At 71.8% G+C, this 57,014-nt stretch carries 48 protein-coding genes, 1 pseudogene and 1 riboswitch (1 of these 50 running past the window's edge); of the genes and pseudogenes, 24 read left to right on the top strand and 25 right to left on the bottom strand.

Annotated features, from left to right (window positions below):
• The first annotated feature begins 274 nt into the window (after positions 1-274).
• From ABT123_RS31370 to ABT123_RS31380, 3 genes are read left to right on the top strand one after another with little or no spacing between them, the layout of a single operon-like run.
• Positions 275-1,246, top strand: a complete 972-nt coding sequence (locus ABT123_RS31370; RefSeq protein WP_351320848.1) for a serine/threonine protein kinase — start codon at positions 275-277, stop codon at positions 1,244-1,246.
• A 45-nt stretch (positions 1,247-1,291) separates the two neighbouring features.
• Positions 1,292-1,870 carry an ABC-three component system middle component 2 gene (locus ABT123_RS31375; protein ID WP_351320850.1) on the top strand — a complete coding sequence of 193 codons (579 nt, stop codon included), beginning with the start codon at positions 1,292-1,294 and terminating at the stop codon, positions 1,868-1,870.
• A gap of 4 nt (positions 1,871-1,874) precedes the next feature.
• Positions 1,875-3,884, top strand: coding sequence for a DNA recombination protein RecN (locus ABT123_RS31380; protein WP_351320852.1), 2,010 nt, complete (start codon positions 1,875-1,877; stop codon positions 3,882-3,884).
• A gap of 850 nt (positions 3,885-4,734) precedes the next feature.
• On the opposite strand, the gene ABT123_RS31385 is transcribed toward ABT123_RS31380, so the two are convergent.
• A complete protein-coding gene (locus tag ABT123_RS31385; protein ID WP_351320854.1) occupies positions 4,735-5,700 on the bottom strand; it encodes a pirin family protein in 966 nt (321 codons plus the stop codon).
• A 72-nt stretch (positions 5,701-5,772) separates the two neighbouring features.
• On the opposite strand from ABT123_RS31385, the gene ABT123_RS31390 reads away from it, so the two are divergent.
• The 6 genes from ABT123_RS31390 to ABT123_RS31415 all read left to right on the top strand — a co-directional run bounded on the left by ABT123_RS31390 (position 5,773) and on the right by ABT123_RS31415 (position 10,080).
• On the top strand, positions 5,773-6,123 hold the full coding sequence (locus ABT123_RS31390; protein ID WP_351320856.1) for a tetratricopeptide repeat protein: 351 nt from the start codon (positions 5,773-5,775) through the stop codon (positions 6,121-6,123).
• A gap of 103 nt (positions 6,124-6,226) precedes the next feature.
• On the top strand, positions 6,227-7,429 hold the full coding sequence (locus tag ABT123_RS31395) for a methyltransferase (protein ID WP_351320858.1): 1,203 nt from the start codon (positions 6,227-6,229) through the stop codon (positions 7,427-7,429).
• Positions 7,430-7,457: 28 nt separating this feature from the next.
• Entirely contained in the window at positions 7,458-8,261 is an 804-nt protein-coding gene (locus ABT123_RS31400) for a MerR family transcriptional regulator (protein WP_351320860.1), read from the top strand.
• Between the two features lie 108 nt (positions 8,262-8,369).
• The gene (locus ABT123_RS31405; RefSeq protein ID WP_351320862.1) at positions 8,370-9,002 is read left to right on the top strand and encodes a DUF6230 family protein; all 633 of its coding nucleotides are present in this window, start codon (positions 8,370-8,372) and stop codon (positions 9,000-9,002) included.
• Complete coding sequence (locus ABT123_RS31410) at positions 8,993-9,421, top strand: DUF6114 domain-containing protein (RefSeq protein WP_351320864.1); 429 nt, start codon at positions 8,993-8,995, stop codon at positions 9,419-9,421. Before ABT123_RS31405 ends, ABT123_RS31410 begins: the two co-directional genes overlap by 10 nt.
• Positions 9,418-10,080 (top strand): hypothetical protein, encoded by a 663-nt coding sequence (locus ABT123_RS31415; RefSeq protein ID WP_351320866.1) that lies wholly within the window; start codon positions 9,418-9,420, stop codon positions 10,078-10,080. The genes ABT123_RS31410 and ABT123_RS31415 overlap by 4 nt, the downstream gene beginning before the upstream one ends.
• A gap of 22 nt (positions 10,081-10,102) precedes the next feature.
• Here the strand turns inward: ABT123_RS31415 and ABT123_RS31420 are convergent, their stop codons facing one another.
• From ABT123_RS31420 to ABT123_RS31430, 3 genes are read right to left on the bottom strand one after another with little or no spacing between them, the layout of a single operon-like run.
• A complete protein-coding gene (locus ABT123_RS31420; RefSeq protein ID WP_351320868.1) occupies positions 10,103-10,879 on the bottom strand; it encodes an ABC transporter ATP-binding protein in 777 nt (258 codons plus the stop codon).
• Positions 10,876-11,895: a FecCD family ABC transporter permease gene (locus ABT123_RS31425; RefSeq protein WP_351320870.1), complete on the bottom strand. Its 1,020-nt coding sequence runs from the start codon at positions 11,893-11,895 to the stop codon at positions 10,876-10,878. The genes ABT123_RS31420 and ABT123_RS31425 overlap by 4 nt, the downstream gene beginning before the upstream one ends.
• On the bottom strand, positions 11,892-12,878 hold the full coding sequence (locus ABT123_RS31430) for an ABC transporter substrate-binding protein (protein ID WP_351320946.1): 987 nt from the start codon (positions 12,876-12,878) through the stop codon (positions 11,892-11,894). Before ABT123_RS31430 ends, ABT123_RS31425 begins: the two co-directional genes overlap by 4 nt.
• A gap of 50 nt (positions 12,879-12,928) precedes the next feature.
• A riboswitch (cobalamin riboswitch) is annotated at positions 12,929-13,065 on the bottom strand.
• A gap of 117 nt (positions 13,066-13,182) precedes the next feature.
• On the opposite strand from ABT123_RS31430, the gene ABT123_RS31435 reads away from it, so the two are divergent.
• The gene (locus tag ABT123_RS31435; RefSeq protein ID WP_351320872.1) at positions 13,183-14,589 is read left to right on the top strand and encodes a serine hydrolase domain-containing protein; all 1,407 of its coding nucleotides are present in this window, start codon (positions 13,183-13,185) and stop codon (positions 14,587-14,589) included.
• 42 nt (positions 14,590-14,631) lie between these two features.
• On the opposite strand, the gene ABT123_RS31440 is transcribed toward ABT123_RS31435, so the two are convergent.
• Entirely contained in the window at positions 14,632-15,858 is a 1,227-nt protein-coding gene (locus ABT123_RS31440; RefSeq protein ID WP_351320874.1) for a cytochrome P450, read from the bottom strand.
• Positions 15,859-16,161: 303 nt separating this feature from the next.
• Here ABT123_RS31440 and ABT123_RS31445 point away from each other — a divergent pair, with 303 nt between their 5' ends.
• Positions 16,162-20,754, top strand: coding sequence for a caspase family protein (locus ABT123_RS31445; protein ID WP_351320876.1), 4,593 nt, complete (start codon positions 16,162-16,164; stop codon positions 20,752-20,754).
• On the opposite strand, the gene ABT123_RS31450 is transcribed toward ABT123_RS31445, so the two are convergent.
• Complete coding sequence (locus ABT123_RS31450; protein ID WP_351320878.1) at positions 20,751-21,668, bottom strand: phosphatase domain-containing protein; 918 nt, start codon at positions 21,666-21,668, stop codon at positions 20,751-20,753. The two genes, ABT123_RS31445 and ABT123_RS31450, sit on opposite strands and share 4 nt — an antisense overlap.
• Before the next feature lie 2 nt (positions 21,669-21,670).
• Positions 21,671-22,897: an RNA ligase gene (locus ABT123_RS31455; RefSeq protein ID WP_351320880.1), complete on the bottom strand. Its 1,227-nt coding sequence runs from the start codon at positions 22,895-22,897 to the stop codon at positions 21,671-21,673.
• A 241-nt stretch (positions 22,898-23,138) separates the two neighbouring features.
• On the opposite strand from ABT123_RS31455, the gene ABT123_RS31460 reads away from it, so the two are divergent.
• Positions 23,139-24,455: an alpha/beta family hydrolase gene (locus ABT123_RS31460; protein ID WP_351320882.1), complete on the top strand. Its 1,317-nt coding sequence runs from the start codon at positions 23,139-23,141 to the stop codon at positions 24,453-24,455.
• 22 nt (positions 24,456-24,477) lie between these two features.
• Here ABT123_RS31460 and ABT123_RS31465 read toward each other — a convergent pair whose 3' ends face one another.
• Both ABT123_RS31465 and trxA read right to left on the bottom strand, forming a co-directional pair.
• Entirely contained in the window at positions 24,478-25,914 is a 1,437-nt protein-coding gene (locus tag ABT123_RS31465; protein ID WP_351320884.1) for a dihydrolipoyl dehydrogenase family protein, read from the bottom strand.
• A 40-nt stretch (positions 25,915-25,954) separates the two neighbouring features.
• Positions 25,955-26,356, bottom strand: a complete 402-nt coding sequence (trxA, locus tag ABT123_RS31470; protein WP_351320886.1) for a thioredoxin — start codon at positions 26,354-26,356, stop codon at positions 25,955-25,957.
• An 83-nt stretch (positions 26,357-26,439) separates the two neighbouring features.
• Here trxA and ABT123_RS31475 point away from each other — a divergent pair, with 83 nt between their 5' ends.
• Complete coding sequence (locus tag ABT123_RS31475) at positions 26,440-26,964, top strand: hypothetical protein (protein WP_351320888.1); 525 nt, start codon at positions 26,440-26,442, stop codon at positions 26,962-26,964.
• Positions 26,965-26,971: 7 nt separating this feature from the next.
• Here ABT123_RS31475 and ABT123_RS31480 read toward each other — a convergent pair whose 3' ends face one another.
• The 3 genes from ABT123_RS31480 to ABT123_RS31490 form a co-directional block, all read right to left on the bottom strand.
• Positions 26,972-28,411 (bottom strand): benzaldehyde dehydrogenase, encoded by a 1,440-nt coding sequence (locus tag ABT123_RS31480; RefSeq protein ID WP_351320890.1) that lies wholly within the window; start codon positions 28,409-28,411, stop codon positions 26,972-26,974.
• A gap of 128 nt (positions 28,412-28,539) precedes the next feature.
• Positions 28,540-29,733, bottom strand: coding sequence for a thiolase family protein (locus ABT123_RS31485; protein WP_351320892.1), 1,194 nt, complete (start codon positions 29,731-29,733; stop codon positions 28,540-28,542).
• A 239-nt stretch (positions 29,734-29,972) separates the two neighbouring features.
• Positions 29,973-31,034, bottom strand: coding sequence for a LacI family DNA-binding transcriptional regulator (locus ABT123_RS31490; protein WP_351320894.1), 1,062 nt, complete (start codon positions 31,032-31,034; stop codon positions 29,973-29,975).
• Between the two features lie 173 nt (positions 31,035-31,207).
• Here ABT123_RS31490 and ABT123_RS31495 point away from each other — a divergent pair, with 173 nt between their 5' ends.
• The 3 genes from ABT123_RS31495 (at position 31,208) to ABT123_RS31505 (ending at position 34,950) form a co-directional block, all read left to right on the top strand.
• Entirely contained in the window at positions 31,208-32,647 is a 1,440-nt protein-coding gene (locus ABT123_RS31495) for an amidase (protein ID WP_351320948.1), read from the top strand.
• Positions 32,648-33,521: 874 nt separating this feature from the next.
• The gene (locus ABT123_RS31500; RefSeq protein WP_351320896.1) at positions 33,522-33,914 is read left to right on the top strand and encodes a hypothetical protein; all 393 of its coding nucleotides are present in this window, start codon (positions 33,522-33,524) and stop codon (positions 33,912-33,914) included.
• Between the two features lie 580 nt (positions 33,915-34,494).
• The gene (locus tag ABT123_RS31505) at positions 34,495-34,950 is read left to right on the top strand and encodes a type II toxin-antitoxin system PemK/MazF family toxin (protein WP_351320898.1); all 456 of its coding nucleotides are present in this window, start codon (positions 34,495-34,497) and stop codon (positions 34,948-34,950) included.
• Between the two features lie 26 nt (positions 34,951-34,976).
• On the opposite strand, the gene ABT123_RS31510 is transcribed toward ABT123_RS31505, so the two are convergent.
• A complete protein-coding gene (locus ABT123_RS31510; protein WP_351320900.1) occupies positions 34,977-35,798 on the bottom strand; it encodes a TIGR02452 family protein in 822 nt (273 codons plus the stop codon).
• A 139-nt stretch (positions 35,799-35,937) separates the two neighbouring features.
• Between ABT123_RS31510 and egtA the strand changes: the two genes are divergently transcribed.
• From egtA to egtD, 4 genes are read left to right on the top strand one after another with little or no spacing between them, the layout of a single operon-like run.
• Positions 35,938-37,239 (top strand): ergothioneine biosynthesis glutamate--cysteine ligase EgtA, encoded by a 1,302-nt coding sequence (egtA, locus tag ABT123_RS31515; RefSeq protein ID WP_351320902.1) that lies wholly within the window; start codon positions 35,938-35,940, stop codon positions 37,237-37,239.
• Between the two features lie 2 nt (positions 37,240-37,241).
• The gene (gene egtB / locus ABT123_RS31520; RefSeq protein ID WP_351320950.1) at positions 37,242-38,582 is read left to right on the top strand and encodes an ergothioneine biosynthesis protein EgtB; all 1,341 of its coding nucleotides are present in this window, start codon (positions 37,242-37,244) and stop codon (positions 38,580-38,582) included.
• Positions 38,582-39,358, top strand: a complete 777-nt coding sequence (gene egtC, locus ABT123_RS31525; protein WP_351320904.1) for an ergothioneine biosynthesis protein EgtC — start codon at positions 38,582-38,584, stop codon at positions 39,356-39,358. Before egtB ends, egtC begins: the two co-directional genes overlap by 1 nt.
• Positions 39,355-40,344: an L-histidine N(alpha)-methyltransferase gene (gene egtD, locus ABT123_RS31530; RefSeq protein WP_351320906.1), complete on the top strand. Its 990-nt coding sequence runs from the start codon at positions 39,355-39,357 to the stop codon at positions 40,342-40,344. The genes egtC and egtD overlap by 4 nt, the downstream gene beginning before the upstream one ends.
• Positions 40,345-40,622: 278 nt before the next feature.
• Here egtD and ABT123_RS31535 read toward each other — a convergent pair.
• The 3 genes and pseudogenes from ABT123_RS31535 to ABT123_RS31545 all read right to left on the bottom strand — a co-directional run.
• Positions 40,623-41,153 (bottom strand): annotated as a pseudogene (locus tag ABT123_RS31535) (lysophospholipid acyltransferase family protein); the annotation flags it as partial.
• Positions 41,150-41,923, bottom strand: coding sequence for a GNAT family N-acetyltransferase (locus ABT123_RS31540; RefSeq protein WP_351320908.1), 774 nt, complete (start codon positions 41,921-41,923; stop codon positions 41,150-41,152). The gene ABT123_RS31540 and the pseudogene ABT123_RS31535, both read right to left, overlap by 4 nt.
• Before the next feature lie 141 nt (positions 41,924-42,064).
• Positions 42,065-43,327, bottom strand: coding sequence for an extracellular solute-binding protein (locus tag ABT123_RS31545; protein WP_502971110.1), 1,263 nt, complete (start codon positions 43,325-43,327; stop codon positions 42,065-42,067).
• A gap of 174 nt (positions 43,328-43,501) precedes the next feature.
• Between ABT123_RS31545 and ABT123_RS31550 the strand changes: the two genes are divergently transcribed.
• Positions 43,502-43,717 (top strand): dodecin, encoded by a 216-nt coding sequence (locus ABT123_RS31550; RefSeq protein ID WP_351320910.1) that lies wholly within the window; start codon positions 43,502-43,504, stop codon positions 43,715-43,717.
• Between the two features lie 92 nt (positions 43,718-43,809).
• Here ABT123_RS31550 and ABT123_RS31555 read toward each other — a convergent pair whose 3' ends face one another.
• Positions 43,810-44,307, bottom strand: coding sequence for a phosphatase domain-containing protein (locus tag ABT123_RS31555; RefSeq protein ID WP_351320912.1), 498 nt, complete (start codon positions 44,305-44,307; stop codon positions 43,810-43,812).
• 803 nt (positions 44,308-45,110) lie between these two features.
• On the opposite strand from ABT123_RS31555, the gene ABT123_RS31560 reads away from it, so the two are divergent.
• Positions 45,111-45,935: an SAM-dependent methyltransferase gene (locus ABT123_RS31560; RefSeq protein WP_351320914.1), complete on the top strand. Its 825-nt coding sequence runs from the start codon at positions 45,111-45,113 to the stop codon at positions 45,933-45,935.
• Here ABT123_RS31560 and ABT123_RS31565 read toward each other — a convergent pair.
• Together ABT123_RS31565 and ABT123_RS31570 are read right to left on the bottom strand one after the other, a co-directional pair.
• Positions 45,896-46,816 carry a helix-turn-helix domain-containing protein gene (locus ABT123_RS31565; RefSeq protein ID WP_351320916.1) on the bottom strand — a complete coding sequence of 307 codons (921 nt, stop codon included), beginning with the start codon at positions 46,814-46,816 and terminating at the stop codon, positions 45,896-45,898. The two genes, ABT123_RS31560 and ABT123_RS31565, sit on opposite strands and share 40 nt — an antisense overlap.
• A gap of 88 nt (positions 46,817-46,904) precedes the next feature.
• The gene (locus ABT123_RS31570) at positions 46,905-47,147 is read right to left on the bottom strand and encodes a DUF397 domain-containing protein (RefSeq protein WP_351320918.1); all 243 of its coding nucleotides are present in this window, start codon (positions 47,145-47,147) and stop codon (positions 46,905-46,907) included.
• Between the two features lie 168 nt (positions 47,148-47,315).
• On the opposite strand from ABT123_RS31570, the gene ABT123_RS31575 reads away from it, so the two are divergent.
• Complete coding sequence (locus ABT123_RS31575) at positions 47,316-49,718, top strand: excinuclease ABC subunit UvrA (protein WP_351320920.1); 2,403 nt, start codon at positions 47,316-47,318, stop codon at positions 49,716-49,718.
• Positions 49,719-49,729: 11 nt separating this feature from the next.
• On the opposite strand, the gene ABT123_RS31580 is transcribed toward ABT123_RS31575, so the two are convergent.
• The 5 genes from ABT123_RS31580 to ABT123_RS31600 all read right to left on the bottom strand — a co-directional run bounded on the left by ABT123_RS31580 (position 49,730) and on the right by ABT123_RS31600 (position 55,817).
• The gene (locus ABT123_RS31580; protein WP_351320922.1) at positions 49,730-50,383 is read right to left on the bottom strand and encodes a hypothetical protein; all 654 of its coding nucleotides are present in this window, start codon (positions 50,381-50,383) and stop codon (positions 49,730-49,732) included.
• A gap of 63 nt (positions 50,384-50,446) precedes the next feature.
• Positions 50,447-52,285, bottom strand: coding sequence for a stealth family protein (locus ABT123_RS31585; RefSeq protein WP_351320924.1), 1,839 nt, complete (start codon positions 52,283-52,285; stop codon positions 50,447-50,449).
• A gap of 111 nt (positions 52,286-52,396) precedes the next feature.
• A complete protein-coding gene (locus ABT123_RS31590) occupies positions 52,397-53,164 on the bottom strand; it encodes a succinate dehydrogenase/fumarate reductase iron-sulfur subunit (RefSeq protein ID WP_351320926.1) in 768 nt (255 codons plus the stop codon).
• Positions 53,161-55,128, bottom strand: coding sequence for a fumarate reductase/succinate dehydrogenase flavoprotein subunit (locus ABT123_RS31595; RefSeq protein ID WP_351320928.1), 1,968 nt, complete (start codon positions 55,126-55,128; stop codon positions 53,161-53,163). The genes ABT123_RS31590 and ABT123_RS31595 overlap by 4 nt, the downstream gene beginning before the upstream one ends.
• Positions 55,129-55,130: 2 nt before the next feature.
• Complete coding sequence (locus ABT123_RS31600; protein WP_351320930.1) at positions 55,131-55,817, bottom strand: succinate dehydrogenase cytochrome b subunit; 687 nt, start codon at positions 55,815-55,817, stop codon at positions 55,131-55,133.
• A 96-nt stretch (positions 55,818-55,913) separates the two neighbouring features.
• Here ABT123_RS31600 and ABT123_RS31605 point away from each other — a divergent pair, with 96 nt between their 5' ends.
• On the top strand, positions 55,914-56,807 hold the full coding sequence (locus ABT123_RS31605; protein ID WP_351320955.1) for a LysR family transcriptional regulator: 894 nt from the start codon (positions 55,914-55,916) through the stop codon (positions 56,805-56,807).
• Here ABT123_RS31605 and ABT123_RS31610 read toward each other — a convergent pair.
• Positions 56,793-57,014: the end of a serine hydrolase domain-containing protein gene (locus ABT123_RS31610; RefSeq protein WP_351320932.1), read on the bottom strand. The gene runs 1,107 nt beyond the window's last position; the window shows 222 of its 1,329 coding nt (coding positions 1,108-1,329); its start codon lies beyond the right edge, outside the window; it ends in the stop codon at positions 56,793-56,795. The two genes, ABT123_RS31605 and ABT123_RS31610, sit on opposite strands and share 15 nt — an antisense overlap.

Here is a 57,014-nt window from a genome sequence, read left to right on the forward strand (position 1 = left end):
CCAGTCGAAGGCCGCTTCCGTGTACGGCGGTTACCGAACCGAGTGATCAAGTACGACGCACCGTTCGACGCCGGACGTTAAAGATCAAGCTAAGGCTTGTTCCGTAAATGACCTTCGTACGGGTGGGGTACGGCTCATCGTCCGTCGCACCACAGCGGATGGCAGCCTCTTGATCAGCTGATTCCGTGGCCACTAGGCTGCCCCCGTTACTGAGTGTCGTGCAGCGAGGACGTTCGGCACATGCCGTGCCTGGGGAAATGCGGGGTGGGCCCGATTGGATCTCTCCATATCTACGGCAGCTGGTGTGCCGCCGATCCACTTCGGGGTGCACGAGGTCCGCACCGGTAGTGCGGACGGGGCCCGTGCCGACTTCGAGGAGATGATCGCGCAGTTGGCTGGGGCAACTACGCCGAACGTCAGGATGATCGCGGCCAACCCTGGTGACTGGGGTGTGGACGCCTTCGCCGGAGACCTCGGTGGTGCGATCACGGTGTGGCAGTCGAAGTACTTCATGCCGGTTACCACGGCAAAGCACGCGCAGCAGATCCGAGACTCCTTCTCGCATGCGCGCCAGGCCGCAGCCGACCACGGATACACGATCGCGAGCTGGGTGCTCTGCATTCCTTCGAGCATGGACGGCCCGGCAGCCAAGTGGTGGGATGGCTGGCAAAAGAAGACCGAGAGGGACCACGGCGTCGTCATCCAGCTGTGGGATAAGACCGAACTGGTGCGTCGCCTCTTGAGTCCTGAGGGGGATCAGGTTCGCCGGGCCTACTACGAACCCTACGGGACTGCGCCACAGCCCCAGGAGCAGCTACGGCTGGTGCTGGACGTGGAGGACGAGAAGGCGGCCGGGCTCGACTCGGCGCTGTTCGTGCGGCAGATGACCGAGGCCGGCCACGTCGAGCTGAACTCTGCCAAGCGACAGTTCTTCAACGCCGACCTGGTGGCCCGCGAGATCGCGCATAAGGCAGTGCCCGCGGAGATGGCTGCCCTCAGCTCTGTCGATGGCACCTTGCACGGTCTGTGGGAGATGCAGTTCAACGAGTGCTCTGCCGAGGGAGCCCTGCCGGCGCTGCACGGACGTGTGTGGCGGGATGTGCGCGAGGAGCACGGCAAGCTGCCCAAGTCGTTGCGGCTGGAGCTGGTCCACAGCTGGGGTCTGGTGCATCGGCTGGTAGACAACCGGAAGGCGGGCTGGGTCAAACACTGGCGGCAGATCGCCGCTGGCCACACCGATGGCTGACCGCTGCCGTCACCTGTCCTACCGACAAATTGCGAGGGGTTCGCCGTGGAAGCACACCGTCCGGTGATGATGCCGGAGGACGAGGTAGCGTTCCGGCTCGCGCAGCTACTGCTCCTCCTGGACGCAGTCGCCGGTCACGACGCCAATGGAGCAAGCCTGGAGCGGATCGGCTACTACGACTTCCTCTCGGCGAACCCCTTCCTCGTAGTCCCTTCCGATGGCCGCGAAGGGATCCTGCTTCGTCTGGCCGGGTTTGACCCGCAGGTTCTGTCGTACGCCTCTTCCTCACAGCGCTTCACCAGCCGCCGCGAACGGATCAAGCACGACCTCGGCCTGCTGGTCGCCTACGGCTGCTGCCATGTCCACAACCGCAAGGGGGCGCTCGCCTACACCATCAGCCCCCGCGGCCGAGAGCTGGGGGCGCGCTTCACCGCCACGTACGCCACGTCGTTCAGCACCGCGGCGGCCATCGTCGTACGTCGCCTACACAAGCTCAGCGACAAAGCACTGCGGGATCAGACAGCACGGTGGTTGCGCCCGGATAGGCACAGTGGACCCGGAGCAGCGCTCCTGAGCGTCCTGGGCCCGGGACCGCAGGCACCCGATATGCCCTGGGAGGGATGAGCCGATGCAGCCTCTGCCCGGCATCCGGATCCGACGCCTGCGCCTGGCAGGCATCGACCGCAGTTACGACGTCGACTTCACGAAGGACCAGCGGGTACACAATCTGTCCGTCGTTGCTGGAGCCTTCAGCTCGGGCAAGACCGCGGTGCTGGAGTTCATCGCGTACGGGCTGGGCGCCAAGAAGCATCCGCGGCACCCGGAGGTACTGCGCAAGGTCCGCTCCTGCCTCTTGGAAGTGGAGCTTTCGGGCGAGCCATATGTGATCGAGCGCTCGGTCGGGGAGCCGTCGAAGGTCGCCTTCGTGCACCGAGGGACTCTCGACCGGCCGGCGCCGTCCCGGCCAGAGAGCAGGCCCATCGATCCGCCGGGCTCCCCAGAAAGCCTGTCAGCTCTGCTCTTGGGCCACTGCAAGCTCGAAGGCGTTCAACTGCGCGAGGCCCCGACGAACCGGGAGTCTCGAACCGACCCCTTGAGCTTCCGCGACCTCATGGTGCTGGCGTTCCTGCCTAACGAACGCGTCGCTGACAGGAACTTCCTGTTCGAGAACGAGTTCATGCGCAAGCACAAGCTGAAGCAGGTCGTCGACGTCGTCTTCGGCGTCCACGACGACCGCGCCGTCGAGCTGGGTCAGCGGATCCGTGAACTCGGGGTCCGGCTCAACCACGCGAAGGCCGAGCTTACCGCCGCCCGCGCGTTCGTCCAGGAGCAGAGCGACCCCCCGTCTCTGGCCGACGCGCTCACACCGGAGTCGTACGAACGCGAAGTCGCCGAGATCAACGAACAGCTCCGGGTGCTCGATGCGGAAGCCCAAGCGGGCACCGGGTTCGCAGGCCGCCTGCGACAGGACCACAAGCGGGCGGCGCAGAATTCCAGTCGCGCAGCTGGTGTCCTTCGGGACTGCGAGACTCAGCTCGCCCGCATGCTGCCGCTTCGGGCCCAATACGCGGACGACCTCCTCAAACTCGGGATGCTGGCCGAGGCTCGGCGGCTATTCGACCCTTTGAGCGTCACGACCTGTCCCGCCTGCCTGAATCGCCTCCCCGCGCCGCCTTCCGCGGAGGACGGGCAGTGCAGCATGTGCCGCCACGACCTGCCCCACCGCGACGAGGACCTCACCCTCGGCTCCGCTGACCTCAGCAGGACAGTGGAGGAGAGCCGCCTCGACGTCGCGGCCGAGATCCGATCCACCAAGGCTCGGTTGAAGGAGATCACCACTTACATCGAGGGACTCGATGTCTCCCTCGGCGTCCTGAAACTCCAAGCAGAGAACGCGGCCCTGGACGAGGAGCAGGCTGCTGCCGCACTGGATGAGGCGACCGCGCCCTCAGTCTCCCCGTTCCTCGCTGCCCGTGATGACCTTCACCGTCGCCGAGAAGAGGCGCTGCGGCGTCTCCAACACGCCGAGAGTTCCACCAAGCTGCACGAAGGCCTCTCGAGGCGAGCCGCCACAGTGGAACGTCACGAAGCGCAGATCACCCGCCTGCGTGAGGAGCTCGAACGGCTGGGGGATGTCGCCCAGGACCGAGACCGCGTCATCGGCCGCATCAGCGGCCGCTACGGCGAACTCCTGAGGCAGTGGCGCTACCCCAAGCTCAGCCAACCAATAATCGACACCAACCTGACCCCATTCGTACGCGGAGACTCCTACCGGGAAGCCTCATCCGGCGCACGAACACTCCTGACGCTGGCATGGCAACTCGCGGTCTTCGAAGTCGCCGTCGAAACGTCCGCTGCGCACCCCGGCTTTCTCATGATCGACAGCCCGCAGAAAAACCTCGGCCACGGCGGCACTCTGGACGCGGCCATCGCCGATGCCATCGCCATCGATGACTTCTATCGCCATCTGAACACCTGGCTGGCCGAGCACGGCGATGGAGCCCAACTGATCATCGTTGACAACAGCCCGCCCGACCTCGTCGAAGGCAACGTCGTAGTCCGCTTCAGCCGCAACGAAGACCGCCCCCCATACGGACTGATCGATGACGAGACCAGCACCGAGGAAGACGCCCTCTAGCTCCCCGCAGGGGGCTTCCATGAGCCATCAGCCGGTCCGACCCCGACCACGCCGGCGGGGCAGGTCAGAGTCGGAGGGAGCCCATAACGTGCTTCCGGGCAGCCGCCTCGCTCCTGCACACGGACTTGCCAGGGAGTCCGCCGAAGACGTCGCGCCACTGCCGCAGACCCGGCCCATGGTGGACTGACGGCAGCTGTTCCGGCCGGGCCCCGGCCACCGCTCCCCGCCCTCGCCCCGTCCTCCCGGGCCGAAGCACGCTGCAGTTGGCCGAGGCCAGCGGGATCGCGGAGGAGCGCGACGGTCCTGGAGGAGCTGGAGCGCTGACACCGCCACTGCGGCGGCCGAGTCGGTCGGCGGCCGAGTCGATGCCCGCCCGGTCCTCGGGCACACAGGCCAGGACCGACAGCGTGGCTGGCAGAGCGGCCAGGCGGGCTCCGGTGCCATCGGCCACCAGAAACAGTGCGAGTTGACCCGCGCCGACGTCGGAGGCGGTGACGACCGGAAGGTGGGAGGCGGCGATCAGCAGCATCCCACCGGCTGACACTCTGACCGCACGAGACCCCGCCGCTCGGTACAACCTGTTACACCGAGCAGCGTCAGGCTTCGAACGCCGCCGGAGAGCAGCGTGGCGGGACGCCACTCGACCTGACGAGTTGTCACCAAAGTCAGCATTGGGTCAGCATTGGTCCTGGCAAAGCTGACCCCAGCTGGTCACACATGGGAAACGTCGACCGCTCGAAGCGAGCCTTCGGGAGCTCCCACCCCTCCCTCCGCGGGAGCGATCTCCGCGGGAGTGGCGGCCTCTCCCCGGTTAGGCTCGGCTGATCCACCCTCTTCAGAAAAGCGCAGGTCAGCGTACCCGTCCGCGTGCTTTCAGCGGCCCCGGCGGGAGTGCCGGCGCAGGGATCGGAGGGCCGTCGTAGCCCTTTACTTCCCCGTAGCGGGTACCTTCCATCCAGTCCTTGCGGGCTTGTACGATCTCCTCATTGCTGCGCCCGATCCAGTTCCAGAACATCACGATCTCCTCCTCGAACGGTTCCCCGCCGAGCAGCATCAGGCCCGCGTCCGAGTCCGCCCGCAGTGGGAGTTCGGTGCGGCCACAGCCCAGGTAGAGCATGGAGCCCGGGAGGACCGGGACGCCGTCGACGTGGGCTTCGCCGGACATCGACAGGACCGCGTACTCGAAGTCCGGGTCCAGCGGGAGGCGGGTCTCGGTGCCGGCGGCGAGGGCCAGGTCGGCGCCGGTGATGGGGGTGTACGCCGTTCCGGGCGAGGTCGCCGTGTCCAGGGTGCCCAGGATGACCGTGGCGGTCAGGCCGGGCGCGGTGACCTGCGGCAGTTCGGCGTGGTGCTGGAAGTGCGGTTCGACATTTCGGTGGGCGTCCGGGAGGGCCACCCACAGCTGGGCGCCGTGCAGGAAACGGGCGTGGCGCTTGGGGCTCTCCTCGGAGTGGCTGATGCCCCGGCCGGAGGTCATCAGCCCGAGCTCGCGCGGGCGGACGGTCTGCAGGCTGCCCACGCTGTCCCGGTGCAGCACCTCGCCCTCGTGCAGCCAGCTGACGGTCTGCAGGCCGGCGTGCGGGTGCGGGGGCACCTGCATGCCGGGCTCGTCGGCGATGTCGTCGGGGCCGTAGTGGTCGACGAAGCACCAGGCGCCGACCATCCGGCGGCCGAGGTTGGGGAGAAGCCGGCGGACCTCGGTGGCTTCGCCGAGCTTGACCTGGCGGGGGCTGAGGAGTTCGCGTACGGGCTCGGCAACGACGAAGCCTCGGCCGCCGCAGGCGGAGAGAGCGGGCTGACGATCGAGATTGCTCATGGGCACAACGTAGCCCCGCGAGGGGGAACGGTTCCCCGGAATGTTCCACGCGCCGCCCGTGTTGCAGGCACCATGAACGCCCCGACGAGCTATTTCGAGCACGGAACAGCCGCCGAGCGCTGGCAGCGCGCCCAGCTCTTCTTCGGTGCCAAGGAGTACGCCACCGCCGCGCGCATCCTCGCCACGCTGGCCGGCGAGGCCCCCGAGCAGCTGGCGCCGCGGCTGCTGCTGGCCCGCGCCTACTACCACTCGGCGCAGCTGTGGCGCGCCGAGACCGAGCTGCGCGGCATCCTGGACCGCTGGCCGGTGGAGGATTACGCGCAGCTGCTGCTGGGGCGCACCCTGGAGCGGCAGGGCCGGGCCGCCGAGGCGGCGCCGTACCTGCGGCTCGCCGCGGCGATGGCCGGCGAGTTCTCCGAGTAGTTGTCCGAGTAGTTCCCCCGACTAGTTCTCCGAGTAGTTCTGCGGCGGGTCCGGCCCCGGGCATGCGGGGGCCGGGCCCCGGCTCGGTTAGCCTGGGGCCACGATGAACCGTCTGACCACGCCTTTCGGCTCCTGTGAGCTCACCCGTTTCCCCGAGGACCCGCGCGACCGGCTGCGCGCCTGGGACGCCGCCGACGAGTACCTGCTGCGCCACCTCGACTCCGGTACCGGAGACCGCGGGCCGGTGGACCTGTCCGGCGCCGGGCAGATCACCGTGCTCGGGGACCGGTGGGGTGCGCTGGTGACGGCGCTGGCCGCGTACCGGCCCGCGCAGATCACCGACTCCGCCCTGACCCACGCCGCCACCGAGGCCAATCTGGCGCGCGCCGGGGCCCCCGCCAGCAGCGTGCGGCTGCTGACCACGCAGGACGCGCCGCCCGAGCGCATCGACGTCCTGCTCGTACGGGTGCCCAAGAGCCTGGCGCTGCTGGAGGACCAGCTGTACCGGCTGGCCCCGCACCTGCACGAGGGCACGGTCGTGGTGGGCACCGGCATGGTCAAGGAGATCCACACCTCGACGCTCAAACTGTTCGAGAAGATCATTGGGCCGACCCGGACCTCGCTGGCCGAGAAGAAGGCCAGGCTGATCTTCTGCACCCCGGACGTCCGGCGCGCCTCCGCCGGCCGCGCGGCCACCGACCCGTGGCCGCTGCGCTACACGGTGGACGAGGACGGCGGGTCCGGGGCCGGGCTGACCGTGGTCAACCATGCCGGGATCTTCTGCGCGGACCGCCTGGACGTCGGCACGCGCTTCTTCCTCCAGAACATCCCCACCAACACCGCCGGGGCCCGGGTCCTGGACCTGGGCTGCGGCAACGGCCTGGTCGGTACGGCGGTCGCGGTCGCGGACCCGGACGCCGAGGTGGTCTTCACCGACGAGTCGTACCAGGCGGTGGCCTCGGCCCGGGCCACCTTCGAGGCCAATGTCCGTACGGACCGCTGGCGCGCGGAGTTCCTGGTCGGCGACGGGGTGGCGGACCTGCCGCCCGGGTCGGTGGACCTGGTGCTGAACAATCCGCCGTTCCACTCCCACCAGGCGACCACGGACGCCACCGCGCTGCGGATGTTTGCGCAGAGCCGGAAGGTGCTGCGGCCGGGCGGCGAGCTGTGGGTGGTCGCCAACCGCCACATGGGCTACCACACGCATCTGCGGCGGCTCTTCGGCAACAGCGAAGTCGTGGCGAGCGAGCCGAAGTTCGTGGTCCTGCGGGCGGTCAAGCGGGAGAACCGTCCGCGGCCCATGTGACCTGCCGGTACGTCCTACACTCGGCCGCGTGAGCAGCGAGGGAGCGGGGGGCGGCGCAGGCGGCCCAGGCACGGCAGGCGGCCCGGGCACGGCGGATGGCGCGCGCTACCGCCGGGAGGAAGTGGCCCGGGCGGCCGGGGTGAAGGTGCGCAACCTGCGCTACTACCAGGAGCGCGGGCTGCTGCCCCCGCCGCGCCGGGAGGGCCGGATCGTCTGGTACTCGGACGACCACCTGGTCCGGCTGCGGCTGATCGACGACCTGCTGGGCCGCGGCTACACGGTGCAGGGCATCGCCGAGCTGCTGGCCGCCTGGGAGCAGGGCGGTGGCATCGCCCAACTGCTGGGTCTGGAGCGGGAGATGACCCGGGACTGGGTGCAGGAGGAGCCGGTCGCGATGACCCTGGCCGAGTTGCGGGAGCTGTTCGGCCCGGCGGCGACGTCCCAGGACACGCGGCGGGCGGCGGCGCTGGAGTACGTACGGGTCGAGGGGGACACCGTCACCTTTCCGAGCCGACGGCTGCTGGAGGCGACGCTGACGCTGGTGCGGCAGGGGGTGCCGCTCTCCGAGATCCTGGATGCGGGGGAATTCGTACAGAGTCAGGCCACAGCGCTCGCGGACCGCTTCGTCGCCCTGTTCCGGCGGCATGTGATCGGTACGGAAGGGTTGGGGCGGCTTTCGGCCGCGCAGGTGGAGCACGTCACGGCGGCGGTGGCGGCGCTGCGTCCGGTCGCCGGTGAGGTGGTGACCGCGGAGTTCGCCCGGGCGATGGCCCGGCGGGTGGACGAGGAGGTCGCCTCACTGCTGCACACGGAACCCCGTACGCAACAGTAGGAGTTGGCCTGAAAGCAGCGGCCGAGCAACCTTGCCAACCACCATTGGCACTCTTACATTCAACGGCACACCCATACCGGTCAGTAACGATCATAAAGGGGATGTGTCATGGAACATGACTTAGGCGATGCCTCAGCCGGTGACCCGGGCGACGGCCGGGTGCGCTGGCGGCGCTTCGCCGTCCTGACGGTCCCGGCGATCGCCGTCACCGCCGGCCTCGGCATCGCCCTCGCGCAGGGGGCCCTCGCCGCCTCCTTCGCCGTCTCGGGCCAGCAGTTCAAGGTGTCCGCCGAGAGCCTGACGGGCGAGGGCTTCGTCCAATACGGCAGCGTGGACGTCAACGCCCGCGACGAGCTCATCCCGGTGGCGGTCACCGCCATCAGGGAAGCCAAGCTCCACAGCCTCTGCCAGTCGGTGGTCACCTCGCTCCCGGTGATCGGCGACATCTCGCTCAACCTGACCGCCGGCCAGAAGACCCCGGTCGAGGCGACGAACCTGTTCGTCGACGCCACCCAGCTGTCCGGCAACGCCACCTTCACCAACATCGAGATCGGCCGCGACGCCTCCACCCTGGACAAGGGCCCCACCGACGCCCAGGGCATGCAGGACCTGTTCGCCCAGCAGGCCGACACCGTCAGCATCACCGATCTGCAGCAGACCGCCTGGGCGACGAACGCCGGCACCTTCAAGCTCTCCGGCCTGAACCTGAAGATCAGCAAGGGCAAGAAGGAATGCTTCTGAGGTTCCGGCGGTGGCGGCGCAGCCGGCCGTTCTGGGGCGGGCTCTTCGCCGCCCTGGCCGGAGCCGAGATCTGCGTCCTGCCGCTCGCCCCGCTGAAGGTCATGCTCACCCAGGGCGTGGCGGGCATCCCGTCCGTGCTGATGGGCCTCGTGATGATCGTGCTCGGTCTCACCGTCTGGTTCGCCCCGCACTACCGCGCCCTCGCCGGGGTCCTCACCACCCTCATCGCCACCGCCGCCCTGGTCTTGTCCAACCTCGGCGGATTCCTGATCGGGACCCTGCTGGGCATCCTCGGCGGCGGCCTGATGTTCGCCTGGCAGCAGACCCCCTCCGCTGCACGCACCCCCTCCCCGGCAAGCACCCCCTCCCCCACCCCCACCGCCGTACCGCACTCCGATCCCCAAGGAGCACAGCCATGAGCCGTACCCGCACCACCTTCGCCCTCGGACTCGCCACCGCCGGCGCACTGACCCTCGGCGCCGCCGCGGCCACCGCCGCACCGTCCCCCGCACCCTTGCCGGCGGCCGGTTCCACCACCGTCACCCCGGCCGGGCACGCCTTCCAGGCCACCCTCAGCGGCAAGGCCACCCTCAAGGCCGGCGCCGTCACCGTGACCTGCACGGTCTCCGTGTCCACCGGCACCGTCCCGGCCGCACCCGGCAACCACAACCCGGCCGGCCCGGTCTCCTCGCCGATCTCCGCACCGACCTACAGCTCCTGCACGGCGAGCCTGCCGGGGGTCACCCCGACCGTCACCACCAGCGGCGCCTGGCAGGTGTCCATGCAGCACGGGTCGCCGATCACGGCCACCATGACCGTCCCGACCGGCGGCCTGGTGCTGAAGACCACCGGCCTGGCCTCCTGTACGGTCGTCACCGCGCCCACCGCCCCGGCGAACGTCCCCGGCACCTGGACCAACGGCTCCCCGTCCACCCTGACCTTCACCAACGCCTCGGTGCCGGTCAAGGTCACCGGCGGGTTCGGCTGCCCCACCAGTGCGACCTCCTCCACCTTCAACGCCGTCTACAAGGTGGCCGACACCACCGACCCGTCCCAGCAGATCACCGTCGCGCCGTAACGTTTCCTCAAACCCGGATACCTCAGGGCAGATAGACGATGCTGGGCGCGCCGGTCGTAGGATGGACGCCGATCCGGGTCCGTACGCCGTACACCTCGCCCAGCATCTCCTCGGTCAGCACCTCGGCCGGGGTCCCGGAGGCCACCACCCGCCCCTCGTGCAGGAGGCACAGCCGGTCGCAGAAGGAGGCGGCCAGGTTGAGGTCGTGCAGCACCAGCAGACCGGTGGCGGGCAGGCCGCGCACCAGCGCGAGGACCTCCAACTGGTAGCGGATGTCCAGGTGGTTGGTCGGCTCGTCGAGGGCCAGCAGACCCGGGTCCTGGACCAGGGCCCGGGCGACCAGGGCGCGCTGCCGCTCCCCGCCCGAGAGCTCGTCGAAGGTCCGCTCGGCGAATGCCGGGATGCCCACCGTGCGCAGGGCCTCCTCGGTCCGGCGTACGTCCGCGGGGCCGTCCTGCTCCCAGAAGCGCTTGTGCGGGCTGCGGCCCATGGCGACCACCTCCCGGACCGTCAGCCCGAAGGTGCCGCTCGCGTCCTGCGGGACCACGGCCACCCTGCGGGCCCGTTCCCTGACGGTGAGGGAGGCGGCGTCCCGGCCGTCGAGCAGGATCCGGCCGGCGGTGGGCCGCAGCGTGCCGTACACGCAGCGCAGCAGGGTGGTCTTGCCGCTGCCGTTGGGGCCGGCCACGCCGACGGTCTCACCGGGGCGGGCGGTCAGGTCGATCCCGTGCAGCAGGGTGTGGCCGCCGGTCTCGTAGCGCAGTCCCTCGATGCGCAGTTCGGCGGGCGCGGGCGTCATCCGAGGACCCCTTCGGCGCGCGAGGACCGCCGCAGCATCCACAGGAAGAACGGTCCGCCGACCAGCGCGGTGACCACCCCGACCGGTATCTCCTCGGGTGCGGCGGCGGTACGGGCGACCAGGTCGGCCAGCACCAGGAACACCGCCCCGCCGAGCGCGGCCACCGGCAGCAGCGCCCGGTGCCCGGCGCCCACCGCCATCCGGGCGGCGTGCGGGATCATCAGCCCGACGAAGCCGATCGCCCCGCTGTAGGCCACGAGCACGCCGACGACCAGCGAGGCCAGGACGAACACCGCGGCGCGGAACCGTCCGGTGTCCAGGCCCAGGGTCTGCGCGCCCTCCTCGCCCGCGAGCAGCAGGTCGAGGGGCCGAGCCAGGGCGAGCAGCAGCCCGGTGCCCAGCAGCAGGGCGGCGGCGGGCAGGGCCAGTTCGTCCCAGCGGGCGCCGCCGAGGCCGCCGAGCGTCCAGAACAGCACCAGGCGGACCTGGTCGGCTTTGGCGGCGAGCACCAGGACCAGGCTGGTGAGGGCGGACAGGACGTACTGGACGGCCACCCCGGCCAGGATCAGCCGTCCGGTGGTCATGCTGCCGCCGCGCCGGGCCATCGCGTACACGGCGACGAGGGCGCCCAGTGATCCGGCGAAGGCGGCGGCGGGCAGGGTCACGGTGGTTGCCAGTCCGGCGCCGACCCCGAGGACCAGGACGCAGACGGCGCCCGCCGAGGCTCCGGAGGAGGCGCCGAGCAGGAACGGGTCGGCGAGCCGGTTGCGGACCAGGGCCTGGAGGACGGTTCCGGTCACGGCCAGCCCGGCGCCGACCACCGCGCCGAGCAGCACCCGTGGCATCCGGACGTCCCAGACGATGGCGGCGAAGGCGCCGGTGCGCTGCCCGCCGAGCACGATGTCGAGGACCTGTCCGGGCGGGATGCGGACCGGGCCGAGGGCGAGCCCGGCGACGGCGGAGCCGAGCAGTGCGGCGGTGAGCACCGCGAGGACGGCCGGGGTGCGACGGGTCACGCCGCGTCGGGGTGCAGCTGGCGGGCCAGGGACTCGACGGCGTCGTCGACGCGCACCCCGAGCACGGCCGAGGACAGCGGGAGGACCACGAACCGCTTGTTCTTGACGGCCGGGACCTGGGCGAGGGCCGGGTCGTTCAGCAGGCGCTGCTTCTTGGCCTCGACGGGGGTGCCGCCGTAGTCGTAGATGAGGATGACCTCGGGCTTGCGCTCGATGACCTGTTCCCAGGACACGTCGCCGAAGGTGTCCTTGAGGTCGGCGAAGACGTTGGTGCCGCCGGCCCGGGTGATGATCTCGTTGCCGATGCCGTTTCCGCCGGAGGTGGAGGCGGCGCTCTCTCCGCCGTCGTAGGCGAAGACGGCGGGCCGGTTCTTGCCGGCCAGTTTCTGCGCCACGGCGTCGATGCGCCGCTGCTGATCCTCGATCAGCCGGGCGCCGCGCTCGGGGACTCCGAAGGTGCGGGCGACTTCGGTGATCTCGGTCTTGAGCTGGTCGAGTCCGACCGGGCCGGTGGCGCAGTACTCCACGCTGAGGCGGGTGTTGATCCCGCTCTTCTGCAGGCCTGCCCGGTCGCGGCCGGCCGCCTTGTCGAAGGCGCTGGCGTAGCCGCCGTAGACGAAGTCGGGGTTGGCGGCGAGCAGTTGCTCCTTGGAGGGGTACTCCTTCGCCAGCACCTTGATCTTGTCGTAGGCGGGCCGGTAGACGGGGAGGATCGCGTCGTCGAGGTAGGCGGTGCCGACCATGCGGTCCTGGAGGCCGAGGGCGAGCAGGATCTCGGTGGTGTGCTGGGTGAGGGTGACCGCGCGCCGGGGCGGTTCCCGATAGGTGGTATCGACCCCGCAGTTGGTGGTGGTGTACGGGAATCCGGGCGCGGCGGCCGGCTCCCCAGCGGTGTCCTCCTTGGCACCGGCGCAGCCGGCCAGCGGTATGAGGAGGGCGAGTGCGGCGAGGGCGCGCAGGGCGGCGGCGCGCGGGTGGGTCAGGACCACGGGATGCCTCTCCGGGGGATCCTCGTCCCCTGGTCGAAGTGAAGAACGAAAAGAGGCGGCGCGTCAGTGTCTGACTTCCGGATCCCGCGGGGGACCAGGTCACAGTGGCGGGACCGCACCGGGTTCGCACCGGTTTCCTGATCTGCGCCGCCTGGGGTGACGCGGGCCAGTCTGCCAGACCGCAGCTGCGGCACCGGACTGCGGGCCCGACTTGCACTGCGTTCAAGTACTGGTCTATCGTTCCACTTGAACACAGTGCAAGTGGAACGACCGACCACGCACCGACAAGGGGACCCGCATGTCCGAGCACACGTTGTCCGCGTTATCCGCGCTGGTAGAGGCCAAGGCAGAGGAGTTCGCCATTCCCGGCATCTCCGTCGGGGTATGGGCGGACGGGCAGGAGGTGTTCGCGTCCCACGGCGTGACGAGCATCGACAACCCGCTGCCGGTCGACCGCAGGACGCTCTTCCAACTGGGGTCGGTGTCGAAGACCTTCACGGCGACCGCGCTGATGCGCCTGGTCGAGAGCGGCCGGGTCGAACTGGAGGCGCCGGTGCGCCGCTACGTTCCCGAGCTGGTGCTCTCGGACCCGCAGGCCGCGGACCGGATCACCGTGCTGAACCTGCTCAACCACACCGGCGGACTGGACTGGGGGGTCATCGCCGACACCGGGGACGGGGACGACGCCCTGGCCGCCTACATCGCGCTGATGGCCGAGGCGAAGATGGCCGCCCAGCCCGGCACCCGCGCCTCCTACAGCCAGTCCGGCTACAACCTGGCCGGGCGGGTCCTGGAGAAGGTCACCGGCCAGACCTACGAACAGGCCGTCGCCGAACTGGTCCTGGAGCCCCTCGGACTCTCCGACACCCTCTTCGCTCCCGCCGACGTCATGACCCGGCGGTTCGCCGTGGGCCACGACCAGGACGAGGACGGCACCCTGTCCATCGCCCGCCCCTGGCGGGTCCCGCGCGCACACAACCCCGGCGGGGGCATCGCCTCCTCGGCGGCGGACCTGCTGCGCTGGGCCCGGTTCCACCTCGGCGACGGCCGTGCGGAGGGCGGCGAGCCCGTCCTGGACGCCGGGCTGCTGCACCGGATGAAGGAGCAGACCGTCGCCCTGCGGAGCAGTAGCCAGGGTGACGCCCTCGGTATCTGCTGGTTCCTGCGCGATGTGGACGGGGTCCGCACGGTCGGCCACGGCGGGTCGGCGATCGGCCAGTTCTCCGAGTTCCTCATGGTGCCCGAACGGAACTTCGCCGTGGTCGCGATGTCCAACGCCGGCCCGAACGGCATCCCGTGCAACCAGGCCGTCGTCCGGTGGGCGCTGCAGACCTGGCTGGGGGTGACGGACCGGGACCCGGAGCCGCTCCCGCACGACGCGGCGCGGGCCGGCGAGCTGGTCGGGACGTACGACATCGACGCGATGACCCTCGTCATCGGCACCGACGGGGCGGGCCTGACCCTCGACGTCCGGATCAAGCCGGAGATCCGCGCGGCCTCCGACACTCCCCTGCCGGCGGACCACGCACCGGCCGATGTCGGCCTGCTGCCCGGCGACAAGGACGAATACGTCGTCACCAGCGGAGGCCTGCAGGGGCAGCGCGGCTACTTCACGCGCGACGAGAGCGGCACGGTCGTGGGCATCGACCTCGCCGGCCGGCTGTTCCGACGGCTTCCGGCACCGGCAGCCACCCCCTCCCGGTGAACGGCCGCCCGGTGCCGGACTGCCGTTCACCGGGAAGGCCGTTCACCAGGTCACCGGCAGGCTGACCACCCCGTGGAAGTCCGAGTCGGTACGCAGCGGAACCTCCTCGGCCGGGATGGCCAGGCGCAGGCCGGGGAACCGCTTGAACAGCTCGACGAGGGCGACCCGGACCTCGACCCGGGCCAGGTGCTGGCCGAGGCACTGGTGGATGCCGTGACCGAACGTCAGCTGCCCGGCGGCCTGCCGGCGTACGTCGAGGACGTCGGGATTCGGGTACTTCTCCGGGTCCCGGTTGGCGGCCTGGACGGCGAGGGTGATCGTGTCCCCGGCCTTCACCGTCCGGCCGGCCAGCTCGACGTCCTCCAGGGCGGTCCGCATCCCGGTGTCGGTGATGGTCAGGTAGCGCAGCAGCTCCTCGACCGCCTGGTCGGCACGCTCCGGCTCGGCCTGCAGCGCGGCCAGCTGATCGGGGTGGGTCAGCAGGGCGTAGACACTCAGCCCGATCATGTTGGCGGTGGTGTCGAAGCCCGCACCGAGCAGCAGTGCACCGATGTTGGTGAGTTCCTCGTCGGTGAGGTCGCTGTCGGTCAGTTCGCTCAGCACGTCGTCGGTGGGCTTGGCACGCTTGGCCAGGACCAGCTCGCCCAGGAACTTCTGAAGCTCGCCGTAGGCGGCGAACTGCGCCTCCGGACCCTGGCTGTTGTCATTGGTGGCGATCGCCTGGCGTTCGAAGAACTCCCGGTCCTCGTACGGGACTCCGAGCAGCTCGCACATCATCTGCGCCGGGATGGGCAGTGCGAACTCCTGGAACAGGTCGACCGTCGGCCCCTGTCGCTCCATGGCGTCCAGGCGCTCGGCGGTCACCTGCTCCACGCGCTCGGTGAGCAGACGCATCCGGCGGGTGGTGAACTTGCCCGCCAGCAGCCGCCGGTAGCGGGTGTGCTCGGGAGCGTCCATCCGCAGGAACATGCCGGGCTCGGCCGGAGGGGCGGTGTACTCGGCAGCCGGCCCCGGGACCGGCCAGTGCACCAGCTCCGGACGCGTGCTGAACCGGTTGTCGGCCAGCACCTCGCGCACCAGGCTGTGGCTGGTCGCCAGCCATCCGACGTGCCCGTCGGGATAGACCATGGAGCGCAGCGGCTCCTCCTCGCGCAGCTGCGCGAACTCGGCAGGCGGATCGAACGGACAGCCGGCCGGACGCTCTGTGGGCAGGGCCGCGAGCGGCGGCAGGGGCTCCGAAGTGCCCGTCGTTCCAGTCGGGTTGACCATGTCAGCTCCTCGTCATAGGCGCGTGAAATCCGTTTGCCCATGATCGTTAACGCAAAGTGCCACCAGGCTGCGCGCGAGCAAATGTTGACGAGTCTCTAACGCTTCGGCCATGCGCCAAAACGCCAATATTGCCGCTATCGACCGAAAATCGACGCGACAGATCCAAGCGGAATATATCTTTCCGATCTTTGCAGGAGCTATATTCAGCCTTTGCTTGACCGAAATTCGACGCCTCTCCTCCGAATGGACGAGTGTGCTCCGACCGGGCGGCCCTAGGCTGGCCCCCTCAACCGGGGGAGGCCCATGAGCACAGCCTGCGGAGTGAGGCGCTTCCTCATCGCGGCGGGCACCCGCCACTACCGCGGCCTGCCGGAACTGCCCCTGGCGCACAGCGATGTCGAGGCGGTGGTCGCGCTCTTCGCGGCGGCGGGGTACGAGCGCGCGCTGGCCGCGGTCTCCGCTGATCCGCGGGCCGGGGAGTTCGAGGACGCCCTGGCCGACTGGTGCGCCTCGGCGGACCTGGCCGCGGAGGACGTCCTCGTCGTCTACTACGCGGGCCACGGCGTCCGGTCCGCCTCCGGCCCGTACCGGCTGGCCTGCACGGACAGCGAAGACCACCGGCCCCGGTCCTGGCTGTCCCTCTCCTCGGTGGCCGAGATCATCGCCCAGTCCCCCGTACGCAACGTCCTGCTCGTCGTGGACTCCTGCCATGCGGCGGCGGCCGGAGCCGAGATCGCCGGCATGACCGAGGCCATCGTGGCCACCCGGTCCCGGGCGGACGAGTCCGGAGCCGGCACCTGGCTGCTCGCCTCCGCCCGGCACCGCGAACAGGCCGACGACGGCGCCTTCGTCGGCCGGCTCGCCGCCGCGTGGCAGGAGGGCGACGGCCCCTCGCAGCGCTACCTCTCCCCCGCCACCCTGGCCGAACGCATCAATCGGGCCTTCGTCACCGCCGGGCTCCCCCAGCGCGCCGGCTGCTCCTCCCTGGACCAGGCCCGGCGCCCGCCGTTCTTCCCCAACCCGGCCTTCGACCGGAACGCCGAGGTCACCGCCGGGGGCCGGCCCGGCGGGCCCGGCGCGGACGACGGCGACCGCGCCTCGCACTTCGACCCCCGGGGCCGCGGGGTGGAGCATGTACACGACCCCGGTTCGTACTTCACCGGCCGGAAACACGCCCTGGCGGCGGTACGGGCCCACCTGGCGGGCGAGGGCGGCCGGGCCCCGCTCGTGGTGACCGCCGACCCCGGCTCGGGCAAGTCGGCGGTGCTGGGGCGGCTGGTGCTGGAGGGCCATGCGGACACCTCGGTCAACGCCCGCCACCAGACCCTCGAAGCCCTGGTGGGACGGCTCGCCGCGGCAGCCGATGTGCGGGCCGGCAGCGCGGATGCCCTGCTGACCGCCCTGGCCGGCCGGGAACGGCCCTTCCGTATCGTCATCGACTCCCTCGACGAGGCCGGCCCGGGCGGCGACAAGGCGGAGGCCCGCCGGATCGCATGGGAACTGCTGCGACCGCTGGGCGCCGTGGACTGCGTCCGCCTGGTGATCGGATCGCGGCGCGAGATGCTGCCGCACATCGGCGACCGGATCCCCGCCGTCGACCTCGACCAGAGCTCCTTCGCCGAGGACACCAGCACCGCCGAGTACGTGGCGAAGGTCCTGGCCGACCCGGCCGGCCCGTACGGGCGCACCCCCGGCACCGCCCGCCGGATCGCGGAGGAGGTGGCCCGACGGTCCGGCCGCTGCTTCCTGGTCGCCCGGATGACGGCGACCGCCCTGCTGCGCGGCCCGCTGGTGGACACCACCGTGCCGGGCTGGGCGGAACAGCTGCCCTCCGATGTGGGCGGCGCTTTCGAGGCGTACCTGCAACGGCTGCCGCGGGAACGGCACACGGCGGCCATGGCCCTGCTGAGCGCGGCGGCCTTCGGGGAGGGGAACGGGCTGCCGCGCCGGATCTGGGTGCGGGTGGCGGCCGAGCTCTCCGGGATCCCGCTCGCGGAGACGGACATCGACCTGCTGCTGGAGGGGGACGGCTCGTACCTCTCACACGCCGAGGTGGACCGTACGAAGTACTTCCGGCTGTACCACCAGGAGCTGACGGACCACATCAGGGACCGGACCCTCGCCTACCGGGACCTGCGCGACGTGCACGAATGCTTCGTCCGGACGCTGCTGTCCATGGTCCCAGGCCGGGAGGCAGGCCGGGACTGGGCGCGGGCACCGGAGTACGTCCGCGCCCACCTGGCCACCCACGCGGCAGCGGTGGGCCTGCTGGACGACCTGATCGAGGACGCGGCCTTCGTCCTGGCGGCCGACCCGTCCTCCCTCCTCCCGGCGGTCCGCCACGCCTCCCGCCGGCCGCTGCTGTCGATGGCGGTGGAGCGGGCGGCTTATCTGTTCGGCGACGCGGAGCCGGGCACGGACCGGGCTTCGCTGCTGGCGTTCGTGGCGCGGACCTACGGGGAGTACGCACTGGCCGAGGCGGCGGAGGAGATGGCGACCTCGGTGGTGCGGATGCGGGTGCAGCGGCGGCAGCTGACACCACACCGGGTGGTGGGCCGGCACGCGGGTGATGCGTATGCGACCCGGTCCATCCGGATGGGCTGGCGGATCGAGGACACCGTCCTGGCGGGCGGCGACCGGGTGGTGTTGGCCCTTCCCCCGCAGGCGAGCCAGGTCCACCTCTGGATGATCGACTCTCCTTCGCTGTCTGGGGTGCTTCCCCATCCCGAGCGGGTCACCGGCCTCGCCCTGGTGACCGGCGATGCACAGGCCGACAGCGCGGTCACCCTGGACCAGGCCGGCACCCTCCGGGTGTGGGACCTGCACGATCAGGCTGCCGTCAGGAGGATCCCGGACACGCCGTACGTCAAGCTGCTCGACGCCGCAGCGCTCGGCGACGGCACTCCGGTGGCCGTGTGCCACGACGGTGCCGAGGGCGTGGCCCTCGTCGATCTGGCCACGGGCCGTCCGGCTGCCGGCTATCCCGGGCACACGGCCTATTTCTGCCACGACCGGGAGGGTGCGGCCCGGTTGCTCGTTTGCGACCGGTCCGGCGGAACGGTCACCCTGCACCCGATCGAGGGCGGCGGAGCAAACAGGACACTGCTGACGGGGCGGCACGAGCCCGTCCTGATCCGCCGGATCCGGCGCGCGGACGGCGGTATGGCCGTGGCGCTGCTGAGCGGAGCAGAACCCCGTCGGCTGACCCTGCTCGACATGTGGTCCGGAGACCTGACCGAAGCCGAGCTCCTGCACCGGGACCCGGACCTGAACGGCGGATTCGCCCGCGGTTCCGCCGCCACTCCGGTGCTGGTCATGCAGCAGGGCGGGCGACTGGTGACGCTGTCCCTCGGAGCGGAGGCCGTCACGTCGGCTGAAAGAGTGTTCCCCGCAAGCTTCCTGGCCCCCTTCCTGTACCGGGGACGGAGCCACACGGCCGTGGCCTCCTTCCGCCGGCTGGACGTGGTGGACTGCGTCACCGGAAAGACCGTGGGACCACCGCTGAAGGGCCACGAGGGCGCGGTGGGCGTGGTGCACGTGATCGAGGCGGCCGGCAGCGGCGATCCCGAGATCCTCGCTGTGGGGAACGACGGTACGGCCCGCCTGTGGCGCTGGCCGGACCTGCTGGGCACCGAACAGACCACGGACGGAGCGGAGGAACGGCCCGCGTTCTCCGAACCCGATGGGCTGGTCGCCGGGCCGGATGCCCGGGGTCCGCTGCTTGCCCTTGCCTCCAACGGAGTCACGGTCGTCGACATCGGAGCGCTGGACCGGCCCGGCGATGACACCACATCCCGGCCCCCCATCGGCCCTGGTCTGGCCGGACCGACGTCCCACACGGCCGAACCCGACGGTGGCTGCCACCTCTTGGGCTGGGAGTACCCCGCATTCGACCCGGCGCCGCCGAGCGAACCCCGCATGTCCTTGATGCTTTTGGGCCAAGCCGTGTGGGTCCGGGTGGATGGGGGGAGCGGTACCACAGACCGGACCCTGCTGGCCGGACTCGAAGGCCAGCTGCTCGGCATGCACGGCCACCTCCTGCCTCCGACCCAGGCGACCCCCGGAACCTGCGTCGTGGGATTCGACTCCCGGCACGGCCGGATCGGGCTGTACCGCTCTCCCCGGGACAACCCGGCCTGGGCACCGGTCCCCTGCCAGGTGACCGCGGACCCGAACGCCGTATGCACCACGGCGTTCACCCTCCCTTCGGGGAACCGGGTGCTGATGACCTGCTCCCGCGCGGCCCGGACCATCGGGCTCTGGGACTGCGAGACGGGCCGTCCGGTGCGGGATGCCGTTCAGCCGCTCCCCTTCGGCCCGCAGCGACTCGTACCGCACCACAGCCGGCACGGCACCCGCTGGGTCGCCTGCCAGGCGCCGGCCGGACGGGTCTCGGTCTACGAGCCGTTGACGGGTGCAGTCTTCACCGTACGGACGGCCCGCACCGGGAAGGACGCCTCGGTCCGCGAGAGCCACCTACCCACCCAAAGGGTGGACTTCGACCTCCGGTGGGCCGAGACAGCCGACGGGACCGCCGTACTGCTCAGCCTGGACCTGGACTTGGTCACGGACAAGAGCGCCGTGCCCGTCACCGTGTGGAACTCCACCGCACCCCACACCACCCGCCAACTGCCCGTGCCGGCCACCCGCATCCTGTGGACCGGCGCCGCCCCCAGCGGCGAGGTGCTCGTCGCCGTCAGCGATCCGAAGGGCATCACCCTCTGCCATCTCCCCAGCGGCGAAAAGGTCTGGTCCACCCCCGTCCCCGCGTTCGTCAGCTGCCTCGCCGCGGTTCCCGGCAGCCCGAGCCTGGACCTGGCCGTCGGCACCCAGCAGGGCGTCGTCCTCATCCGTCCCCAGATCGACCCCGGCTGGCGCAGGCGGCTCGGCCTCTAGAAGTTCCCGTAGTTGACCTGCCAGGTCGGCAGGCCCATCCGGCGCCAGATCGCGACCACCCGGTCGCGGTCGTCCAGCGAGACCCGGACCGCGTAGCGGTGCCGGACATGGGCGTCGAAGAGCTCCGCCTTGACGATGTCGTCGCTGCGGCCGTCGCTGGAGGCCCTCATCCACAGCTCGTCGTACGGCACTTCGTGCGCCGCCAGCCACGCCTCGGTGATCTCCCGGTGGTCCTCGCTGCGCCCGGACAGCAGCACGATCGTGTCGTTCTCGGCGCTACGGAAGGCGCGCAGGGCCTGCCGCACCGAGACGTTGAGCAGATCGCGGTCGCAGCGGGTGAAGTCGTACGGCCCGCGGTCCCCGCGCAGCGCAAGGGTGCCGTCGATGTCGCACATCACCGCGGAGGGCAGCGCCGGGTCGGGGACGTACGGGGTGGCCGCGGGCTGGGCGCCCAGCCATTCGGCGGTCAGCCGCCAACCGCCCTTGGTGGCCTTGGCGTGCTTCTCGGCGAGGATGCGGATGATGTCCTCGCCGACCGAACGCTCCCGCGCGGCGTCCCGGCGTACGCACTCCTCGACCGGCACGCCGGTGAAGTCGTGGACGACGAAACCGGCGTCGAGGCCGGTGACCGCGGCCTTGAGGCGCTTCGGGATGTGCGGGGTCAGGTGGGTGTTGTCGACGACCACGTCGAAGCCGCCCTCGACGGCCGACCGGACCGCCGCGTCCTGGATGTCGAGGACGGTCCGCTCGTGGGCGTGCGAGCGCCCGCGCTCGGGGGCCGGGATGTCGAGCATGGTGCGCAGGTCGTCGAGGTTGACGCGGCGCATCCGGCCTTCGGACTCCGCCTGGAGCCGGCGGGCGGCCGTGGTCTTCCCCGAGGCGGGAAGTCCCGTCATGACATGTACTACGGGCACGGTCAGTTCTCCTGGTCGATGACGAAGGGGTCGGAGTTCTCGGGCCGGACGGACCGCCAGACGACGAGGTCGGTCGGCTTGCCGTCGAGGCGCAGGAACATGGCGGACCGGACGCCGGAGTCGTACGCGGCCGGCAGCGCCTTGGCCGCGCGGGCGAACGCGCCCCGGTCGGCGGCGAGGTGCGCGATGCTGCGGTAGGCCTCGTCGATGGCGCGCTCCCGCGCCGTCGCCTCGTCCTCCAGGCGCGCGATCACCGTGCGCACCCAGGTGTCGAACTCGTCCGGCACCTGCTCCAGCAGGGCGTCCAGCGGCCGGCCGCCCGAGGACCGGACCCCGCCGAGTTCGGCGACCGAGCAACCCAGGCCCTGGGCCAGCCGCTTCACGGACATGCCGGCGAACCGCTGGATGCCGTGGGCGCGCCAGATGTCCCGTTCGGTGACTCCGGTCAGCACCTTGTGCAGCCGTACGTACTCGGCGATCTTGGCCTTGGCGCGCACTCCGGAGGCGAAGCGCAGCACGAAGCCCTCGGCGTCGGTTCCGGTGGCGGCGGCGCCGCCGGGCAGCGTGTTGGACTCGGTGAGCTTGATCAGCTCGTCGAGGGACATGGCCGGCCAGACCGTGACGACCGAGCCGACGCCCTGCCAGTGGCCGGCGGCCTCGGCGAGCGGGATCTCGGTGCCGTCGCTGCCGAAGGCAGCGAGCAGGACCAGGTCCCGGCGGTCTCCGTAATTGACGACGATACGGTTCTGCGGGTACAGGATCTCGGCGAGGTAGGTCACCCCGGGGACCAGGGCGGAGGTGTCCCGGCCGTCGAGCCGGCGCTGCGCCCAGGTGGCCTGTGCGCTGATGAAGGACCCCTTCGACGCGACCCGCCAGCGGCCGGCGTAGTGGAACACCACGGCCAGGCTGCCGTCGACCTTGTCGTACACCTCGAACGGCTCGTCCGGCAGGGCGGGCGCGTAGGGCTGACCGGACTCGTGCTCACCGACGTTGAAGAACTTCGGCAGCGGCAGGGCCACGATCGCACCGGTGGCGTCGTCCGCGACCAGCCCGCGGCAGCGCACGGTCACCCGGTTCCAGATCCGCTCGTACTGGCATGTCCGCGTGTAGGTGTAGATGGACAGCGGCAGTTCGGGGTGGGACTTGCGGGTGACATGCCCGGCGTCGATGGCGTCCGCCAGCTCCTGCGGCGGCATCAGGTCATGCAGAGTCAGGTGTACCTGGCTCATGGGGTTCCTCCCGGTTCGTGAGGCTTCATCCTCTCGTGCGGGAGGGCCCGGCCGACAGCGAATTAGCAGGCAGGCGGCGTGCACGGCGTGAGCACGGAGTCTAGCCAATCCCCGTCAGGCCCGTCCCGGCAGGACCGTCCCGGCAGTCCCCGCCGCGGCCCTCGACGCTGCCCTCCCCGAGTTGCGGAATCGGCCCAACCGCGGTTCGTTCGAAGTAGGTGTGGATTGGGGGTGAAGGACGATGTTCTTCACCGACCGCACGGACGCGGGCGCGCGGCTCGCCGCTGCGCTGCGCCATGTGGAGTACGAATCCCCTGTCGTCCTCGGGCTGCCCCGGGGCGGGGTTCCGGTGGCCTACGAGGTGGCGCGGGCCCTGCGCGCCCCGCTCGATGTGATCGTGGTCCGCAAGCTGGGCGTCCCGTACCACCGTGAGCTGGGCTTCGGCGCGATCGGCGAGGGCGGGGTACGGATCATCAGCGAGGACATCGTCCGGCGCAGCGGAGCCGGCCGGGAGGCGCTGGCGGCGGTCGAGCACGCCGAGCAGGAGAACCTCGTACGGCAGGCACAGCGGTTCCGCGAGGGGCGGCCGAGGGTGTCCGTGCGCGGCCGGACGGTGATCGTGGTGGACGACGGGATCGCGACCGGCGCCACTGCGGCGGCTGCCTGCGAGGTCGTACGGGCGCAGGGCGCGGCCCGGGTGGTGCTGGCCGCGCCGGTCGCGCCGCCGGATGCGATCGCCTGGCTGCGCACCGAGGCGGACGAGGTGGTGTGCCTGTCGACGCCGCCGGGGTTCAGTGCCGTAGGCGAGTGGTACCAGGACTTCTCACAGACCCCGGACGAGGAGGTCGTGGCGCTGCTGATGCGGGCGGCGGGCGAGACGGTGGCCGGGGCCGCGGACGAGAGCGCCTCCGAGGGTTCCGGCGGCTCGGGTCCGGTCGAGGTGGCCTCCGGGGAGGTCCGGCTGGCCGGGGACCTCGCCCTGCCGGCGGGCGCCAGCGCGGTGGTGGTCTTCGCCCACGGTTCCGGGAGCAGCCGGCACAGTCCGCGCAACCGTGCGGTGGCCTCGGCCCTGAACGCGGCCGGTCTGGGCACCCTGCTGTTCGACCTGCTGACCCCGGCCGAGGAGGCCGACCGGTCGAACGTGTTCGCCATCGAGCTGCTGGCCGGCCGGCTGCTGGACGCCACCCGCTGGCTGCGCGACCGTACTCCGCTCCCGATCGGCTGCTTCGGGGCGAGCACCGGAGCCGCGGCGGCGCTCCGGGCGGCCGGCACGACAGCCGGCACGGAGACCGGCGCGGAGATCGGCGCCGTGGTCTCCCGCGGCGGTCGGCCGGACCTCGCCGGCCCGCACCTGGCGGCCGTCCGGGCTCCCACCCTGCTGATCGTGGGCGGCCGGGACACCACCGTGCTGGAACTCAACCGGCTGGCCCAGACCGAGCTGACCTGCGAGAACCGGCTGGAGATCATCCCGGGCGCCACCCACCTGTTCGAGGAGCCCGGCGCCCTGGACGAGGTCTCCGGGCTCGCCCGCGACTGGTTCCTCCACCACCTGAAGTGACGGGTGCGGGCAGGCCGGGCGGTCAGGAACCGTCGCGGTAGGTCTCCAGCAGCCGCAGCCAGATTTCGCTGATCGTCGGGAACGACGGGACCGCGTGCCAGAGGCGTTCGACGGGGACCTCGCCGGCGACCGCGACGGTCGCGGCGTGCAGGAGTTCGGCGGCCCCCGGTCCCACGAAGGTGGCGCCGAGCAGTACGCCGCGGTCCAGGTCGACCAGCATCCGGGCCTGCCCGCGGTAGCCGTCCGCGTACAGGCCGGCGCCGGAGACCTTCGACAGGTCGTAGTCGACCGCGCGGACCCGGTGTCCGGCCCGTTCCGCGGCAGCCAGAGTCGGGCCGACCGCCGCGGCCTCCGGGTCGGTGAAGACCACCTGCGGGACGGCCTCGATGTCGGCAGTGGCCGTGTGGGCGGCCCAGCGGACGCCCTCCGCGGCCGGAGTGCCCGCGGCACGGGCGGCGATGGCGGCGCCCGCGATCCGGGCCTGGTACTTGCCCTGGTGGGTGAGGAGCGCGCGGTGGTTGACGTCGCCGACCGCGTACAGCCAGTCATGCGCCGTCGAGCGGAGGCTGTCGTCCACCTCGATCCAGTCGCCCGGCTTCAGCCCGACGGTTTCCAGCCCGATGTCCTCGGTGCGCGGCGTCCGGCCGGTCGCCATCAGCAGTTCGTCGCCCTCGAGCGCCTCGCCGCCCTCCAGGACCACCGTGACCGGGCCGGTGGAGCCGTCCCGTACGACGGCCTCGACCGACACCCCGGTACGCACCACCGCACCGGCCTCGCGCAGCGCCTCGGCGACCAGCTCGCCCGCGAAGGGCTCCATCCGGGGCAGCAGCCGCCCGTCCCGCACCAGCACGGTGACCTGGGAGCCGAGGGCCTGCCAGGCGGTGGCCATCTCGGCGGCCACCACCGAACCGCCGACGATCAGCAGCCGGGGCGGCACCTCCCGGGCGGAGGTCGCCTCGCGGCTGGTCCAGGGGCGGGCCCCGGCAATGCCGGGCACATCGGGGACGACGGCCCGGCTGCCGGTGGCCACGACCACCGCGTGCCGGGCGGCGAGGACGTGGTGCTCGCCCTCGGGCGAGCTGACGGCGACCTTCCGGACACCGTAGAGCCGGCCGTGCCCCCGGTAGAGATGGGCGCCGATGGAGTCCAGCCAGTCGACCTGGCCGTCGTCCTTCCAGTCCCCGGTCCAGTAGTCGCGGTGCGCGAACACCGCCTCCCGGTCGAGCGGTCCCCGGACGGCCCCGGCGAGCCCCGGAACCCGGCGGGCATCGGCCCGGGCGAGCGCCGGGCGGAGCAGGGCCTTGCTGGGGACGCACGCCCAGTACGAGCACTCCCCGCCGATCAGCTCGCTCTCCACCAAAGCGGTACTGAGCCCGGCGGCCCGGACCCGGTCCACGATGTTCTCCCCGGCCGGCCCCCCGCCCAACACCACGACGTCGTACTCCACAGCTTCAGTCATACGGGACAGTCTCTCGGCAGGCCGCCCGCCCCGCACGCGCTTACGCCTTCGGCGCGCCGCCGTCGGAGGCGTTGCCGCCAGCCGCCTGCTGTTCTGCGATCTTTGCCTTGATCTCGGCCATGTCGAGCTCCCTGGCCTGGCCGATCACGTCCGCGAGCATGGGCTCGGGCAGGGCGCCGGGCTGGGCGTACACCGCCACCTGGTCGCGGATGACCATCAGGGTGGGGATGGAGCGGATCTCGAAGGCCTCGGCCAGCTCCGGCTGGGCCTCGGTGTCCACCTTGGCGAAGACGATGTCCGGGTTGGCTTCGGAAGCCCTCTCGAAGACCGGCGCGAACTGCCGGCACGGACCGCACCACTCCGCCCAGAAATCGATCAGCACGAATCCGTTCTCGCTGACCGTGCTGTCGAAGTTCTCCTTGGTGAGCTCGACTGTAGCCACTGTCTTCCGACCTCCGTCTGTCGTGTGTCTGCTCGGGGAACGAGCCGGTCGCCGTCTTCATTCCGCGCAGGCAGGATGATCCCATGCACCGGATCGAATTCTTCCGCTACAGCCCCGCGGACTACTGGGGCATCCGCGTCGACGACGCGGACCTCCGGCTGACCGTCGCCGATGCCACCCGCGGCCTCCGGGAACGCGAAGCCGACGCCATGGCGGCCGAGCCGGGCGGGAGGATGACCGCGCAGGAGCGGATGGACTTCCTCGCCCGCCGCCACGGCGGCATGCGTCAGGAGGACCTCGGCGCCCCGGCCGCCTATTTCCTGGGCGAGCACGACCCCGTGTTCCGCTGCGGAACCGAGGACGGGACCCCGGTGCTGGGCTGTTCCTGCGGCGTGTGGGAGTGCGGACCGCTGCTGGCCCGGATCACGGTGACCGCGGACACGGTGATCTGGTCCCGGTTCCGGGATCCCTACCGGCCCGAATGGGGCGAACTCCCCATCGGGCCCTACGTCTTCCCGCGCGCCGCGTACGAGACGGCCCTCGCCCACCCGTTCCGGCTGGCCCGGGACCCGCTGCCGTACCCGGACCCGGACCCGGACCCGGCCTGACGACAGCCTAGAAGGGGTAGCCCGCCGGGGTGCGGCGGGCCGTGGTCCAGCGGAGCTCGGTGAAGGCGTCCAGGTTCGCCTCGCCGCCGAAGCGGGCCCCGGTGCCCGAGGCGCCGACCCCGCCGAAGGGGGCCACCGCCTCGTCGTTGACGGTCTGGTCGTTGATGTGGGCGATCCCGGTCGGGATCCGGTCGGCCAGCTCCAGCCCGCGGCCGGTGTCGGCGGTGACGATGCCCAGCGACAGGCCGTACGGGCCGGCCGACGCGAGCGCCACCGCCTCCTCCTCCGTTCCGAAGGACCGGACCGGCGCGACCGGCCCGAACACCTCCTGCGCATAGGCGGGGGTGTCGTCCGCGACGCCCGCGAGCACGGTCGGCCGGTAGAACAGGTCCCGGTGGGTGCCGCCGGCCACGAGTTTGGCGCCCTGTTCGGTACTGGCCTCGACCAGGGCGTGGATCCGGTCCCGCTGCGCCCGGTCGATGACCGGACCGAGGTGGACCTCCTCCCGGTACGGGTCCCCGACCGCCAGGGAATCGGCCTTGGCGGCGAGCCGCTCGACGTACTCGTCGTACAGCGAGGCGTGGACGAGGTGCCGGCCGGCGGTCATGCAGATCTGGCCCTGGTGGAAGAAGGAACCCCAGGCGGCCTGGTTGACGGCGGCCTCCACATCGGCGTCGGCGAGTACGAGCAGCGCCGAGTTGCCGCCCAACTCCAGGTGCACCCGCTTGAGCTGGCGGCCGGCCAGTTCGCCGACCTGCCGTCCGGTGGCCGTGGACCCGGTGAACGAGACCACCCGCACCCCGGGCTCGGTGACCACCGCCCGCCCGGTGTCGGCACCGCCGGGCAGGACGTGCAGCAGCCCGTCCGGGAGCCCGGCCGCCGCCAGCACCGCGGCGAGCGCCAGGCCGCCGCAGACGGCCGTCCGCCGGTCCGGCTTGAGCAGCACCGCGTTGCCGAGGGCGAGGGCGGGCGCGACCGAGCGGATCGCCAGGATGAGCGGCGCGTTGAAGGGGGCGATCACCCCGACCAGTCCGGCCGGCACCCGCCGGGTGTACGAGAGCCTGGGCGCCTCGCTCGGCAGCACCTGGCCGGCCGGGCGGGAGGCGAGGGCCGCCGCCTCGTAGCACTCCTGGGCGGCCACGTGCAGTTCGAAGTCGGCCTTGCCGGGGATCGAGCCGGACTCCCGCACCAGCCAGCCGCGCAACTCCTCCGCGTGCTCGGCGAACAGGTCGCCGGCCCGGCGCAGCACCGCCGCCCGCTCCGGGTGGGTGGCCCGCGCCCAGCCGGTCTGCGCGGCCCGGGCCCGTACGGCGGCCTCGGTGACGTCCGCCGGGGCGGCGAGGCGGAGGGTGGCGAGGGTCCGCCCGGTCGCGGGTTCGACCACCGGGGCCGTGCCGCCGGTCAGCATCGGTCCGTCCTGCCAGATGGTCGGGTCGAGTAGCGGCATGGCTGCGCCTCCGGGGGCGGGAGTGGCTGGTGGCAGGGGGGTGGACAGGGGTCATGCTAGCCAGCCGTGCACACCAACACTGTTGAATTATAAGGCAGTTGAGACCGTTGATGACCGGAAATGATCGCTCAGCGTTCGAGGACGAGGGCGATGCCCTGACCGACGCCGATGCAGAGCGCGGCGAGCCCGGTGCCCGAGCCGGCCGCCGCCAGCTGGTGGGCGACCGCACCGGCCAGCCGCGCCCCGGAGGCACCCAGCGGGTGCCCGAGGGCGATGGCGCCGCCGCGCGGGTTGACCACCGCCGGGTCCAGCTCCGGCCAGGCCGCCAGACAGCCCAGCGCCTGGGCGGCGAACGCCTCGTTCAGCTCGAAGGCCGTCAGGTCGCCGAAGCCGCGGCCGGCCTTGGCCAGGGCCCGCTGGACCGCGTCCACCGGACCCAGCCCGAACAGCTGCGGCTCGATCCCGGTCACCGCGGAGGTGCGGATCCGGGCCAGCGGCTCGCGGCCGACGGCCGCGAGCCCGGCCTCGTCGGTCAGCAGCAGAGCGGCGGCGCCGTCGTTGAGCGGGGAGGCGTTGCCGGCCGTCACCGTGCCGGTGCCGTCGGCGCGGAAGACCGGCTTGAGCCGGGCCAGCGCCTCGATGGTGGAACCCTCCCGGATGCACTCGTCCCGCACCAGGTCCACACCCGGGTACGGGACCACCTCGCCGTCGTACTGCCCGGCGGCCCAGGCCGCGGCGGCCTTGTGGTGGCTGTCCAGGGCGAACAGGTCCTGCGCCTCGCGGGTGATGCCGTGCTTCTCCGCCACCAGCTCGGCGCCCTCGCCGAGGGCGACGGTCCACTCCTCGGGCATCCGCGGATTGGTCATCCGCCAGCCCAGGGTGGTGGACCACATCTGCTGGTGCCCGGCGGGGAAACCGCGCTCGGGCTTCTGCACCACCCAGGGGGCCCGGCTCATGGACTCGACCCCGCCGGCGATGGCCACCGAGGCATCGCCGAGCGCGATGGCCCGGGCGGCCTGGACGACGGCCTCCAGACCGGAGCCGCAGAGCCGGTTGACGGTGACGCCGGGAACCGTGACGGGCAGCCCGGCGAGCAGCACGGCCATCCGGGCGACGTCCCGGTTGTCCTCGCCCGCCCCATTGGCGTCGCCGAAGACCACGTCGTCGATCCGGGCCGGGTCGAGGGCGGGGGTGCGGTCCACCAGGGCACGGACCACGTGCGCGGCAAGATCGTCGGGCCGGGTCCCGGACAGCGCCCCGCCGAACTTTCCGATCGGGGTGCGGACGGCGTCGACGACGTACACGTCGCGGATGGACGGCATGGGTGTCTCCTGAGTCGGGGATGCGCCGTGCGGGGCGCGCCGTCCGCAGTCTCCGCCCGGCGATCACGGCATGTCAACGACGGCCTGCCCCGCGGGGGCGCAGGGCGGGCGCGGCGCGGGCGCCGGGAGGGTACCGGGCGGGCGCGGGGCCCGCGCTGCCCGGCGCAGGGCAGGCACCGGGCGGACGCGGCGCGGGTGCGGGCAGGCCCGGCCAGGCGCCCCGCCAGGCGCCCGGCGGGTCAGGTGGAGTCGCGGGGAATCGCCTGTGCCGACATCAGGTCGTGGTGTTCCACCGCGTCGGCGGCCTCCCGGACCACCCGGTCCACCAGCGCGGCCAGCGGGTCCCCGCCCGGCATCTCGATCCGTACGGTGCTCAGCCTCGGCCGCAGCAGCCGGCCCAGCAGCAGGTCGTCCGCCCCGATCACCGCCACGTCCTCGGGGATCCGCAGGCCCTCGTCCTGCAGGGCCCTCATCAGCAGCATCGCGTACTCGTCGTTGTACGCGTACACCGCGTCCAGACCTAGCCCCCGCCAGCGGGCCGCCAGCGCGGCGGCCGACTCCTCCGTGTAGCCCATCGGCAGCGGCTCGATCAGCGCGCCGCCGGGCGCCCCGTCCGCCGCCGCCCGCGCGCCCGCGAGCCGCGGGGCGGAGAAGAGCTCCAGGCCGTCCTCCTCGGGGACGACCACCCCGATCCGGCGGTGCCCGCGCTCCAGCAGATGCGCTGCGGCCCGGGCGCCGACCTCCTTCTGGTCCATCAGCAGCGCGTGCGCGCCCGGCACCCCGACCGGACCCAGGGTGATCACCGCGCGGGCGCCGGCCCGCTTGAGGGTGGCCACGTTCCTGGCCGTGAGGGTGATCTCGCCGAGCGAGATCACCGCGACCGGCCGCAGTTCGGCCCAGGCCCGGGCGGCCTGGTCACCGCTGAGTCCCAGGCTGCCGTACTGGACCACGGTGTAGTCGAGGCGGCGCAGCGCCCACTGCAGTTCGCTCAGGAACCTGCTGTAGAGCGGGCCCACCGGGACGTGCGAGGTGGGCAGCAGGACGATCCGGGTGTGGCCGGCCCGCAGGCTGCGCGCGGCGGCATGGGGGACGTACCCCAGCTCCTCCGCGGCCTCGCGGACCTTCCGGCGGGTGGGCTCGCTGATGCGGACCGCTTCCGCGTTGTTCAGGACGTACGACACTGTCGCGCGCGACACGCCCGCGAGGCGGGCCACGTCGGCGCTGGTGGGAACGGGTGCCGTGGACGGGGCTGGCGACTCTGCCGACTCGGGCGCGGGCGACTTCGGTGACTGGGAATTCATTGCCGAGGCATCCTTCCAGACTGGTCACGCCCGGGGGCTGGCGGATGGCCGGAAACGAGTTCATGGCCTCGCTGGACGGATGGATCTGATCAGGCTCTAGCAGGCACCGAACGCTCCCCGTTACTGTCCCCCTTACTGACGAGTAACGGGGAGGTCCGGTGTCCGCAGGCCCGGTGTCCACAGGTCCGGTATCGACGGGGCGGGTATCGAAGGAACCACCGTCCCCCGGGTTGGTCGCCACAGCGCGCCTGCTCGCCGAAGGCGCGGTCTCCGCACGGCAGTTGACGGAAGAATCGCTCCGGCGGATCGCGGAATCGCAGCCCGAGCTGAACGCCTTCCGGGTGGTGCGCGGCGAGGCCGCGCTCGCCGAGGCGGACGCGGCGGACCGGCGGCTCGCCGCCGGCGAGCGGCTGCCGCTGCTGGGCGTGCCGCTGGCCGTCAAGGACGACATGGACGTGGCCGGCGAAACGACCGCGTTCGGCTGCGCGGGGGACTTCCCGCCCAAGTCCGCCGACGGCGAGGCGGTCCGCCGCCTCCGGGCGGCGGGCGCGGTCATCGTCGGCAAGACGACCTCGCCCGAGCTCGGCCAATGGCCGTTCACCGAGGGCCCGGCCTTCGGCAACACCCGCAATCCGTGGCACACCGGCTACACGCCCGGTGGCTCATCCGGCGGATCGGCGGCGGCCGTGGCGGCCGGTCTGGTGCCGGCCGCACTCGGCTCGGACGGGGCGGGTTCGGTACGGATCCCGGCCGCCTGGACCCATCTGGTGGGCATCAAACCCCAGCGCGGGCGGATCTCCACCTGGCCGGACCCGGAATCCTTCCGCGGCCTCACGGTCAATGGGGTCCTCGCCCGTACGGTCGCGGACGCGGCGCTGCTGCTCGACGCCGCGAGCGGGCCGCACCCGGAGGACCTGCACCGGCCGGCCCCGATCTCGGCGGTGACGGCCGCGGCGAGCGGGCCGCCCCGGCGGCTGCGCATCGCGCTGTCCTTCGGCATGGCGTTCACGGCCACCCCCAAGTCCCTTGACCCCGTTGTCCGTTCCGCCGTCGAGCGGCTGGCCGGCCGACTGGAGGCGCTGGGCCACGAGGTGGTCCCGGAAGACCCCCGGTACGGCCAGATCGGCCTCACGTTCGTCCCCCGCGCGACGAGCGGTGTCCGCGAGTGGGCGGGCCGCGTCCCGGATCCGGCGCTGCTGGATCCGCGGACGCACGAGGCGGTGCGCACGGGCCGCCTGCTGGGCGGCCTCGCCCTCCGGGCGGCCCGCCGGGCCGAACCGCTGCTGCAGCGCCGCATCGGCGAGATCTTCGGCCGCTTCGACGTGGTCCTCACCCCCACGACGGCGACCCCGCCGCTGCCGATCGGAGCGCTGTCGGGCCTGGGCGCCATGGCCACGGACCGGGCGATGATCGCAGCCTGCCCGTACGCGTGGACGTGGAACGTCCTGGGCTGGCCGGGGGTGAACGTCCCCGCGGGCTTCACCCCGGAGGGCCTCCCCCTGGGCGCCCAACTCCTGGGCCCGGCGGACTCGGAGCCACTGCTCATCGGGCTGGCTGCGCAACTGGAGGCGGAGGAGGGGTGGGGGGAGCGGTGGCCGGGCGGGGTCGGGTAGCGGGGGTTTTCTCTTGAACGGAATCAGGGATGTGTCCGGGGGCTGCCCGTCAGTCCTCACTGTCCTTCCGTGCCCGTCCGTCCTGTCAAGGGCGCTCGCTGCGCTCGCGTCGCTTCGCGATTCCGCTTCGCTTCACCCTTGACAGGACGGCCGGTCCCGGAAAGACAAGGACTGTCGGGAAGCCCCCGGGGGGAGGGCCGGCATGGGGGAACGTGTCCCAGATGCGGCCACACGAGGGTGCCTGAGCAGCGGCTCCCGCCCGACCGGCCGCCCTGTCGGGCGGAGAGCTCCATTTCCCCGAAGCCGGGGCCGATTTGGCCGACCGGAGCCATGGGGCGCCCCAGATCGCTACGCGCTCCTCCCGGTATAGCGTCCCAAGGCCGTCCGTGGCCGGACAAGGGCCGCCTCAGCGGCCAAAAGCTCCATTTCCCCGAAGCCCGGGCCCGGTTGGCCGACCGGAGCCCCGGGGCGCACCAGATCGCTACGCGCTCCGGCCGGTTTGGCGGCCCAAGGCCGTCCGTGGCCGGACAGGGGCCGCCCTTGCGGGCGGAAAACTCCATTTTCCCGAAGACCGGGCCCAATTGGCATACCAGGCCATGGGGCGCGCCACATCGCTGCGCGCTCCGGGCCGAAATAGCGTCCCCAGGCCGTCCGTGGCCGAGCAATGGGCCGCCATCGACCACTACGCGCTTCTGCCGTCAGGCGGTCCGGCCGCGGCCGGACCGCGACTGCGGCTGCGGCTGTCGGCGGCCGATATCCGCGGGACAGGGTTATGACGTATCCATCATGACAGGTCAGACGGCGTTTTCGTAGGACCAAGGGCACAGGCGAATGCCCTTGTTTGGGCACCCGTGCGGCTTTCAGAATCACCGTCATGAATCACTCGGAGAACATCAATCACGACGCGGTCCTGCGAGCAAGGGTGGCCCTCCTCGGCTCCGAGGCGCTGCCGGTCAGGCAGCGGGTCGCCGCCTACCGTGTTCTCGTCCAGGTGAGCCCTTTGGCATATCTACCCCGACTGACGACGGCATTGGTGGACTTCAGCACTCAGGAGTTCGCCCACGAGCCCGTCACAGCCCTGGCCCTCAGGGCCGAGGCCGTCGCCGCCGCACGTCTCATGTGCACCATGGAGCCCGAACGTTCACCACTCCTCGTCCACGCCCTGGACCACTACCGCAAGCAGTTGGGTCTCATGAACCGTCACACCGAAGTCCGGGCAGTCGACGAGGAGATCGCCCACCTCACCGACCACCGCCGCAGCGTGTAGCGGCCGTTGGCGGCCCATGCCCGGCCACGGACAGTCCGCGGACGCCGAACCGGCCAGAGCGTGTAAAGGTCGTTGGCGGCTCATGTCCAACCACAGGCGGTCTTGGGTCGCTGAGACGGCCGAAGCGCGTTGCGGTCGGTGGCGGCCTATGTTCGGCCACGGCCGGTCCGGGGACGCTATTCCAGCCGGAGCGCGTAGCGATCGGTTGCGCCCCATGGTCTGGCATGGCCAATTGAGCTGGGGCTTCGGGGAAATGGAGCTCTCCGCCCGACAGGGCGGCCGGTCGGGCGGGAGCCGCTGCCCGGCCGCCCTCGCGGGCCCGTATCTGGGACACGTTCCCCATGCCGGCCCTCCCCCCGGGGGCTTCCCGACAGTCCTTGTCTTTCCGGGACCGGCCGCCCTGTCAAGGGTGAAGCGAAGCGGAATCGCGAAGCGACGCGAGCGCAGCGAGCGCCCTTGACAGGACGGACGGGCACGGAAGGACAGTGGGACTGCCGGGCAGCCCCCGGACACCACCTGATCCCGTTTAAGAGAAACCCCCCAACCCCCACCCCCGCCCCACCCCCGTAACCTGGCTCGAATGACAGCACCCTCACACCCCCGCCCTGACCAGCCCGGCCGGGACGGCCGCGGTGCCACCGTCGAGGCCGATCCGTACGCCGTCGGGCGCGTGCAGACTTCCTACGCTCCCGATCCAGACGGTGATCCGGATCCCGGTGAGATCGTCTGGACCTGGGTCCCGTACGAGGAAAATGATGGGCGCGGCAAGGACCGGCCCGTGCTGGTGGTGGCTCGGGAGGCCGGCGGGAGCACGCTGCTTGCCGTACAGCTGTCCAGCAAGCGGCACGATCACGACCGGGAGTGGGTCCCGATCGGCACCGGGCCGTGGGACAGTGCGGGGCGGGAGTCCTGGGTGGATGTGGACCGGATCCTGCGGGTCCACGAAACGGGCATGCGGCGGGAGGCCTGCGCGCTGGACCGGGGGCGGTTCCAGCTCGTGGTCAACCGGCTGCGCGAGCGTTACGGCTGGCGGTAGGGCCCCGCCAGCCCCTCATCACCCCATCACCCCACCCCGAACGCCTCCTCGAACGCCCGCCGCGGTCCCGGCGAGCGGTCCAGGATGGCGAACACGACGCGGTCGAACACGCCTGCGAACCGGCCGTCGCCCGTGAGCAGGTCCCGGAACGCCCCGGCCACCTCGGCCGGGTCGTTCTGGAACACCCCGCACCCCCAAGCCCCCAGCACCAGCTGCGGGTACGCATGCAGGGCGGCGGTTTCCAGGACGCGCTCCGCGCGGCGGGCCAGGGCGGCCGGGATCTCGTGGGCGCGGTCGGGTTCCAGACGGCGGATGGTGCCCGCGTTGGGGGCCGGGGAGGTCAGGAAGCCCGCCCGGAAGGGCGTCTCCAGCAGTTCGCCGCTGTCGTCACGGAAGACCGGTACCCCCGGGGAGTGAATCACCCGGTCGGTGTAGAACGTGCTGCGCAGTGCGCGGTGCGCGGCGTAGTACTCCGGCGCCTCCAGCAAGGTCTCGTACAGGGCCGAGGCGCGGCACAGCGCTTCCTCCTGGGCCTTGGCTCCGCGGACGTATCCGCCGCCCGGATTCCGGGCCGAGGCGAAGTTCAGGACGGCCACCGGGCCGTCGGCCGCGAGCCTGCGCGCGGCGACCGTGCTGCTCTCCCCCGTGACCTCCACGGACGTGTCGAAGGGAGCAGCCGGAGAGCGCTCGCCTGGAATGACCGGGTTTGGCCCATATATCCTTGTTCCTGCCTTGGCCTCCGCCACGGCGACGGCGAGGGAAACCTCCCGCCCCGTTCGCGTCCGGTACCTCCCGGACGCCACGATTTCCGCATTCTCCTGCGCTATTGCGCGCAACCTGCCGCTCATCCCGCAATCCTCGAGATCCGGTCCAGGTGCGGCAATCGAATATTTCCCGCGATCGCCACGAACACACGATTCGCGGTCCGGAACGGACGGGTAGGCACGGGTGACCTCACGGTGTACGACGGGAGAGAAGGATCCGGTCATGCCACAGGACTCACCCACTTCGCACGACCAGAGTGCCCTCAGCGAGCGGGAGGCCGAGGATCTGGTGCACGGCGTCTGTTTCAAGACCGGGCCGCCCCGCCTGGTCGGCGCCGAACTCGAATGGCTGGTGCTCGATGCCGAGCAGCCCGATCTGCCGTTGCCGGCCGATCGGCTCACGGCAGCGCTCGATGCGGTCGGTGCGCTGCCCCTCGGGTCGCGGTTCACCGTGGAGCCCGGCGGGCAGCTGGAGCTGAGCTCCGCGCCCGCCGGCTCGCTGATGGAGTGCGTGGACGGCCTCCAGGCGGATCTGGACCTGGTACGGGCGGCCCTGCGCGACCGCGGGCTGTTCCTGCACGGCAGCGGGCACGATCCGCGCCGCCCGCTGCGGCGGCTGCTGTGCGACAGCCCGCGCTACGCGGCCATGGAGGCCTGTCTGGACCGGTCCGGGCCGGCCGGGCGGACCATGATGTGCGGGTCCGCCTCTGTGCAGGTGTGTGTGGACGCGGGGTACGAGGAGCCCGGCCCGCTCGGGCATGGGCGGCGCTGGCGGCTGGCGCACCTGCTGGGCGCGGTCCTGGTGTCGGCCTTCGCGAACTCCCCCGCCGTCGAGGGGCGGTATGCGGGCTGGCGGTGTTCCCGGCAGGGCGTGTGGGCCGACCTGGACCCGCACCGTACGCTCGCCCCGCCGCTGGAGGGGGATCCCCGCGCGGCCTGGACCCGGCACGCGCTGGACACCGAGGTGATGTGCGTACGGCCGGTGCCCCCTCACAGGCCCGACGGGCCGTGGGCGGTGCCCCGGGAGCTGACCTTCCGCGACTGGCTGCGCGGCGGCGGGCCGCGCCCGGCCACTCGGGAGGATCTGGAGTACCACCTGACCACGCTGTTCCCGCCGGTCCGGCCGCGCGGCCATCTGGAGTTGCGGATGATCGACGCGCAGCCCGGGGAGGACGGCTGGCTGGTGCCGGCCGCCGTGGTGCACGCGCTGTTCGACGATCCGGAGGCGGCGGAGACGGCGTACCGGGTGGTGAAGGTGCTGGCCGACGATTACGGGCCGCGGCCCGCGCCGCGCAATCCGCTCTGGCAGTCGGCGGCCCGCAACGGGCCGTCCGATCCGGAGCTGCGGGCCGCGGGCATCGCCTGCTTCGCGGCTGCCGCCGAGGCGCTGCCCCGGCTCGGCGCCTCCCGGCGCGTTCTGGACACCGTCGGGGCGTTCACCGAACGGTACGTGCTGCGCGGGCGGTGTCCCGCGGACGAACCCCGCCTGCCCGTACCGCCTTTCGGGAAGGACCCGCTGACGTGAGCATCGAGGACCGAGACCGGCCGGCTCCCGCCCCTGCGCGGCCGGCCCCCGCACCGCCCGGCCTGCGCGAGCGGGCCCACGCCGAGCTGGCCGCCGCGCGGGCACGGACCGCCGGCCTCACCGATGCGGTGTCCGACCCGGACCTGACCGCCCAGCACTCCCCGCTGATGTCCCCGCTGGTCTGGGATCTCGCCCACATCGGCAATCAGGAGGAGCTGTGGCTGCTGCGGCGGGTCGAGGGGCGGGAGGCGATGCGCCCCGAGATCGATCCGCTGTACGACGCGTTCCAACACCCCCGTTCGGAGCGGCCCGGGCTGCCGCTGCTCGGGCCTGCCGAGGCCCGCCGGTACGCCGCCGAGGTGCGCGGCCGGGTGCTGGACCTGCTGGAGCGGACCCCGCTGGAGGGGACTCCCCTGCTGGACGGCGGTTTCGCCTTCGGGATGATCGCCCAGCACGAACAGCAGCACGACGAAACCATGTTGATCACCCATCAGCTGCGGTCGGGGCCGCCAGTGCTGGCCGCGCCGGATCCCGGGGCGCCCTGGGACCCCCCGCCGGCCCCGGAGGTCCTGGTGCCGGGCGGGGTGTTCACCATGGGCACCTCCACCGAGCCGTGGGCGCTGGACAACGAGCGGCCCGCGCATCCGCGGGAGACGGAACCGTTCTTCATCGACACCGTCCCGGTCACCAACGCCGCGTTCCAGGCGTTCATCGAGGACGGCGGGTATGCCGAGCCGCGCTGGTGGGCCGCCGAGGGCTGGGAGCAGGTCCACCGGCACGGCATCGGGGCCCCGCTGTTCTGGCACCAGGAGGGCGGGCAGTGGCTGCGCCGCCGGTTCGGGGTGGTGGAGCCGGTGCCGCCGGAGGAGCCGGTGCTGCATGTGAGCTGGTACGAGGCGGATGCCTGGGCGCGCTGGGCCGGCCGCCGGCTGCCCACCGAGGCAGAGTGGGAGAAGGCCGCCCGGCACCGGCCGGAGACCGGGCGCTCGGCCCGCTACCCGTGGGGCGATGCCGAGCCCACCCCGGACCTCGCCAATCTGGGCCAGCGCCATCTGCGGCCGGCCCGGGCGGGCAGCTATCCGGCGGGGGCCTCGGCACTGGGGGTGCGGCAGCTGATCGGGGACGTGTGGGAGTGGACGGCCAGCGATTTCCTGCCCTATCCGGGGTTCCGGGCCTTCCCGTACCGGGAGTACTCGGAGGTGTTCTTCGGTGCGGCCCACAAGGTGCTGCGCGGCGGCTCGTTCGCGGTGGCCCCGGCTGCCTGCCGGGGCACCTTCCGGAACTGGGACCTGCCGGTGCGGCGGCAGATCTTCTCCGGGTTCCGCACCGCGAGGGATGTTTGATGTGCCGTCATCTCGCCTATGTGGGGCCGACGGTGCGGCTCGGGAAGCTGCTGGCCGATCCCGATCACTCGCTGGTGCGGCAGGCCTGGGCGCCGCGGCGACAGCGGCACGGCACGATCAATGCCGACGGGTTCGGGGTGGGCTGGTACGCGCCGGGCGATCCGGTGCCGGCCCGGTACCGGCGGGCGGGTCCGGTGTGGGGCGATCCGACCTTCGCCGATCTGGCCCGGGTGGTGCGCAGCGAGGCCCTGCTGGCCGCCGTACGCGATGCCACCGAGCCCGGGTCGGACGGGGAGGCGGCGGCTGCGCCGTTCGCGGACGGGCGGTGGCTGTTCAGTCACAACGGTGTGCTGCGGGACTGGCCGGATGCGGTGGCGGGCCCGGCCGGTCCGGCTTCCGGGCTCCCTGCGGGGGCGCTGTTGCAGCTGGCGGCACGGACCGATTCGGCGCTGGTGTGGGCGCTGGTGCTGCACCGGCTGCGGGCAGGTGCGGAGCTGGGGGCGGCGCTCGCGGAGGCGGTGCGGGAGCTGATCGCGGCCTCGCCGGGTTCGCGGCTGAACCTGTTGCTGACGGACGGGGTGGGGATCGCGGCGACGGCATGGGGGGATTCGCTCTGGTACCTGGCCGAGCCGCAGGCCCCGGGGGGCGGGCGGACGGTGGTCGCGTCCGAGCCGTACGACGACGATCCGCGCTGGTGCGAGGTGCCGGACCGGAGCCTGCTGACCGCTTCCCGGACCCGGGTGGCCCTGACCCCGCTCAAGGAGAACGCCCTGTGAGTGACTATCAGTTGACCCGTCTGTTGGACGAGCACGCCGCCGAGACGGCGCTGCGTGCGGATGTGCTGCGCGGGCTGACCCGCTCCCCCAAGGTGTTGCCGCCGAAGTGGTTCTACGATGCGCGCGGCAGTGATCTCTTCGAGGAGATCACCCGGTTGCCGGAGTACTACCCGACGCGTGCCGAGCGGGAGATCCTGCTGGAGCGGGCCCGGGAGATCGCCGCGGAGAGCGGGGCGCGGACGCTGGTGGAGCTGGGGTCGGGGTCCTCGGAGAAGACCCGGCACCTGATCGAGGCTCTGCCCGCGCTGGACACGTACGTACCGGTGGACGTGAGCGAGAGTGCGCTGGCCGGGGCGGCGGAGAAGCTGCTGGCGGAGCATCCGGGGCTGCGGGTGCACGCGTTGCTGGCGGATTTCACGAAGCCGCTGCGTCTGCCGGAGACGCCGGGCCCGCGTCTGGTGGTGTTCCTGGGCGGCACCATCGGGAACCTGCTGCCGCCGGAGCGGGCGGAGTTCCTGCATGCGGTGCGGGCGATGCTGTCGCCGGGGGACGCGTTGCTGATGGGGACGGACCTGGTGAAGGAGGAGTCCGTACTGGTGGCAGCGTACGACGATGCGCAGGGGGTGACGGCGGAGTTCAACCGGAACGTGCTGGCGGTGATCAACCGGGAGCTGGACGCGGACTTCCCTACGGAGGATTTTGCCCATGTGGCGCTGTGGGACCGGGAGCGGGAGTGGATCGAGATGCGGCTGCGGGCCCGGTCGGAGCTGACGGTGAAGATCCGGGCCCTGGACCTGGAGGTGCCGTTCGCTGAGGGTGAGGAGATTCAGACGGAGGTGTCGGCGAAGTTCCGTCAGGACGGGGTGCGGACGGAACTGGCGGATGCCGGGCTGGAGTTGGTCCAGTGGTGGACTGATGCGGAGGGCCGGTTCGCGCTGTCGCTGGCGGTGGCGGACGGGCCGGGGCTGATGCCGTCGGCCGGGTAGGGGATGAAGGGCACGCCGGCGGCGGTGCCGATCGCGGTCTCGGCGGCTGCGGCGAGGTCCCGCCGGTCGGCGTGCCGGCCGGCCGGGATCCGCGGCAGCAGGGTGATCTCGGCGCGGATCCCGCGGGCGCGGGCGATCCGCCACAGGGAGGTGGTGAGCGGGTCGTCGCCGACGAAGGCGGGGGCTCCGGCGGTGCGCCCGTCGGCCAGCAGGTAGGCGATGTGGAGGGGCTGTACGGGGACCCGGGCGTCCAGGGCGGCCTGGAAGGCGGCCCGGCGGAAGCGGCCCTGGGCCCGGCCGCACCAGGTGCTGCCCTCGGGGAAGACGGTCACCCGGTCGCCGTGGAGCAGGGCGCGGGTGAGGGTGGCGATGGTGTCGGGCAGGGCCCTGATCCGGTCGCGTTCGATGAAGAGGGTGCCGGCCCGTGCGGCGAGCCGGCCCAGCACCGGCCAGCGGCCGATCTCGCTCTTGGCGAGCATCCGGCTGGGCAGAGCGGCGGCGACCAGGGGTATGTCGAGCCAGGAGATGTGGTTGGCGACGAGGAGCCGGCCGCCGTCGGGGCCGGGGCTGCCGTGCACGGCGACCCGGAGACCGAAGGCCCGCAGGAGGGCCGCCGACCAGGTGCGGATCACCCGGTGGCGGGGTCCGGGCGGGAGCAGCCGGACGAGTGGGGAGGTGGGGATGGCGAGCAGGACCAGGGCGACGGCGGCGGTGAGCCGGAGCAGTGCGCGCGGGGTGCCCGCGGCCGGGCCGTGGTGGGTGGCGCAGGCCGCGGGGGTGCAGGGGGCGGTGGGCAGCCAGGTGTTCATGCGGACGGGGCGAGGGAGAGGAAGTGCTTGAGGTAGCGGGGGTTGGTGCGGCGCAGGGAGAGCAGGACGTAGAGGTCGGCGCAGCCGAACTCGAGGTCGAGGGCGGGCTCCCCGCAGACCCAGGCGCCGAGCCGCAGGTAGCCGCGGAGCAGCGGGGGCAGTTCGATGCGCTCGGCGGGGGCGGGGAGGGCCGGGGTCCAGGGGCGGTGCGGGGTGACCCGGTACTCCTCGGGGGCGAGGTTGCGGGCGAGGACGGTCTCGCGGGTGGCGGTGGCGAGGACTCCGCCGTCGGAGAGGGGGATGGAGCAGCAGCCGGCCAGCCAGTTGTGGCCGGTCCGGTCCATGTAGCGGGCGAGGCCGGCCCAGATCAGGGCGATGACGGCGCCGTTGCGGTGGGCGGGGTGGACGCAGGAGCGGCCGACCTCGACCAGGTCGGGGCGGATGGGGTCGAGGGCGGAGAGGTCGAATTCGCCGTCGGAGTAGAGGCGGCCGGCGATGGCGGCGCGCTCGGGCGGCAGCAGCCGGTAGGTGCCGACGACCTGCTCGGTCTCCTCCTCGATGACGAGCAGGTGGTCGCAGTAGGCGTCGAAGGCGTCGGAGTCCAGGCCGGGCTCGGGGCCGTCGAGGCGGGCGCCGAGCTCTCCGGCGAAGACCTGGTGGCGCAGCTGCTGGGCGGCGCGCACCTCGGACTCGTTGCGGGCGAGCCGTACGGCGTACCGGGGGGCGACCGGGGTGAGCGGCTGGACGGGGGACAGCGGGGCGATGGTCATGGCGGCTCCTGGTCCGGACTCGGGAGCCAGGCCGGCGGTGGTGGACTGGCTCTCCTCTACTTTTTCCGTGACCGGCTGGATTCGACGTGACCTCATGGCGGCAGGTGGATGTGCGGACGCTGAATGGCGGGATTCGGCCGCTCAGCGATCGGAGCTGAGGACCTTGCTGATCGCTTGGGATGCCGTCTTAGCAGCCTGTTCGGGGTCCTGGCCGGTGAGGACGGCCGTCATGTATGGCTTGATCGGGTTCTTCGCCTCGACCTCGGCCCAGCGGGGGGACTTGGGGGTGGCGCGGCCGTGGGCGGCGCCGAAGGTCATGGCGGTGGCGCCCTCGTTGCCCTGGACGATGTGGGCGAGGCTGGTCTTGTTGGGGACGTAGCTCATGGTGCGGGCGAGTTCGGTCTGCCACTTCTCGCTGACGAGTGCGGTGATCACATCGACGGCGGCGCTCCGGTTCCCGGTGTTCTCCGGGATGATCAGGTCCGAGCCTCCGGTGAAGACGGCGCCGGGCTTGTCGGAGGTCTTGCCGGGTACCGGGAAGAAGCCGAGCTTGCCCTTGAGGGCGGGGTTGGCCGCTTCGATCTGGGCGACCTGGCCGGGCGGGGCGATGATCTGGGCGACCTGGCCGCGGGCGAAGACCTCGGACTGCGGGGGCGTTTCCTCGTCGGCGTTGTCGGGGCCCTCGCCGAGGGCGTGCAGCTGCTTGTAGAAGTCCATGCCGGCGAGGGCCTGTTCGCTGTCGAGTGCGCCGGTCCACACTCCGCCGCCCTCGACGGCGAGTTCACCGCCCTCGTCCCAGATGAACCCGGCCAGCACGTACCAGTTCTGGCCGGCCAGGTAGATGCCCTGCTGGTCGCCCTTGTCGAGCTTCTTTGTCGCCGTCAGCCATTCCTGCCGGTTCTTCGGCAGGTCCTTGATGCCGGCGGCGCCGAAGAGGTCCTTGTTGTAGATCACCACGCGGTTGGCGGCGTACCAAGGGACGCCGTACTGGGCGCCGTTGACGCTGCCGGGGTCGGCGAGGCCCTTGAGCCAGTCCTTGCTGCCCCATTCGCGGACTGCTTCGAGGGTCACCTCGGAAAGGCCGCCGGTCTCGATGTACCGGGCGACCTGGGTGTTGCCGACCTCGATGACGTCGGCGCGGTCCGTGGCGGTGCCCTTGAGGACGCCATTGACCTTGTCGCCGATGCCGGTCCACTCCTGGATCTCTATCTCCAGGTCGATGCCCGGGTGCTCCCGTTCGTAACTCTCGGTGAACTTCTGGATGAAATCGTCCGAGGCGCTGCCCTTCATGAGCCAGAGCGTCACCTTTTCGGCCTCTTCGTCCGATCCGGGCAGCATGCTGCATGCCGTGAGGGAGGTCGCCGCAACGAGGGCGGTGCACACGGCAAGGAAGCGCATCTTCACGAAGGTCACCTTCTGGGGTCGAACCAAGATGGCTTGAAATTGGCATAGACCAACTGTCGGATCAAGAGCCTTTCGCCGGGGATTCTCTACGCATATCTCGCGGACCGGACCGTACTGGGGCACCGTGGAACAAGGTACGGATCAAGGCACCGCTCACACCGTCGGGAGAACTCCATGTCCAACCACACCTACCGCGTGACCGAGATCGTCGGGACCTCCCACGAAGGCATCGACCAGGCGATCCGCAACGGCATCGCCCGGGCCGGGCAGCACCTGCGCAACCTCGACTGGTTCGAGGTCACCCAGATGCGCGGGCACCTCGAGAACGGCGAGATCGCGCACTACCAGGTGGGTCTGAAGGTCGGCTTCCGCCTCGACGAGGAAGGCTGACGCACTCGCCGGCGGGCGGGCGCGGGGCGGGCAGGGACCAGGCGGGGCGGGCAGGGGCCAGGCGGGGCAGGCGGGGGCAGGCGGGCCGGGCCTCAGGTCCGGCCCTCGCCCTCCTGCGCCTGCTGCAGCTCCGGGGCCTCGGCCGCCCAGTCGGCGAGCACCACCGTGAACCCGGCGGCCCGCGCCGCCTGGCAGACCAGTTCGTCGTCGTCCACCAGCATCCGCACCTCCCGGCCGCGGGCGATCCGGCTCAGCACCTCCAGCTTGGTGACCCGGGCCGGCCGGCGGTCCGCATTGCCGCGCATCCACACCCGCCCCTCGGGCAACCCGTGCCGCTCCAGCCACTCCAGGGTGTCCCGGCGGCACCGTTCCGGGCGCCCGGTCAGGTACGCCACCTCGCAGTCGGCGGCGCTTTCCAGCGCCAGCGCCACCCCGCGCGGCAGCGGCGGGTCGGCCGGGGCCGCGGCGAAGAACCCGGCCCAGTCCCGGGGCCGGCGCTCCAGGAAGTGCTGCCGGTGCGCGGTGTCGGCCAGGGTGTTGTCGAGGTCGAAGACGGCCAGCGGCCGTCGCGTGGGGCTTGATTCGCTCATACGTGCCAGCCTAGAAGGCCGCCCGGCAGCCGGCGGACGCACCCGGGGCGGGTTCGTGTGTCTCCCGTGACGTTGCATATGCACGATCCGGAAGAGGCGCCTGGGACAGGGCGCGTCATCAGAGAAAACGATTCGCTCACCCCTGAGGGTGAAGTTTCGCGCGCCGCCACCGCTCGGAAATTCTGCTGGACAGAGGGGCTTTCCCGAACACAGGGCCGCCCATCTGGGCTTCTGTGGTAGTTGACGTTGACACACAGATCATCCGTCCATCCACTTTCCCATTCTGCTTCCTCGGGGAGCTTTTGACGGGACGTCGCCAGGGGCCGCCGCCGGGTAGATTCACCTCCCCACCCACAACATGGCAACGGCCCCGGGCGCGGACACGCCCAGGGCCGTCTGCCGAGCCAAGGAGGACACCCTTGACCGACTCGTTACGCCGTCTGATCTCCGCCTTGCACGCATGGATCACGGCGCTACGTACGCGGATTATCCCGCAGCTCCCCCATCCGCAAACAGAGTTGCGCATGCCGTCCGGATCTCCTTCCTTCGGTGCCTGCATGGGGGTCAGCCTGGCCCTCTACCTGGCGGTGGGACCGGGCGCGCTCCAGGTCATCGGGCTCGCGCTGGCCCTGCGGGCGTTCGGCCGGCAGGCCGGCTGAGCGTGCGCGACGGCCGGGGCACCCCCCTCGGGGTGCCCCGGTCGTGCTCACCCCATCAGGGGACGGCGCAACAACAAGAACCCCTCTAGCATGGGCACTTCGAAACCAGGGCAACTCCTGACCAGGGTTGAGGGGCGGGTGCCGATGCACCACGACGTGCGCAGACCGAACGTCGCGCGGATCTACGACTGGCTGCTCGGCGGCATCGACAACTATCCGCCCGACCAGCGGGTCTGCCGCGATCTGCTCGACATCGCCCCCGGTTCCCGCGCCGCCGCCCGCACCAACCGCGCCTTCCTGAGCCGGGTCGTCGAGGTCCTCGCGCGGGAGCACGGAGTCCGCCAGTTCCTGGAGCACGGCTGCGGACTGCCGGCCGGCGACAATGTCCACGAGGTGGCCCAGCGCGTCGATCCCGGATCCCGGGTGGTGTACGTGGACAACGATCCGCTGGTCGTGGCCCACGCCCGGGCCCGGCTGGTCGAGAACTCCCGTACCGCCGTGGTGGATGCCGATGTCCGCGACACCGACGCCATCTTCGCCGACCCGGCGGTCCGGCGGCTGATCCGGCCGGGAGAACCGACTGCCGCCCTGTTCGTCTCGGTCGCCCAGTGCCTCGGCGACGAGGACGTGGCCGCCATGATCGAGCGGGTGAAGCAGCGGCTGGGGCCGGGCGGCTTCCTGGTGATGAGCCAGCCCACCAGCCCGGACCCGGAGGTGCGCAGCCGGGTCACCGCCCTGATGCGGGAGGCCACTTCGGGACAGTGGGGCCGACTGCGCGACACCGAGGACGTACGCGGCTGCCTGGCCGGACTCGACATCATCGGGCCCGGCCTCGGCGATGTCGCGGACTGGCTGCCCGAGCGGCGCCGCGGAATCCGCGCACAGGAAGCCGAGTTGATCGCATGGGGCGGGGCCGGGCGGCTGCCCCGTCAGAGCCCGGCCGGCGACGCCGCCAGCCGCTTCTCGTAGTGGGCGATCCGCTCGTCGAGCACGGCCAGGGTCTCCTCCCAGCCCAGCGAGCGCTTCATCAGCTCGCCCAGGATCCAGCGGTAGCGGTACACCTGGTCGGGTGTGGTCACGTAGTCGGCGCTCTCCATCTGCTCCACGTAGACGAGTTCACCCGGACCGTCGTCCTCGAACTGCAGGTGGGTGACCGGAAAGCTGGGGGCGAAGCCGACGTCATCGTGCTCGTACGGCAGCACCCGGACGCTCGCCCTGGGCATGTCCTCCCCCGCGATCGTACGCAGCCACTTGAGCTGTTCGCACATGACCGCGGCCCCGCCCACGGGTCTGCGCAGCACGCTCTCGTCGAGGATCGCGATGAGCTCCGGCCGCCGCGGTTTCTCCAGCAGCGCCTGCCGGTCCCGGCGGACCCGTACGTAGCGCTCGACCTCCACCTGGTCACCCTGCTCACCGACGGCCAGGCCGACCAGCGCCCGGGAGTAGTCCCTTGTCTGCAGCAGTCCGGGCACCACATGGGTCTCGTACGCCATGATCCGTGCCGCCTCGCCCTCCAGCATGATGAGCCGGCGGAGGAACCCGGGGGTCAGGTCGCTGTACTTGCGGCGGCCCTGGTGTTCGGCCAGGACCTGGCTGAGCAGTTCGTGGATCTCGTCCTGACCGGCTTCGTCGACCCGGTAGTGCCGCACCAGGTCCCAGACGTCCTTCTCCCTCGGCGGGCTCTCGCCGCGCTCCAGCCGGCTCAGTTTGGAGGAGGATCCCCGGATCTTCTCCGCCGCCTCCATCAGCGACATGCCCGCGTCGGACCGGTGCTTCCGCAGCCGCTCGCCCAGGGAACGCGCGGCCAGCTCCCGGCCGGCGGCGCTGACGGACGAACGGCCGACGGGCATGCGTGCTCCTTGCTGACTGAGAACCACTTCAGCGGCACAGTCTGGAACCCGCACACCCGCCCCTTCAAGCATTGGCCATGGAATGACCCTATGCGCCGACCTCGTGCAGGTGGTCGAATTCTCCGGCCCCCGCACCCGCCGCAAAGGCCGTCATTTCATCCTGGGTGAAGATCAGCGCCGGGCCGGCCGGAAACCGGGAATTGCGCACCGCGAAGTCACCGCCCGGCAGCGCGGCCACCTCCACGCAGTTGCCGATCCCCGAACTGGCCGTGCTCTTCACCCACCGCACCGACGGAATGCTGTCGGCCGCCACACCGTTCTCGAACCGCATATCGCCCACCTTTCCCAATTCCCATATACGGCTACCCACCCATCCCATATGCAACGATTATGGGGCGGATTACGGGATGAGCGTAGTCAGGTGCCTCCGCCACGTAACTCCCCCGAACGAGTGCCCCGGCCCGGAGCGAGCTGACGGACATCCCCTAAACTGGGGCGAATGCACCAGCCCACCGACACCGACGCATACATCCGCGTCCGGGGCGCCCGGGAGCACAATCTGCGCGGGGTCGACGTGGACATTCCGCGCGACGCGCTGACCGTGTTCACCGGAGTCTCCGGATCCGGCAAGTCCTCCCTCGCCTTCGGGACCGTCTACGCGGAAGCCCAGCGCCGCTACTTCGAGTCGGTGGCGCCGTACGCCCGGCGGCTGATCCACCAGATCGGGGCGCCGAAGGTGGACTCGATCACCGGGCTGCCGCCCGCCGTCTCGCTGGAGCAGCGGCGGTCCGCGCCCGGATCGCGGTCCTCGGTGGGCACCGTCACCCTGCTCTCCAACTCGCTGCGGATGCTGTTCTCCCGGGCCGGCCACTACCCGCCCGGGGCCGAGCGGCTCGACTCGGACGCCTTCTCGCCAAACACGGCCGCCGGGGCCTGCCCCGAATGCCACGGCCTCGGACGGATCCACCGCACCCGCGAGGAACTGCTGGTGCCCGACCCGGGGCTGACGATCCGCCAGGGTGCCATCGCAGCCTGGCCCGGGGCCTGGCAGGGGAAGAACCTGCGGGACATCCTCGAGGCGCTCGGCCACGATGTGGACCGGCCGTGGCGGGAACTGCCGGCCGAGGAGCGGGAGTGGATCCTGTTCACCGAGGAGCAGCCGGTGGTGACCGTGCATCCGGTGCGCGATGCCGACCGGATCCAACGCCCTTACCAGGGCACCTATATGAGCGCCCACCGCTGGGTGATGCGGACCTTCGCCGACAGCAAGAGTGCCGGCCTGCGGGCGCGGGCGGAACGATTCCTCATGGACGCGCCGTGCCCGGTGTGCCGGGGCAGCCGACTGCGGGCCGAGGCACTCGCGGTGACCTTCGGGGGCCGCACCATCGCCGAGCTGGCGGCGCTGCCGCTGACCGAGCTGGACGAGGTACTGAAGGGCGTGCCGGTGGAGGAGGGGCCGGGCAGCGGCGAGGCCGCCCGGGTGCTCACCGCGGACCTGCGCTCCCGGATCCGCCCGGTCACCGAGCTGGGCCTGGGCTATCTGAGCCTGGACCGGACCGCGCCGAGCCTGTCGGCCGGCGAGCTCCAGCGGCTGCGGCTGGCCACCCAGCTGCGGTCCGGGCTGTTCGGGGTGGTGTACGTACTGGACGAACCCTCGGCAGGCCTGCATCCGGCAGACACCGAGGCGCTGCTCGGGGTCCTCGACCGGCTGAAGGACGCTGGGAACACGGTGTTCGTGGTGGAGCACCACCTGGACGTGGTGCGGCACGCGGACTGGCTGGTGGACGTGGGGCCGCTGGCCGGGGAGCACGGCGGGCGGGTGCTGCACAGCGGGCCGCCGGCGGCGCTCGCTGGCCTGGCGGAGTCTGCCACCGCCCGCCATCTGTTCGCGCCGCCGGCCGCTGCCGGGGCGGGGCGGCCGGTGCGCAGTCCGTCCGGGTCGCTGCGGGTGTCCGGGGTGCACCGGAACAATCTGCGGGACCTGTCCGCGGAGTTCCCCCTCGGGGTGTTCACGGCGGTCACCGGGGTCTCGGGGTCGGGGAAGTCCACGCTGGTGGGGAGCGTGCTCGCGGAGGCGGCGGCCGGGCGGATCGCCGGCGGGGACGGGGGCGCGGGGTTTCCCGTACGGCGGCTGGTGGAGGTGGACCAGAAGCCGATCGGCCGGACCCCGCGGTCCAATCTGGCCACCTACACGGGCCTGTTCGATGTCGTCCGCAAGCTGTTCACGGCGAGCGAGGAGGCCCGGGCCCGCGGCTGGAAGGCCGGCCGGTTCTCCTTCAACGTGGCGGGCGGGCGGTGCGAAACCTGCCAGGGCGAGGGTTTCATCTCGGTGGAGCTGCTGTTCCTGCCCAGTACGTACGCCCCGTGCCCGGAGTGCGCGGGCGCCCGCTACAACGCGGAGACCCTGCGGGTACGGCACCGGGGCCTGAACATCGCCGAGGTGCTGGGGCTGACCGTGGAGTCGGCCGCGGAGTTCTTCGCAGACATCCCGGCGGCGGCGCGCAGCCTGCGGGCGCTGGCGGACATCGGCCTCGGCTATCTGCGGCTGGGCCAGCCGGCCACCGAGCTGTCGGGCGGCGAGGCGCAGCGGATCAAGCTGGCGACGGAACTGCAGCGGCTGCGCCGGGACCACACCCTGTACCTGCTGGACGAGCCGACCACCGGGCTGCACCCGGCGGATGTGCAGGTGCTGCTGCGGCAGCTGCACGGGCTGGTCGACGGCGGGCACACCGTGGTGGTCGTGGAGCACGACATGGCGGTGGTCGCGAGTGCGGACTGGGTGATCGACCTGGGCCCCGGCGGCGGCACGGCAGGCGGCCGGGTGGTGGCTTGCGGCCCTCCGGCCGAAGTGGCCCGCACCCCCGGCAGCCGCACGGCCGAATACCTCGCCCGCGCGCTGTAACCGGACACCCCCTACGCGTCGCCGGGGAGGAGGCGTTGGCCCAGTTCGCGGAAGGTCCATTCGCCGCGGCGGCGGGTGAACAGCCATACCAGGTCGTGGCGGTCCGGCCAGCCGGCCGGGACGGACGGCACCCGGTCCGCGCCCAGTGCGTGGATCAGCCGGGGGACGCCGGTGTGTTCCCAGCAGATCAGGACCGGTGCGGGTGCAGCCAGGGCGGCGCGGGCCAGGGCCGCCTCCTTGCCGGCCGGGATCTGCGCACGGACCGGCAGGCCCAGCGCCTCGGCCAGGCCGGCCACGGTCTGCCGGGACCGGGCGATCGGACCGGCCGGGGCGAAGACGGCGGCCGGCCGGGGCAGCAGGGCCCCGCGGTCCGGTGCGAACAGCCGGTGCAGTTCCTCCGCGCGGCGGTGCCCGCGGCCGGCCAGCGATCCGGGGTCGTCGTTGCCTTCCTCGTCCTCGCCGGTGTCACCGGCGTACGGCTTCTCCGCGTGCCGGATCAGCATGATCAGGGTGTCCTTGGCACCCGGCTGCGGCGGACCGGCCGCCGGCCCGCGGGCGGCGGGGTCCGCTGCGGAAGAGCAACCGGACAGCCCGGCGGCCAGTGGGGCGAGCGCGGCCAGCACGGTGCGGCGCCGGGGGCCGGCCGGGGAGGATGCGTCTGCCATGGGCCACACTGTCGCCCATGCCCGGGAGCCCCTCGGGGCGCGGCACGTCGTACGGGGTGCCGGTCAGCCGATCGGCGCACCCGGCCCGGCCCCGGCGGTCCTTGCGGCCCCGGCAGCCCCGGCCCGGTCGTCCGGCTGCTCGTACGGCGAGGGCACCGGGTAGTACGCCTCCAGGAAGGCGGCCACGGCCCGCTGCTGCTCGGCCGGGGTCAGCTCGTCCCCGGCATCGTCGGCGAGGCAGAAGGCATCGGCCCAGCGGTGGTGGACCAGGTCCGGGAGCCGGTGGATGTCGTCCTTCCAGCCGGTGCCGAAGTACTCGTGGGCGAGGTCGCCCTCCACGGCGCGGCCGGTGGCCAGGCCGAGGTGCACGGCCAGGGTGACCGGGGCCAGGTCGGTGGCGCTGCGGAAGGCGGAGCGGCTGGTGGCGGCGAGCTGCTCGGGGAAGCGCTCCTCCGCGTCGGTGCACAGGGAGCGGCTCAGCGCGTACGGGGTGTGGGCCAGGATGCGGACGTACGTACGGCCCGCGGCTTCTTCCACCGCCTGCCGGGTGGCCTTCTGCGAGGCGGTGTAGACGTCGTCCTCGGCGCCCTGCACGTCCGGCGGGATGGCCCGCCAGTCGTGGATGACCTTGGGCAGTCCGGAGGGGAGGAAGTAGGTGCCGGGCTGCTGGGGGCGGCCTATGAAGATGTCGTCGTTGAAGTAGAGGAAGTGCTCGGCCAGCCCGGGGATGCGGTGCAGCTGGCTTTCGATGGCGTGCGAGTTGAAAACGGGGAGGGCGGCCGGGTCGGCGAAGAGCTCCTCGTGGCGCACCACGGTGAGGGCGGGGTGGTCGGTGAGCAGCCAGTCGGGGGTGGGGTTGTCGGTGACCAGGAAGATCCGGCGGATCCAGGGCGCGTAGGCGGCGATGGCGCGCAGGCAGTAGCGCAGCTCGCCGCGGTCGCGGTAGCGGTGGTCGGCGTCGTCGACGGGGGTGGTGTTGTCCTTGCCGCTGCCGTTGCCGTCCAGGGCCGCGCGGGCCTGCTGCCGGCGCCGGTTCCATTCGGGGTCGGCGGCGTCCACCCAGGTGATCACGGCATCGACGGGGAAGTCGACGTCGGAGGCGAAGCTGCGGGCGAAGGCGTCGACGACCGGGTAGTCGCGGTCTGCGACGCGGGTGGTGGCGGTGGCCTTCAGGGAGGGCACCCACCAGCCGTAGGGGGTCTCGCGGAGGGCGGCGATGCCGCCGGTGCCGTCGCCGTCCGGGTCCCAGAACTCCAGCTCGCAGCCGTGGTCGGAGCCGTAGTACAGGGTGCGGCCGGTGGTGATGGTGGGCTGGTAGAGCCGGAGTCCCTTGACGCGTACGGAAGGCGCCTGGTCGGAGTCGCCGGCGGCCTCCCCGGCTTCTTCGGGCCGGCTTTCGGCCTCCGCGACCGCCTCCGCGAGGCGTTCCGCCAGGACGTTCCCGAGCTCCCCCTCGTCGCCGAGGAGCTGCGCGTACACCGGCAGGCCGGTGAACGCCTCGGCCCAGGCCTTGAGCGCCGGCTCCCGGTCGCCGGGGGCGACCGCGACGCGGTGCAGCAGGCCGCCGTCCGGTACCAGGCCGTAGGAGAGTCCGGCCGCCTCCAGGACCTCGGCGGCGGCGCGCAGGTTGTCGTCGCGGGCGGCGCCGGGCAGCAGGTCGTCGCGGACCCGGGCGAGCCGGCCGCGGTGGCGGATCACGCCGGGCAGTGCCTCCAGCAGCTCGTCCTCGCGGCTCTTCGGCGGCGCGGGCGCGGCATCGGCCGGGTCGGTGAGCCGTTCCCGCTGGTCCGCGGCGGGCTGGGCCGGTACGGCGGGCCGGAGGACGGCGCCGGCCACCGGGGTCCGGCGCAGGACCGCCCGCGCCACACGACGGAGCTTCTTCGGCAGCGGCAGGCGGGTCATGCCTCGCATCGGTCACCTCATGGGTACGTGCCAGTTGCTGGGCACCCGAGGTGACGGGACCTGGCAGGGGCGGATGCCGTGTTCACCCCCACCATTCCTTCCGTTCATGATTCACGCAAGTGGCGGTACCGATCTACCGCCGCCCTTGCGTACGGCGCGCAGCCACTCCCGGTTCATTGCGGCGATGGACGGCAGCGGGATGCCCTTGGGGCAGGCCGTGGCGCATTCACCGGTGAGGGTACAGCCGCCGAAGCCCTCCGCGTCCATGGTTGCCACCATGTCCAGCACGCGGGACTCGCGCTCGGGCGCACCCTGCGGCAGCACGTTGAGGTGGTTGACCTTGGCGGAGGTGAACAGCATCGCCGAGCCGTTCGGGCAGGCCGCCACGCAGGCCCCGCAGCCGATGCACTCGGCGTGTTCAAAGGCGGTGTCGGCGTCCGCCTTGGGCACGGCGGTGGCGTGGGCCTCGGGGGCCGAGCCGGTCGGGGCGGTGATGTAGCCGCCGGCCTGGATGATCCGGTCGAAGGCCGTCCGGTCCACGACCAGGTCCTTGACCACCGGGAAGGCCGCGGCCCGCCAGGGCTCGACGTCGATGGTGTCGCCGTCGGCGAAGGAGCGCATGTGCAGCTGGCAGGTGGTGGTCCGCTCGGGGCCGTGGGCGTCCCCGTTGATCACCAGGCTGCAGGCTCCGCAGATGCCCTCGCGGCAGTCGTGGTCGAAGGCGACCGGGTCCTCGCCGCGCAGGATGAGGTCCTCATTAAGGGTGTCGAGCATCTCCAGGAAGGACATGTCTGCGGAGATGTCCTCGACCTGGTAGGTGACCATGCTGCCGGGGGCGTCGGCGTCGGGCTGCCGCCAGACGCGCAGGTTGAGCTTCATGCGTAGCTCCGCTGGGTGGGGTGGACGTACTCGAAGACCAGGGTTTCCTTGTGGAGGACGGGCGCAGAGCCCGTACTTGTGAACTCCCAGGCGGCGGCGTAGCCGAACTCCTCGTCCCGGCGGGCGGCCTCGCCGTCCGGGGTCTGGGACTCCTCGCGGAAGTGGCCGCCGCAGGATTCCGCGCGGTGCAGGGCGTCGAGGCACATGAGCTCGGCGAGCTCGAGGTAGTCGACGATGCGGTTGGCCTTCTCCAGTGACTGGTTGAACTCTTCGCCGCGGCCCGGGACCTTGATCCGGCGCCAGAACTCCTCGCGGATCTCGGGGATGCGGGCCAGGGCCTTGCGCAGCCCGGCGTCGGTGCGGGCCATACCGCAGTACTCCCACATCAGCTCGCCGATCTCGCGGTGGAAGGAGTCGGGGGTCCGGTCGCCGTCCACGGCGAGCAGCCGCTCGATGCGCGCGCGGGTCTCGTCCACGACGGCCTGCGCTTCGGGGTGGCCGGCGTCGACGGTGTCGTGGTGCGGGTGGCGGGCGAGGTAGTCGTTGATGGTGGAGGGGAGGACGAAGTAGCCGTCGGCCAGGCCCTGCATGAGCGCGGAGGCGCCGAGGCGGTTGGCCCCGTGGTCGGAGAAGTTGGCCTCGCCGATGGCGAACAGGCCGGGGACGGTGGTCTGGAGGTCGTAGTCGACCCAGAGGCCGCCCATCGTGTAGTGCACGGCGGGATAGATCCGCATCGGGACCTCGTACGGGTTCTCCGCGGTGATCCGCTCGTACATGTCGAAGAGGTTGCCGTACTTCTCGGCGACCTTGTCCCTGCCCATGCGCCGGATGGCATCGGCGAAGTCCAGGTAGACGCCCTGGCCGCCGGGGCCGACGCCGCGGCCCTCGTCGCAGACGTTCTTGGCGGCGCGGGAGGCGATGTCGCGGGGGACGAGGTTGCCGAAGGAGGGGTAGATGCGCTCCAGGTAGTAGTCGCGCTCCTCCTCGGGGATCTCGTGGGCGGGGCGGGTGTCGTCTTTGGCCTTGGGGACCCAGATGCGGCCGTCGTTGCGCAGCGACTCGCTCATCAGGGTCAGCTTGGACTGGTGGTCGCCGGTGCGCGGGATGCAGGTGGGGTGGATCTGGGTGAAGCAGGGGTTGCCGAAGTACGCGCCGCGCCGGTGCGCCCGCCAGACGGCGGTCGCGTTGGAGTTCATGGCGTTGGTGGAGAGGTAGAAGACGTTGCCGTAGCCGCCGGAGGCGAGGACGACGGCGTCCGCGAAGTACGGGGTGATCTCGCCGGTGACCAGGTCGCGGGCGACGATGCCGCGGGCCCGGCCGTCGACGACGATCAGGTCGAGCATCTCGGTGCGCGCGTGCATCTCGACGTTGCCGGCGGCGATCTGCCGGGACAGCGCCTGGTAGGCGCCGAGGAGGAGCTGCTGGCCGGTCTGGCCGCGGGCGTAGAAGGTGCGGGAGACCTGGACCCCGCCGAAGGAGCGGGTGTCGAGGAGGCCGCCGTATTCGCGGGCGAAGGGGACGCCCTGGGCCACGCACTGGTCGATGATCTCGACGGATATCTGGGCGAGGCGGTGGACGTTGGACTCGCGGGCGCGGAAGTCGCCGCCCTTGACGGTGTCGTAGAAGAGGCGGTGGATGGAGTCGCCGTCGTTCCGGTAGTTCTTGGCCGCGTTGATGCCGCCCTGCGCGGCGATGGAGTGGGCGCGACGGGGCGAGTCGGAGAAGCAGAACTGGACCACGTGGTAGCCCTGTTCGGCGAGGGTGGCGCCGGCGGCGCCGCCGGCCAGGCCGGTGCCGACGACGATCACGGAGTGCTTGCGCCGGTTGGCGGGGTTGACCAGTTTGGCCTCGAAGCGGCGGCGGTCCCAGCGGTCGGCGATCGGCCCTTCGGGGGCCTTGGTGTCGGCGAGGGGCGCGCCGGTGGCGTAGTCGGCGTACTTGGCGTGCTTGGCGTGGGTGTTCATGGTCAGTTCACCAGTCCGGTCATGACGGCGATGGGGACGGAGACGAAGCCCGCGGTGAGAACGAGGGCCAGCAGGTTGGCCAGGGTCTTGAGCAGCTTGTCGCGGCGGGCGTTGCCGGCGCCGAGGGTCTGGGCGGCGCTCCAGAAGCCGTGCCGGACGTGCAGGCCCATGGCGGCCATCGCGGTGAGGTAGATCGTGTTGCCGTACCAGGTGGAGAAGGAGGCGACCACGTTCTCGTACGGATGGCCCTCCAGGGCCCGCTCGTTCACGGTGAGGGTGGTCAGGTCGAGGATGTGCCAGACGATGAAGAGCCCGAGGATCACCCCGCCCCAGCGCATGGTGCGGGTCGCATAGCTCGCGCGGCGGCGCTTGTGCGCGTACTTCACCGGGCGGGCCTTGATGTCACGGCGGCTGAGCTGGTACGCCGAGACCCCGTGGGCGATCACGGCGGCGAGCAGGACCACCCGGGCGGTCCACAGCCCCCAGTGGCTGTGCAGGAAGGGCTCCCCCATGTGCCGCAGCCAGCGGCCGTAGGCGTTGAACTCGTCCGGGCCGAAGAAGATCTTCAGGTTGCCGAGCATGTGCACGACCAGGTAGCCGAGCATGATCAGCCCGGACACCGCCATCACGGTCTTCTTGCCGAGGGTGGAGTTCCAGAGGGAGGGAGGCGTTCGCGTTGCCAGAGCCATGTCTTCGACGGTAGGGACGGAGGGCCCGAAAGGTCCAAGACATGATGACGGTCATCTTGATAGGCAATATCTATGCTGGTGCCTATGCTGGTTTTCATGCAGTTCCAGCAGCTGGTGTATTTCGTGGCCGTCGCCGAAACCCGCCACTTCACCCGTGCCGCCGAGCGCGTACACGTGGCCCAGCCCTCCCTGTCGCAGCAGATCAAGGCGCTGGAGCGGGAGCTCGGCGCGGAGCTGTTCAGCCGGGCCCGGGGGAACGTCCAGCTGACGGATGCCGGTGAGGCGTTGCTGCCGCTGGCCCGGCGGATCCTCGCGGATGCCGACACGGCACGGCTGGAAGTACAGGAACTGGCGCAGTTGCAGCGCGGGCGGGTGCGGCTGGGGGCCACTCCGAGCCTGTGCACCGGGCTGCTGCCGGGGGTGCTGCGGGCCTATCACTCCGCGCATCCGGGGATCCAGCTGCTGATCGAGGAGAGCGGGTCCCACGATCTGGTGCGGGAGCTCGCCCGCGGGGCGCTGGACCTGGCTCTGATCGCCCTGCCGCTGCCGCCGGCCGCACCCGCCCTGACCACCGTGGAACTGCTGACGGAGGACCTGGTGGTGATCTCCTCCGCCGCCCTGCCGCCGCCGGGCGGCGGCGGGCCGCTCACCATCGGCGGTCTGCGGGACGAGCCGATGGTGATGTTCCGGCACGGCTACGACCTGCGGGAACTGACCGTGGCCGCCTGCCGGGCGGAAGGCTTCGAGCCGGTGTTCACGGTGGAGGGCGGCGAGATGGACGCGGTCCTGGGCTTCGTACGGGCCGGGCTCGGGCTCGCGGTGGTCCCGGCGATGGTGGGCGAGCACGCCGGGCCGGGGGTGCGGGTGACCGGGCTGGCCGGGTCACCGCTGCAGCGCACGATCGCGCTCGCGCACCGCACGGACGTGGGCCCGCCGCGTGCGGCGCGCGAACTGAAGCGGATGCTGCTGGCCGGGTCAGGAGGCGGGTGAGGCGGGGGGCGGGGACGACGGGGGCTTGGTGCCCTGCTGGACTGCCGGCGGCAGGTTGTACACGTGGTCCGGGGTGACGATCTGGGTGATCGCCTGCCCGAAGAGGGTGCTCGGCTCCTCCTGCTGCGGCCCGTACGAGATGTCGGTGTTGAGCATCACCACCAGGGTGGCCTGCTCCTCGGGCAGGTACATGGTGATCGTCTGGTA

Source organism: Streptomyces sp. NPDC002054 (assembly GCF_040296685.1).
Lineage (GTDB): Bacteria > Actinomycetota > Actinomycetes > Streptomycetales > Streptomycetaceae > Streptomyces.

Coding starts and splice junctions, on each gene's coding strand:
- ABT123_RS31380 (WP_351320852.1), top strand. CDS start 1,875: ATGCAGCCTCTGCCCGGCATCCGGATCCGACGCCTGCGCCTGGCAGGC.
- ABT123_RS31385 (WP_351320854.1), bottom strand. CDS start 5,700: ATGAGCAATCTCGATCGTCAGCCCGCTCTCTCCGCCTGCGGCGGCCGA.
- ABT123_RS31390 (WP_351320856.1), top strand. CDS start 5,773: ATGAACGCCCCGACGAGCTATTTCGAGCACGGAACAGCCGCCGAGCGC.
- ABT123_RS31395 (WP_351320858.1), top strand. CDS start 6,227: ATGAACCGTCTGACCACGCCTTTCGGCTCCTGTGAGCTCACCCGTTTC.
- ABT123_RS31405 (WP_351320862.1), top strand. CDS start 8,370: ATGGAACATGACTTAGGCGATGCCTCAGCCGGTGACCCGGGCGACGGC.
- ABT123_RS31410 (WP_351320864.1), top strand. CDS start 8,993: ATGCTTCTGAGGTTCCGGCGGTGGCGGCGCAGCCGGCCGTTCTGGGGC.
- ABT123_RS31415 (WP_351320866.1), top strand. CDS start 9,418: ATGAGCCGTACCCGCACCACCTTCGCCCTCGGACTCGCCACCGCCGGC.
- ABT123_RS31420 (WP_351320868.1), bottom strand. CDS start 10,879: ATGACGCCCGCGCCCGCCGAACTGCGCATCGAGGGACTGCGCTACGAG.
- ABT123_RS31435 (WP_351320872.1), top strand. CDS start 13,183: ATGTCCGAGCACACGTTGTCCGCGTTATCCGCGCTGGTAGAGGCCAAG.
- ABT123_RS31440 (WP_351320874.1), bottom strand. CDS start 15,858: ATGGTCAACCCGACTGGAACGACGGGCACTTCGGAGCCCCTGCCGCCG.
- ABT123_RS31445 (WP_351320876.1), top strand. CDS start 16,162: ATGAGCACAGCCTGCGGAGTGAGGCGCTTCCTCATCGCGGCGGGCACC.
- ABT123_RS31455 (WP_351320880.1), bottom strand. CDS start 22,897: ATGAGCCAGGTACACCTGACTCTGCATGACCTGATGCCGCCGCAGGAG.
- ABT123_RS31460 (WP_351320882.1), top strand. CDS start 23,139: ATGTTCTTCACCGACCGCACGGACGCGGGCGCGCGGCTCGCCGCTGCG.
- ABT123_RS31465 (WP_351320884.1), bottom strand. CDS start 25,914: ATGACTGAAGCTGTGGAGTACGACGTCGTGGTGTTGGGCGGGGGGCCG.
- ABT123_RS31475 (WP_351320888.1), top strand. CDS start 26,440: ATGCACCGGATCGAATTCTTCCGCTACAGCCCCGCGGACTACTGGGGC.
- ABT123_RS31480 (WP_351320890.1), bottom strand. CDS start 28,411: ATGCCGCTACTCGACCCGACCATCTGGCAGGACGGACCGATGCTGACC.
- ABT123_RS31485 (WP_351320892.1), bottom strand. CDS start 29,733: ATGCCGTCCATCCGCGACGTGTACGTCGTCGACGCCGTCCGCACCCCG.
- ABT123_RS31490 (WP_351320894.1), bottom strand. CDS start 31,034: ATGAATTCCCAGTCACCGAAGTCGCCCGCGCCCGAGTCGGCAGAGTCG.
- ABT123_RS31500 (WP_351320896.1), top strand. CDS start 33,522: ATGAATCACTCGGAGAACATCAATCACGACGCGGTCCTGCGAGCAAGG.
- ABT123_RS31505 (WP_351320898.1), top strand. CDS start 34,495: ATGACAGCACCCTCACACCCCCGCCCTGACCAGCCCGGCCGGGACGGC.
- ABT123_RS31510 (WP_351320900.1), bottom strand. CDS start 35,798: ATGAGCGGCAGGTTGCGCGCAATAGCGCAGGAGAATGCGGAAATCGTG.
- egtA (WP_351320902.1), top strand. CDS start 35,938: ATGCCACAGGACTCACCCACTTCGCACGACCAGAGTGCCCTCAGCGAG.
- egtC (WP_351320904.1), top strand. CDS start 38,582: ATGTGCCGTCATCTCGCCTATGTGGGGCCGACGGTGCGGCTCGGGAAG.
- ABT123_RS31540 (WP_351320908.1), bottom strand. CDS start 41,923: ATGACCATCGCCCCGCTGTCCCCCGTCCAGCCGCTCACCCCGGTCGCC.
- ABT123_RS31550 (WP_351320910.1), top strand. CDS start 43,502: ATGTCCAACCACACCTACCGCGTGACCGAGATCGTCGGGACCTCCCAC.
- ABT123_RS31555 (WP_351320912.1), bottom strand. CDS start 44,307: ATGAGCGAATCAAGCCCCACGCGACGGCCGCTGGCCGTCTTCGACCTC.
- ABT123_RS31560 (WP_351320914.1), top strand. CDS start 45,111: ATGCACCACGACGTGCGCAGACCGAACGTCGCGCGGATCTACGACTGG.
- ABT123_RS31565 (WP_351320916.1), bottom strand. CDS start 46,816: ATGCCCGTCGGCCGTTCGTCCGTCAGCGCCGCCGGCCGGGAGCTGGCC.
- ABT123_RS31570 (WP_351320918.1), bottom strand. CDS start 47,147: ATGCGGTTCGAGAACGGTGTGGCGGCCGACAGCATTCCGTCGGTGCGG.
- ABT123_RS31575 (WP_351320920.1), top strand. CDS start 47,316: ATGCACCAGCCCACCGACACCGACGCATACATCCGCGTCCGGGGCGCC.
- ABT123_RS31580 (WP_351320922.1), bottom strand. CDS start 50,383: ATGGCAGACGCATCCTCCCCGGCCGGCCCCCGGCGCCGCACCGTGCTG.
- ABT123_RS31585 (WP_351320924.1), bottom strand. CDS start 52,285: ATGACCCGCCTGCCGCTGCCGAAGAAGCTCCGTCGTGTGGCGCGGGCG.
- ABT123_RS31590 (WP_351320926.1), bottom strand. CDS start 53,164: ATGAAGCTCAACCTGCGCGTCTGGCGGCAGCCCGACGCCGACGCCCCC.
- ABT123_RS31595 (WP_351320928.1), bottom strand. CDS start 55,128: ATGAACACCCACGCCAAGCACGCCAAGTACGCCGACTACGCCACCGGC.
- ABT123_RS31600 (WP_351320930.1), bottom strand. CDS start 55,817: ATGGCTCTGGCAACGCGAACGCCTCCCTCCCTCTGGAACTCCACCCTC.
- ABT123_RS31605 (WP_351320955.1), top strand. CDS start 55,914: ATGCAGTTCCAGCAGCTGGTGTATTTCGTGGCCGTCGCCGAAACCCGC.